General features: G+C 69.8%; 55 protein-coding genes and 2 pseudogenes (2 of these 57 cut by a window edge). 39 read left to right on the top strand and 18 right to left on the bottom strand.

Translation table 11 applies throughout. The annotated features are described in order from the left end of the window. The 4 genes from IE209_RS13695 to andAc all read right to left on the bottom strand — a co-directional run. Positions 1–797: the 5' portion of an ABC transporter substrate-binding protein gene (locus IE209_RS13695; protein WP_189687517.1), read on the bottom strand. 394 nt of this gene lie to the left of the window's left edge; 797 of the gene's 1191 nt are visible here — the first part of the coding sequence; it begins with the start codon at positions 795–797; its stop codon lies beyond the left edge, outside the window. A gap of 23 nt (positions 798–820) precedes the next feature. Continuing rightward, positions 821–1165 (bottom strand): non-heme iron oxygenase ferredoxin subunit, encoded by a 345-nt coding sequence (locus tag IE209_RS13700; protein WP_189687518.1) that lies wholly within the window; start codon positions 1163–1165, stop codon positions 821–823. Positions 1166–1355: 190 nt separating this feature from the next. After that, positions 1356–1877, bottom strand: coding sequence for an anthranilate 1,2-dioxygenase small subunit AndAd (gene andAd / locus IE209_RS13705; protein WP_189687519.1), 522 nt, complete (start codon positions 1875–1877; stop codon positions 1356–1358). Position 1878: 1 nt separating this feature from the next. Further along, complete coding sequence (gene andAc / locus IE209_RS13710) at positions 1879–3165, bottom strand: anthranilate 1,2-dioxygenase large subunit AndAc (protein ID WP_189687520.1); 1287 nt, start codon at positions 3163–3165, stop codon at positions 1879–1881. Between the two features lie 171 nt (positions 3166–3336). Between andAc and andR the strand changes: the two genes are divergently transcribed. Further along, the gene (andR, locus tag IE209_RS13715) at positions 3337–4335 is read left to right on the top strand and encodes an anthranilate 1,2-dioxygenase regulatory protein AndR (RefSeq protein ID WP_229882838.1); all 999 of its coding nucleotides are present in this window, start codon (positions 3337–3339) and stop codon (positions 4333–4335) included. 9 nt (positions 4336–4344) lie between these two features. On the opposite strand, the gene IE209_RS13720 is transcribed toward andR, so the two are convergent. Next, positions 4345–5076: a Crp/Fnr family transcriptional regulator gene (locus IE209_RS13720; RefSeq protein WP_229882839.1), complete on the bottom strand. Its 732-nt coding sequence runs from the start codon at positions 5074–5076 to the stop codon at positions 4345–4347. Between the two features lie 110 nt (positions 5077–5186). Between IE209_RS13720 and IE209_RS13725 the strand changes: the two genes are divergently transcribed. The 7 genes from IE209_RS13725 to IE209_RS13755 all read left to right on the top strand — a co-directional run bounded on the left by IE209_RS13725 (position 5187) and on the right by IE209_RS13755 (position 14605). Next, entirely contained in the window at positions 5187–6242 is a 1056-nt protein-coding gene (locus IE209_RS13725) for a porin (protein ID WP_189687522.1), read from the top strand. 15 nt (positions 6243–6257) lie between these two features. Further along, the gene (locus IE209_RS13730) at positions 6258–8372 is read left to right on the top strand and encodes an acetate--CoA ligase family protein (protein ID WP_189687523.1); all 2115 of its coding nucleotides are present in this window, start codon (positions 6258–6260) and stop codon (positions 8370–8372) included. Beyond that, a complete protein-coding gene (locus IE209_RS13735) occupies positions 8369–9358 on the top strand; it encodes a Bug family tripartite tricarboxylate transporter substrate binding protein (protein ID WP_189687524.1) in 990 nt (329 codons plus the stop codon). Before IE209_RS13730 ends, IE209_RS13735 begins: the two co-directional genes overlap by 4 nt. Positions 9359–9622: 264 nt before the next feature. After that, positions 9623–11002, top strand: coding sequence for a DUF1254 domain-containing protein (locus IE209_RS13740; protein ID WP_189687525.1), 1380 nt, complete (start codon positions 9623–9625; stop codon positions 11000–11002). Positions 11003–11004: 2 nt separating this feature from the next. After that, entirely contained in the window at positions 11005–12345 is a 1341-nt protein-coding gene (locus tag IE209_RS13745) for a DUF1254 domain-containing protein (RefSeq protein WP_189687526.1), read from the top strand. After that, entirely contained in the window at positions 12342–13595 is a 1254-nt protein-coding gene (locus IE209_RS13750) for an alkyl sulfatase dimerization domain-containing protein (protein WP_189687527.1), read from the top strand. Before IE209_RS13745 ends, IE209_RS13750 begins: the two co-directional genes overlap by 4 nt. A 23-nt stretch (positions 13596–13618) precedes the next feature. After that, positions 13619–14605, top strand: a complete 987-nt coding sequence (locus IE209_RS13755; protein WP_189687528.1) for a Bug family tripartite tricarboxylate transporter substrate binding protein — start codon at positions 13619–13621, stop codon at positions 14603–14605. A gap of 3 nt (positions 14606–14608) precedes the next feature. Here IE209_RS13755 and IE209_RS13760 read toward each other — a convergent pair whose 3' ends face one another. Continuing rightward, positions 14609–15565, bottom strand: coding sequence for a PDR/VanB family oxidoreductase (locus tag IE209_RS13760; protein WP_189687529.1), 957 nt, complete (start codon positions 15563–15565; stop codon positions 14609–14611). 1 nt (position 15566) lies between these two features. Then, the gene (locus IE209_RS13765) at positions 15567–16622 is read right to left on the bottom strand and encodes an aromatic ring-hydroxylating dioxygenase subunit alpha (protein ID WP_189687530.1); all 1056 of its coding nucleotides are present in this window, start codon (positions 16620–16622) and stop codon (positions 15567–15569) included. A 94-nt stretch (positions 16623–16716) separates the two neighbouring features. On the opposite strand from IE209_RS13765, the gene IE209_RS13770 reads away from it, so the two are divergent. The 11 genes from IE209_RS13770 to IE209_RS13820 all read left to right on the top strand — a co-directional run bounded on the left by IE209_RS13770 (position 16717) and on the right by IE209_RS13820 (position 25470). Continuing rightward, on the top strand, positions 16717–17559 hold the full coding sequence (locus IE209_RS13770) for a GntR family transcriptional regulator (protein WP_189687531.1): 843 nt from the start codon (positions 16717–16719) through the stop codon (positions 17557–17559). Between the two features lie 71 nt (positions 17560–17630). Continuing rightward, entirely contained in the window at positions 17631–18812 is a 1182-nt protein-coding gene (locus IE209_RS13775) for an ABC transporter substrate-binding protein (RefSeq protein ID WP_189687532.1), read from the top strand. A 51-nt stretch (positions 18813–18863) separates the two neighbouring features. Further along, positions 18864–19736 (top strand): branched-chain amino acid ABC transporter permease, encoded by an 873-nt coding sequence (locus IE209_RS13780; RefSeq protein ID WP_189687533.1) that lies wholly within the window; start codon positions 18864–18866, stop codon positions 19734–19736. Continuing rightward, positions 19736–20701: a branched-chain amino acid ABC transporter permease gene (locus tag IE209_RS13785; RefSeq protein ID WP_189687534.1), complete on the top strand. Its 966-nt coding sequence runs from the start codon at positions 19736–19738 to the stop codon at positions 20699–20701. The genes IE209_RS13780 and IE209_RS13785 overlap by 1 nt, the downstream gene beginning before the upstream one ends. Then, positions 20701–21465: an ABC transporter ATP-binding protein gene (locus IE209_RS13790; RefSeq protein WP_189687535.1), complete on the top strand. Its 765-nt coding sequence runs from the start codon at positions 20701–20703 to the stop codon at positions 21463–21465. Before IE209_RS13785 ends, IE209_RS13790 begins: the two co-directional genes overlap by 1 nt. After that, the gene (locus IE209_RS13795) at positions 21458–22177 is read left to right on the top strand and encodes an ABC transporter ATP-binding protein (protein WP_189687536.1); all 720 of its coding nucleotides are present in this window, start codon (positions 21458–21460) and stop codon (positions 22175–22177) included. The genes IE209_RS13790 and IE209_RS13795 overlap by 8 nt, the downstream gene beginning before the upstream one ends. A gap of 70 nt (positions 22178–22247) precedes the next feature. Next, a complete protein-coding gene (locus IE209_RS13800; protein ID WP_189687537.1) occupies positions 22248–22520 on the top strand; it encodes a YlcI/YnfO family protein in 273 nt (90 codons plus the stop codon). Further along, positions 22517–22843, top strand: coding sequence for a type II toxin-antitoxin system RelE/ParE family toxin (locus IE209_RS13805; RefSeq protein ID WP_189687538.1), 327 nt, complete (start codon positions 22517–22519; stop codon positions 22841–22843). Before IE209_RS13800 ends, IE209_RS13805 begins: the two co-directional genes overlap by 4 nt. Before the next feature lie 55 nt (positions 22844–22898). Beyond that, positions 22899–23882 (top strand): Bug family tripartite tricarboxylate transporter substrate binding protein, encoded by a 984-nt coding sequence (locus IE209_RS13810; protein WP_189687539.1) that lies wholly within the window; start codon positions 22899–22901, stop codon positions 23880–23882. Next, positions 23879–24367 (top strand): GNAT family N-acetyltransferase, encoded by a 489-nt coding sequence (locus IE209_RS13815; RefSeq protein WP_189687540.1) that lies wholly within the window; start codon positions 23879–23881, stop codon positions 24365–24367. Before IE209_RS13810 ends, IE209_RS13815 begins: the two co-directional genes overlap by 4 nt. Continuing rightward, positions 24364–25470 carry a DUF418 domain-containing protein gene (locus IE209_RS13820; protein ID WP_189687541.1) on the top strand — a complete coding sequence of 369 codons (1107 nt, stop codon included), beginning with the start codon at positions 24364–24366 and terminating at the stop codon, positions 25468–25470. Before IE209_RS13815 ends, IE209_RS13820 begins: the two co-directional genes overlap by 4 nt. 8 nt (positions 25471–25478) lie before the next feature. Here the strand turns inward: IE209_RS13820 and IE209_RS13825 are convergent, their stop codons facing one another. Both IE209_RS13825 and IE209_RS13830 read right to left on the bottom strand, forming a co-directional pair. Beyond that, on the bottom strand, positions 25479–26423 hold the full coding sequence (locus tag IE209_RS13825) for a 2-hydroxyacid dehydrogenase (protein WP_189687542.1): 945 nt from the start codon (positions 26421–26423) through the stop codon (positions 25479–25481). A gap of 44 nt (positions 26424–26467) precedes the next feature. Next, on the bottom strand, positions 26468–27388 hold the full coding sequence (locus IE209_RS13830) for a LysR family transcriptional regulator (protein ID WP_189687543.1): 921 nt from the start codon (positions 27386–27388) through the stop codon (positions 26468–26470). A 152-nt stretch (positions 27389–27540) separates the two neighbouring features. Here IE209_RS13830 and IE209_RS13835 point away from each other — a divergent pair, with 152 nt between their 5' ends. The 7 genes and pseudogenes from IE209_RS13835 (at position 27541) to IE209_RS13860 (ending at position 33629) form a co-directional block, all read left to right on the top strand. Next, positions 27541–28569: an amidohydrolase family protein gene (locus IE209_RS13835; RefSeq protein WP_189687692.1), complete on the top strand. Its 1029-nt coding sequence runs from the start codon at positions 27541–27543 to the stop codon at positions 28567–28569. Between the two features lie 11 nt (positions 28570–28580). After that, positions 28581–29264, top strand: a complete 684-nt coding sequence (gene ligK, locus IE209_RS13840) for a 4-carboxy-4-hydroxy-2-oxoadipate aldolase/oxaloacetate decarboxylase (protein ID WP_189687544.1) — start codon at positions 28581–28583, stop codon at positions 29262–29264. Between the two features lie 15 nt (positions 29265–29279). Next, positions 29280–30278 carry a Bug family tripartite tricarboxylate transporter substrate binding protein gene (locus IE209_RS13845; protein WP_189687545.1) on the top strand — a complete coding sequence of 333 codons (999 nt, stop codon included), beginning with the start codon at positions 29280–29282 and terminating at the stop codon, positions 30276–30278. A 10-nt stretch (positions 30279–30288) separates the two neighbouring features. Further along, entirely contained in the window at positions 30289–31221 is a 933-nt protein-coding gene (locus tag IE209_RS13850; RefSeq protein ID WP_229882840.1) for an amidohydrolase family protein, read from the top strand. Between the two features lie 90 nt (positions 31222–31311). Then, positions 31312–31632 (top strand): annotated as a pseudogene (gene ligA / locus IE209_RS33820) (protocatechuate 4,5-dioxygenase subunit alpha); the annotation flags it as partial. 147 nt (positions 31633–31779) lie between these two features. Further along, complete coding sequence (locus IE209_RS13855; protein ID WP_229882854.1) at positions 31780–32676, top strand: class III extradiol dioxygenase subunit beta; 897 nt, start codon at positions 31780–31782, stop codon at positions 32674–32676. 2 nt (positions 32677–32678) lie between these two features. Next, the gene (locus tag IE209_RS13860; protein ID WP_189687547.1) at positions 32679–33629 is read left to right on the top strand and encodes a Gfo/Idh/MocA family oxidoreductase; all 951 of its coding nucleotides are present in this window, start codon (positions 32679–32681) and stop codon (positions 33627–33629) included. A gap of 15 nt (positions 33630–33644) precedes the next feature. On the opposite strand, the gene IE209_RS13865 is transcribed toward IE209_RS13860, so the two are convergent. Then, on the bottom strand, positions 33645–34091 hold the full coding sequence (locus IE209_RS13865) for a helix-turn-helix domain-containing protein (protein WP_189687548.1): 447 nt from the start codon (positions 34089–34091) through the stop codon (positions 33645–33647). A 165-nt stretch (positions 34092–34256) separates the two neighbouring features. Here IE209_RS13865 and IE209_RS13870 point away from each other — a divergent pair, with 165 nt between their 5' ends. The 4 genes from IE209_RS13870 to IE209_RS13885 all read left to right on the top strand — a co-directional run bounded on the left by IE209_RS13870 (position 34257) and on the right by IE209_RS13885 (position 38089). Beyond that, positions 34257–35261, top strand: a complete 1005-nt coding sequence (locus IE209_RS13870; RefSeq protein WP_189687549.1) for an aldo/keto reductase — start codon at positions 34257–34259, stop codon at positions 35259–35261. Between the two features lie 327 nt (positions 35262–35588). Further along, complete coding sequence (locus IE209_RS13875; RefSeq protein WP_189687550.1) at positions 35589–36053, top strand: Spy/CpxP family protein refolding chaperone; 465 nt, start codon at positions 35589–35591, stop codon at positions 36051–36053. 10 nt (positions 36054–36063) lie between these two features. Beyond that, entirely contained in the window at positions 36064–36759 is a 696-nt protein-coding gene (locus tag IE209_RS13880) for a response regulator transcription factor (RefSeq protein WP_189687551.1), read from the top strand. Beyond that, positions 36752–38089, top strand: coding sequence for a HAMP domain-containing sensor histidine kinase (locus IE209_RS13885; protein WP_229882841.1), 1338 nt, complete (start codon positions 36752–36754; stop codon positions 38087–38089). The genes IE209_RS13880 and IE209_RS13885 overlap by 8 nt, the downstream gene beginning before the upstream one ends. A 38-nt stretch (positions 38090–38127) precedes the next feature. Here IE209_RS13885 and rpoD read toward each other — a convergent pair whose 3' ends face one another. From rpoD to IE209_RS13910, 5 genes are all read right to left on the bottom strand, one after another. Next, entirely contained in the window at positions 38128–40461 is a 2334-nt protein-coding gene (gene rpoD, locus IE209_RS13890; RefSeq protein WP_189687553.1) for an RNA polymerase sigma factor RpoD, read from the bottom strand. A gap of 254 nt (positions 40462–40715) precedes the next feature. Beyond that, entirely contained in the window at positions 40716–42560 is a 1845-nt protein-coding gene (gene dnaG / locus IE209_RS13895) for a DNA primase (protein ID WP_189687554.1), read from the bottom strand. 44 nt (positions 42561–42604) lie between these two features. Beyond that, entirely contained in the window at positions 42605–43363 is a 759-nt protein-coding gene (locus tag IE209_RS13900) for a 3-hydroxyacyl-CoA dehydrogenase (protein ID WP_189687555.1), read from the bottom strand. A gap of 155 nt (positions 43364–43518) precedes the next feature. Continuing rightward, positions 43519–44559, bottom strand: coding sequence for an extracellular solute-binding protein (locus tag IE209_RS13905; protein ID WP_189687556.1), 1041 nt, complete (start codon positions 44557–44559; stop codon positions 43519–43521). Positions 44560–44747: 188 nt separating this feature from the next. Then, the gene (locus IE209_RS13910) at positions 44748–45299 is read right to left on the bottom strand and encodes a phasin family protein (protein WP_189687557.1); all 552 of its coding nucleotides are present in this window, start codon (positions 45297–45299) and stop codon (positions 44748–44750) included. A 194-nt stretch (positions 45300–45493) separates the two neighbouring features. Between IE209_RS13910 and IE209_RS13915 the strand changes: the two genes are divergently transcribed. Continuing rightward, on the top strand, positions 45494–45949 hold the full coding sequence (locus IE209_RS13915) for an acyl-CoA thioesterase (protein WP_189687558.1): 456 nt from the start codon (positions 45494–45496) through the stop codon (positions 45947–45949). A 103-nt stretch (positions 45950–46052) separates the two neighbouring features. Here the strand turns inward: IE209_RS13915 and IE209_RS13920 are convergent. Together IE209_RS13920 and IE209_RS13925 are read right to left on the bottom strand one after the other, a co-directional pair. Continuing rightward, positions 46053–46406 (bottom strand): annotated as a pseudogene (locus IE209_RS13920) (hypothetical protein); the annotation flags it as partial. A gap of 83 nt (positions 46407–46489) precedes the next feature. Next, on the bottom strand, positions 46490–46714 hold the full coding sequence (locus IE209_RS13925; protein WP_145546871.1) for a CsbD family protein: 225 nt from the start codon (positions 46712–46714) through the stop codon (positions 46490–46492). Positions 46715–46933: 219 nt separating this feature from the next. Here IE209_RS13925 and pncB point away from each other — a divergent pair, with 219 nt between their 5' ends. From pncB to IE209_RS13950, 5 genes are read left to right on the top strand one after another with little or no spacing between them, the layout of a single operon-like run. Beyond that, positions 46934–48130 (top strand): nicotinate phosphoribosyltransferase, encoded by a 1197-nt coding sequence (gene pncB / locus IE209_RS13930; protein WP_189687560.1) that lies wholly within the window; start codon positions 46934–46936, stop codon positions 48128–48130. Next, a complete protein-coding gene (locus IE209_RS13935) occupies positions 48127–49539 on the top strand; it encodes a sodium:proton antiporter (RefSeq protein ID WP_189687561.1) in 1413 nt (470 codons plus the stop codon). The genes pncB and IE209_RS13935 overlap by 4 nt, the downstream gene beginning before the upstream one ends. A gap of 14 nt (positions 49540–49553) precedes the next feature. Continuing rightward, positions 49554–50537: a 2-hydroxyacid dehydrogenase gene (locus IE209_RS13940; RefSeq protein ID WP_189687562.1), complete on the top strand. Its 984-nt coding sequence runs from the start codon at positions 49554–49556 to the stop codon at positions 50535–50537. Then, complete coding sequence (locus IE209_RS13945) at positions 50530–51867, top strand: DNA recombination protein RmuC (RefSeq protein ID WP_189687563.1); 1338 nt, start codon at positions 50530–50532, stop codon at positions 51865–51867. Before IE209_RS13940 ends, IE209_RS13945 begins: the two co-directional genes overlap by 8 nt. Then, positions 51864–53048 carry an MFS transporter gene (locus IE209_RS13950; RefSeq protein WP_189687564.1) on the top strand — a complete coding sequence of 395 codons (1185 nt, stop codon included), beginning with the start codon at positions 51864–51866 and terminating at the stop codon, positions 53046–53048. The genes IE209_RS13945 and IE209_RS13950 overlap by 4 nt, the downstream gene beginning before the upstream one ends. Here the strand turns inward: IE209_RS13950 and IE209_RS13955 are convergent. After that, on the bottom strand, positions 53036–53905 hold the full coding sequence (locus tag IE209_RS13955) for an LOG family protein (RefSeq protein WP_189687565.1): 870 nt from the start codon (positions 53903–53905) through the stop codon (positions 53036–53038). The two genes, IE209_RS13950 and IE209_RS13955, sit on opposite strands and share 13 nt — an antisense overlap. Before the next feature lie 190 nt (positions 53906–54095). Here IE209_RS13955 and IE209_RS13960 point away from each other — a divergent pair, with 190 nt between their 5' ends. From IE209_RS13960 to IE209_RS13970, 3 genes are all read left to right on the top strand, one after another. Then, positions 54096–54293 carry a CsbD family protein gene (locus IE209_RS13960; RefSeq protein WP_189687566.1) on the top strand — a complete coding sequence of 66 codons (198 nt, stop codon included), beginning with the start codon at positions 54096–54098 and terminating at the stop codon, positions 54291–54293. 15 nt (positions 54294–54308) lie between these two features. Then, entirely contained in the window at positions 54309–54725 is a 417-nt protein-coding gene (locus IE209_RS13965) for a BON domain-containing protein (RefSeq protein ID WP_189687567.1), read from the top strand. An 84-nt stretch (positions 54726–54809) separates the two neighbouring features. Beyond that, positions 54810–55029, top strand: partial view of a metallophosphoesterase family protein gene (locus IE209_RS13970; protein ID WP_189687568.1) — the start only. 518 nt of this gene lie beyond the right edge of the window; the window shows 220 of its 738 coding nt (coding positions 1–220); its start codon is at positions 54810–54812; its stop codon lies off the right edge, out of view.

A 55029-nucleotide genomic window follows, 5' to 3' on the forward strand; every position in this document is an offset into this window, starting at 1 on the left:
TCGCCCACGGCAGCGATGGTGTCCTCGTCGGCCGAGGCCGGGCCGGTGACGAGCTGGATGTCGCGCGACAGGCCGGCCGCCACGAACTGCTTGATGAAGTTGATGCCCATGGCGCCGGGCAGGAAGAAGTACACGGCCTGGGGCTTGGCCGCGCGGATCTGCGCCAGTTCGGCCGCGTAGTCGAGCTGGCCGACCTTGGTGTAGACCTCGGCCACCACCTCGCCCTTGTACAAGCGCTTGTAGCCGGTCAGGTGGTCGCGTCCGGCCGGGTAGTTGGGCGCGACGATGAAGGAGGTCTTCAGGCCCTTGTCGGTGGCCCACTGGCCGGCCGCTTCGTCCCAGGTGTCGTTCTGGTAGCTCTGGCCGAAGAAGTAGGGGTTGCACTGCGCGCCGGCGTACTGGCTGGGGCCCGGGTTGCTCGTGATGAAGGGCACCTTGGCCGCGAACAGCGCCGGGCCCACGGCCAGCGCCACGTTGGACGGCGTGGGGCCGGTGAAGAAGTCGATCTTGTCACGCTGGAGGAATCGGTCCACGACCTGCTTGGCCTGGTCGGGGCTGCCGGCCGTGTCGGCCTGCAGGAACTCGGCCGGGTAGCCGCCGAGCTTGCCATCCAGCAGCTTGATGGCCAGGTTGATGGCGTCGCGCGTCTCGGCGCCGCCGGCCGCGAAGGGGCCGGAGATGTCCAGCGCCAGGCCGACCTTGATGGGGTCGGCGGCCAGGGCAGCGTTGCCGGCCAGCGTCAGCGCCACAAGGGCGCCGGCGTGGCGCGGATGGAAAAAGCTCTTCGATGCGGGCATGGACACTCCGTGGGATGGACAGATCAGGGGAGCAGCGGCGTGGCGACCTCGACGCGGCCGTCGCGCACGCGGACCGGATAGCTGCGCACGTCCTCGGTCACCGGGCCGCCGCAGGCTGCACCGGTGCAGATGTCGAACAGGCCCTGGTGCAGCGGGCATTCGATGCGGCCGTCTTCGACGTAGCCGTCGGACAGCCGGGCGTTGCCATGCGTGCACAGGTCGTGCAGCGCATGCAGCGACTCCCCTTGCCGGAACATAGCAATCGGCATGCCACCGGCCACGACGGGCCAGACCGCGCCGTCGGGGAAGTCGTCGGGCGCGCCCACGTCGGTCCAGGTCGCGGGTTGGAGGACGGTGGTGGTGCTCATGTCAAATGTCCATGGCGCTGACGCGCCACCAGCGGTCCACGCAGCCGGCTCGCAAGCCAATGGTCCAAAGGCCGCGGAGCAGGCCATGCGGGCAGACGCCGCGGAACGGGCTCTGCCCGGCCGCTGGCGGCGCCCCCTTGAGGGGGGATGGAACTTCTACACGCAGTGAGAAGTTCAAACGGGGGTGTTTTCATATCGGGGTGGCGAGGAGGGTGATGACGCGCGAGGTGTCGTAGACGACCCGGCGCTGGGCGTAGCGCCAGCCGGCCGGCGTGCGCACGATGCGGTCCAGGTAGCGGCCGGCCTGGTAGACGAAGCTCTCGCCGTTGGTGCGGGTCTGGACGACGACGTAGCTCGATTCGGCCTGCACGCTGCCGTCGCCGTGCGGGGCGAGTACCAGACCGCTGGTCATGTGGCGGCAGCTGTGGTCCTCGTAGATGCTGGCGTGGCGCAGCGAGACCACGCGGTCGCGCAGCATGCGCTGGTTGGTGCAGTGGATGAGGCCGATGGGCAGGCCCAGGTCGGCGTTCTCCCGGGGCACGATCTCGTAGAGGCAGTCCTCGGTGAACAGCGTGGTCCATTCCTCCAGGCGGTCGTTGTCCAGCGCGGCGCAGTAGCGCTCGTTCAGCTGGTGGATCTCGAACCAGAGCAGCAGGCTGTCGAGCGATGGGGTGGTGGCGGTGGTGGTGCGTTCTGCCAGCGTCGTCGTCATCTCAATACCCCATGAGCTGTTGGTAGCCGGTCCAGAACTTGCGGATCAGGTTCTCGGTGACCATGGTGTCCTCGCGCGTGGGGTCGGAGCGGCCCAGCTCGATGACCGAGGTGGCGTCGGCATCGCGGGCCGTGCCGCGCTGCACCAGCTCGGTGGCCTCGGTGTCTTCCATGGAGATGTAGCCGGCCGGGCCGACCAGGTTGGCCTGCTTGATGCGCAGCGCGCGCAGCTCTGGCGTGTCGTCGGCGTAGCCGAAGAAGTGGAAGACCAGCTCGAATTCGCCGGGCCCCTTGGGCAGCACCTGGCGCGCCACCAGCGTGTTGTGGATCTGCTGCAGCACGAGCTGCGGGAAGATGGTCTGGATGTGGTTGGTGCAGTCTTCCTCGAATTCCGAGACGAAGCCCAGCACCGAGTCGTCCTCGAGGTGGAAGCCCTCGTCCATGGAGCGGATGGCCTGCTGCTTGTAGGCCGTGGCGGTGTCGCTCTCGTCGGCCTTGGTGGCCGTGATGATGCTGTGCAGGCCGTGCCGCGCGTCGGCGATGGAGCGCGCCTTCATGCCCACGCGGAAGATGTTGAAGGTGGTGTGGAACAGGTGCAGCAGGCTGGCGTGGTACGGGTCCTTGACGTTCTCGTAGTAGAGCTTCCAGTTCGAGCGCGCATACTGGCGCGTGCAACCGAGGTAGACCACCGGCTTGTGCATGACGCGGTCGACCCAGGGCGCCATCTGCGGGCCGATGTACTCGGCCAGGGGCGGTGCGGCGTCGCTGAAGCTGGCGAACACCAGGCCCTGGTAGCTTTCGGCGCGCAGCTGGCGCAGGCCGTGGTTCCTGGGGTCGAAGTCGGCCGGCATGCCGGGCGCGCCGTCCTTGCCGCGGCGGAACGGCACACCCTGCAGGTTGCCGCGCGCGTCGAAGCTCCACTGGTGGTAGACGCAGGTGTGCGTCCTCGCGTTGCCTCGCGCATGGCGGCAGACCATGGCGCCGCGGTGCGCACAGCGGTTGACCCAGGCGGCCACGCCGCCGTCGTCCAGGCGCGTGACGACGACCGGGGTGTCGCCCACGAACGTGCTCTTGTAGTCGCCGGCATGGGGGATCTCCGCGTCCAGCGCGACGAAGCTCCAGGTCGGGCCGCGGTAGATGCGTTCCTGCTCGCGCTCGAACACCTGCTGCGAACTGAACACGGCGTAGGGCACGCGCGAGCCATCGGGCTGCGGAAAGTGCACCAGGGCGGCCGCCTCGGCCGTGGCTTTGATCGATTTCAGTGCACTGATGTCGACGGGATGGTTCATGCGGGGGTCCTGTGGCGGTGCGCCGCACGGTGGCAGCGCGTGGAAGCCATTCTTCGAAGACCGGGGGGCGTCTGGCGATCCGCTTCGCGCAGGGGCGGGCGGCGCCTGTCCGCTTTGCGCAGCGATCTGCGGCCACCGCGTGCTGGCGCGCTTCTTGCGCCAGACCACGCCGTGTTGACCAGCCAGACATCCCGTCCAGCCGCCTGCGCCGTGTTCGAGCCCGCGCTGCTGCGCGCGCGCCGCCTGTTCGAGTCCGAGGACCTGGAGGACACGCGCACGCGCATCTCGCGCGTGATGCAGCCCCACGGCCTGCAACCCATCGCGCGGCCGCGCGGCGGCCGGGCCCACATGGACTACCTCAACGTGGGCGGCATCGGCATCGGCACCATCGCCTTCGGCGAGGCCATGCGCGTGGACGTGGCGCACGTGGAGGACTACCACCTGCTGATGTTCTGCCTGCGCGGCCAGGCCGACACGCTGGTGGGCGGCCAGGCCCTGCAGACGCGCGGCCTGCAGGGCATGGCCTGCGCGCCGGGCGAGCGCTTCGTGGCCGCGCTGTCGGCCGATGCCGAGCAGCTGGTGCTGCGGCTGGACCGCCGCATGCTGGAGGCGCACGCGGGCCGCGCGATCCGCTTCGACGCCGCGTTCGATCTGCGCCGGCCGGCCTTGCAGGCCTGGCTGCAGCAACTGCAGCTGCTGCTCAATGCCGAGCCCATGCTGGCGGCCGTGCAGGCGCACCCGCTGGTGGCGCTGGAGATGGAGCGCCTGCTGGTGCAGCTGCTGCTGGCCGGCCAGCCCTGGGAGGAAGTGCCGACCGCGCCCGTCGTGCGGCCGGGGCAGGGCGGCCGCGCCTGCGTGCGCCGAGCCGAGGCCTACATGCGCGAGCACGCCGACGCGCCGCTGCGCATGGGCGACATCGCCGAGGCCGCCGGCGTGTCCGTGCGCACGCTGCAGGACGCCTTCCAGCGCGAGCGCGCCTGCACGCCCATGGCGTACCTCCGCGCGCTGCGGCTCGACGTGGCGCACCGCCGGCTGCGCGAACCGCAGGCCGGCACCACGGTGGCCACGGTGGCGCTGGACTGCGGCTTCACGCACCTGGGCCGCTTCGCCCAGGCCTATGCGCAGCGCTTCGGCGAGGCGCCCTCGGCCACGCTGCGCCAGCGGGCTTGAGACCGCGGCTCAGGGCGCGGTGGCGATGCGGCGCAGGGCCTGCGCGTCGAGGATGGCGATGCGCTTGTAGCTGAGCTCGATCACGCCTTGCGCGACCAGGCGCCCCAGTTCCTTGTTGATGGTCTGGCGTGACAGCGTGAGCATGGAGGCCAGGTCGTTCTGCGACAGCCGCACGCGCAGGTCCAGCCCACCCTCGTCCTGCTGGGCACCGTAGAGTTCCGCCAGACTCAGCAGCGTGGCCGCCACGCGGCCGGGCACGGGCGCCAGCATCTGGTTCTGCAACAGCGCGATGCTCTGGCGCTGGCGCCGCAGGCCCAGCCGGGCCACGCCGCGCCACAGCACGGGCTCGGCGTCGAGCACGGCGACCACGGCGTCGCAGGGCAGGTGCACGATGACCGAGTCCTCGTGGGCGTGGTAGTCGTAGGGCAGCGGCACGTCCTCGAGCAGGCGCACCAGCGGTGCCACCTGGCCGGGACCCAGCAAGGCATTGACGTACTTGCGGCCGTGCCGGCTGCTGCTGCTGATCTCCAGGCAGCCCGAAACCACGGCCATCAGCTCGCGCCGGAGCGGATCCTGCGACAGCAGCTGCGTGCGCCGCGTGTAGCGCTCCAGCCGCGCCGAGCGCATGAGCTCGTCCAGCCGCTGGTCCGGCCAGCTGCTGAACAGTTCGATCAGACGCAGCCCGCGCGCGATCAGCGCGCGGCTGTCGGTGGCTTCGTCGGGGATGGGCAAGGGGGGCATCACAGGGTTCTCCCGGGCGCGATGTTCGCAAATCTGTCAATGCGTTGACAGATTCGTTCGGCGGGCATTTCTATCGTTGGGCGCACTACAGACCAACGGAGACAAGACGGATGAACAAGACAGCCGGCGCGGTGATCGCGCTCGCGGCGTGGGGCGGTGCCTGGGCGCAGGGCAACGTGGCGATCTACGGCACGGTCGATCTGGCGCTGACGCGGGCCACTTCGGGCGGTGCCGCGACCACGGGCCTCAAGGAGGGCGGCCACACCGCATCGCGCATTGGTTTTCGCGGCACCGAGGACCTGGGCGGCGGCCTCGATGCGCACTTCCTGCTGGAGGCCGGTTACGACCCCGAGACCGGCGCCGGCACGCTGCCCGGCCCGGGCCTGGCGTTCTCGCGCCAGGCCTTCGTGGGCATCTCCGGCCCCTGGGGCCAGATCGACGCGGGCCGCATGTACACGCCGATGTTCTACACGTTGTTCCGGGCCGATCCCTACGGCGTGAACGCCGTGTTCTCGCCGCTGAACCTGGTGTCGGTCACCGATGCGCAGCCCGGCATCAGCCCCTTCGCGGCGCGCGCCAGCGGCATGCTGCGCTACCGCACACCAGCCAGCAGCCCCTTCCTCGCGGACATCGCCTATGCACCCAGCAAGGCATCGGAGCCGAGCCGGCGCAGCGGCGAGTTCAAGGGCGCCACCTTCGGCTGGTCGGCCAAGCCCTGGTATGTGGCCTATGGCTTTCAGCGTGCGCGCTCCGGCAGCGGGGCGGCACCGGTGGCCGTGCCGGCGGTGACGACCTACCACGCGCTCAGCGCGAGCTACCAGTTGGCCGATCTGACGCTCTACGCCCATGCCATGCGCACCACGGTCCGCCATGCGGCGGCGCCCGATGCACGCCTGCTGAGCCTGGGAGCCTCCTACCCCGTGACGCCGTTCTCCAGCCTCGTCCTCGAAGCCGCCCAGCGCAAGCTCAGCGGCAGCGAGCGCGCGCAGCTGGCCTGGACGCTGGGCTACGACCACCACCTGAGCAAGCGCACGGCGCTGTACGCGCGCTGGCTGGGGCTGGCCAACCGCGGCGGCGCCTCGGCCACGCTGGCCGGCGTGCCCGTCGTGGCCGACAGCGGCAACGGCGTGCGCGTGCTGGCCGCCGGCATCCGCCACAACTTCTGAACCGGAGCCCATCGCATGGACCTCTTCGCATCCCAGGACGCCGGGCTGTCCGCCCTGTTCGCACCGCGTTCGATCGCGGTGGTCGGCGCCTCGACCAGCGCGCAGAAGATCGGCGGCATCCCCATCGACTACCAGCGCCGCTTCGGCTTCGACGGCGCCGTGTACCCCGTCAACCCGCATGCCGAGCGCATCCAGGAGCTGCCGGCCTGGCCCAGCGTGCAGGCCATCGGCCGGCCGGTGGACCTGGCCATCCTGGCCGTGCCCGCGCCGCTCGTGGACAGTGCCTTCGACGACGCCGTGCAGGCCGGTGCCAAGGGCGTGGTGCTGTTCTCCTCGGGCTTCGCCGAGGTCGGCGCCGAGGGCGCGGCGGCGCAGGCCCGCCTGGGTGCCAGGGCGCGCGCGGCCGGCGTGCGGCTGATCGGGCCGAACTGCCTGGGCTTCATGAACGTGGCGCGCCATGTGTACGCCACCTTCTCACCGGCGCCCAACGTGGGCCGCGTGCAGCCCGGCCGCATCGGGCTGGTCAGCCAGTCGGGTGCGTTCGGCGCCTACGCCTATGCGATGGCGCGCGCGCGCGGCGTCGGCCTGTCGCTGTGGGCCACCACCGGCAACGAGGCCGACGTGCAGCTGGCCGACTGCCTGGCCTGGCTCGCGCAGGACCCGGGCACCGACGTGATCATGGGCTACATCGAGGGCTGCCGCGACGGCCCGCGGCTGCGCGCCGCGCTGGCGCTGGCGCAGGCGGCGGGCAAGCCGGTGGTCATGGTCAAGGTCGGCAGCACCGCGCTCGGCGCACAGGCCGCGGCCTCGCACACGGCCGCGCTGGCCGGCGACGACGCCGTCTACGACGCGGTGTTCCGCCGCTATGGCGTGTTGCGCGCCCGCACGCTGACCGAGTTCTTCGACCTGGCCCACAGCGCGGCCGTGGCCGGGCGTCCGCGCGACCGTTCGATCGGCCTGTTCACGCTGTCGGGCGGCGTCGGCGCGCTGATGGCCGACGACGCCTCGGCCCAGGGCCTGGACGTGCGGCCGCTCGGCCAGGCCGCGCAGGACCGCCTGCGCGACTGGGTGCCGTTCGCGGCGCCGCGCAACCCGGTGGACATCACGGGCCAGGTCACGAACGACCTCTCGCTCATGGAGCGTGCCGCGCGCCTGATGCTGGACGACCAGCGCTTCGCCTCGTGGATGGGCTTCCTCGCGGCGGCCGGCGCATCGGACGCGTTCTGGCCCGTGCTGCGCTCGCTGGTGGCTGCCCTGCGCGAGGCCTATCCCGACACGCTGCTGGCCGTCAGCACGCTGCTGGCGCCCGAGCGCCGCGCCGAGCTGGAGGCCATGCGCTGCCTGGTGTTCGCGGACCCGTCGGACGGCATCCGCACGGTCGCGGCGCTGGCGGGCCTGCCCGCGCCTGGCGCGGTGGCGCCGGTCGCGGCGTCCACGGGCCCTGCGCTGGCGCTGGCGCCCGGCGCGCTGTCCGAGCCGGCCGCGCTCGCGCTGCTGGCCGAGGCCGGCGTGCCCGTGGTGGCCCACCGCGTGGTGCACAGCGCCGACGCGGCCACGGCGGCGGCCGAGGCCCTGGGCGGCAGGGTGGCGTTGAAGATCGTCAGCGCCGGCATCGCGCACAAGTCCGACGTGGGCGGCGTGGCGCTGGGCTTGCAGGGCGCGGCGCAGGTGCGTGCCGCGTTCGAAGCCACGCGCGCCAGCGCCCGGGCCGCACTGCCCGCGGCGCGGCTGGACGGCGCGCTCGTGGCCCGCATGGTGGAGGGCGGCGGTGTGGAGTGCATCGCCGGCGTGCACCGCGACCCGGTGTTCGGTCCCATCCTCATGTTCGGCCTGGGCGGCATCCATGTGGAGACGCTGCGCGACGTGGTGCTGCGCCCGCTGCCGCTGGCGCCCGGCGATGCGCAGGCCATGCTCGGCGAGCTGCGCGGCGCCGCCATCCTGGACGGCGCGCGCGGCCGCCCGCCGGTGGACCGGGACGCCCTGGCCGCCGCGCTGCAGGCCCTCGCGGACTTCGCGCTGCGCGCCGGCGACACGCTGGCCAGCGCCGAGATCAATCCGCTGATCGCGCGGCCGGTGGGCGAGGGCGGCTGCGTGGCCGTGGACGCGCTCATCGTCGGGAGCGCCGCATGACGCGCCGCCGCCATCTTCTGCACGGCGCCCTCGCGCTGCTGCCCCTGGGCAGGCTCGGCACGGCAGGTGCCGCCGACCCCGACTACCCGTCCAAGCCGATCCGCATCGTCGTGCAGTACCAGCCCGGCGGCTCGACCGACACGCTCGCGCGCTTGCTGGCCGAAGGCCTGGCCAAAAAGCTGGGCCAGCCCGTGGTGGTGGAGAACCGCAGCGGCGCGGGCGGCATCATCGGCACCGACCATGTGGCCAAGAGCGCGCCCGACGGCCACACGCTGCTGCTGACCACGCCGGCCCCGGTGGCCGCCAACCTTGCGCTGTACGGCAAGCTGCCCTACGACCCGCGCACCGACCTGCGCATGGTCTCGGACGTCGCGACCATGCGCACCGTGCTCGCGGTCCATCCCTCGGTGCCCGCGCAGGACGTCAAGAGCCTGCTGGCCGTGCTGCGGCAGGCCCCGGGCCGCTACGCCATGGGATCCTGGGGGCCCGGCACGCAGCCGCACCAGATCCAGGTCTACATGGACAGGACCTACGGCCTCAAGACCCTGCACGTGCCCTACAAGGGCGAGGGACCGATGGCGATCGACCTGATCGCCGGCACCATCCAGATGACCGTGGGCTCGGTCACCACGCTGCAGCCCTACATCGCCGCCGGCAAGCTGCGCGCGCTGGCCGTGGCCGGCCCGCGGCGCGCACGGGCGCTGCCCGCGGTGCCGACCTTTGCCGAGCAGGGCTACCCCGACGAGGTCTACGCCCAGACCGGGCCGACCTCGCTGATGGTGCCGGCCCGCACGCCCGACGCGGTGGTGGCGAGGCTCGGCCGCGCGGTGGCCGATGTCGTGCACCAGCCCGAAGTCAGCCGCCGCATCGAGGAACTCGGCGCCGAGCCGGTCGGCAACACGCCCGAGGAGGCGGACGCCGCCTACCGCCAGTCGCTGCCCCTCGCGCTGCGGCTGATCCAGGCCACCGGCGTGAAGCTGGACTGAACCCAGATTCAGCAGTTGACCGCTCGCAGCCCTTTGGAACGCCGCATGAACACGGGACTTGACCCCTTCGATTGCCCTCACCTTGTGGGTGAGGCCGCTATGCACCCGCCGGCACCGCGCTCGCCGCGCCATGCGGCGTTGCTCCTCCTTGCGCACAGGAGTGCGCCGCGTCGTCGCGCCTTGCCTGGCACGCCGATCACGGCACCGTCAAGCGCATCCAACTGCCGAATCTAGGTTGAACACCCCACACCAGGAGACACCCCCATGAGCACCACACCCACGGCCACCGCGCTGGCCGCGGCACGCCAGGCCCAGGCCCGCGCCATCGGCCTGTCGGCCTTCGTCTACGGCTACCCGCTGGTCGAGTCCTTCCGCACCTGCCGGCTGCAGACCTCGGCGGCGACGGCCGGGCCCGACCAGGGCTCGGACGCGCGCCGGCCGATCGACCAGCTGCACCACAGCCCGCGCCCCTCGACCGACCAGGACCGCGACATCGTCACGCCGGCCAACGACCTGCTCTACAGCACGGGCTGGATCCACCTGGGCGACGGGCCGCGCCTGCTGACGGTACCCTCCTCGGCCGCGCACCCGGGCCGCTACTTCGTGCTGGCGCTGTACGACGCGTACACCGAGAACTTCGAGAATCTCGGCCCGCGCAATTGCGCGCCCGCGGGCGAGACGGTGGTGCTGGTGGGCCCCGGCAGCCAGGTGCCCGAGGCGCTGGCCGGCCACCGCGTGGTGCGCTGCCCGACCACGCTGGTCTGGCTGATCGGCCGCATCCTGGCCGGCGACGAGGCCGACTGGCCGGCCGCGCGTGTGCTGCAGGCCGGCATCGCGCTCGCGCCCGCGCCGGGCACGCCGACCGGGCGGCGGCCGCGCGCCGTCGAGGACTGGGAGGGCGCGCCGGTCGACGCCATGGCCGCCTGCTTCGAGCAGGGCCAGCCGGCCGCGCAGGTGGCACCGCTGTTCTTCGCCAACCTGTGCCGCGCGCTCGCCGACGCGCCGGGCCGCACCGAGGACCAGGGGCTGCTGGCCTGGTTCGGCCAGGCCGGTCTGGTGGCCGGCCCCCACCTGGCCTGGGACGGCATCGACCCGCCGCTGCGCGCCGGCCTGGTCGAGGGCTTCGCCGAGGGCGTGGCGCTGGTCGCGGCCGCCGCGCGCAGCCGGCGCGCGCGGCCCTGGGTGCTGGCCTCGCGCGCGGGCCGCTATGGCAGCGACTACCTCACACGCGCGCTGACCGCCTACATCGGCCTGGGCGCGCTGGCCACCGACGAGGCGCTGTACGGCGCCGGCCACTTCGACGCCGGGCACGCGCCGCTGGACGGGCGCCGCCGCTACCGTCTGCGCTTCGCGGCCGACGAGATGCCGCCGGCCGATGCGTTCTGGTCGGTCACGCTGTACGACGCCGACCGCTTCCTGTACCGCAACGCGGCACGCCGCCATTCCATCGGCGACCGCACGCCGGGCCTGCAGCGCGAGGCCGACGGCAGCCTGCAGATCGACTTCTGCCACGCGCCGCCGGCGCGCACCAGCAACTGGCTGCCCACGCCGGCCGGCCCGTTCTACCTGATCCTGCGGCTGTACCACCCGCGCGAGGGTGTGCGCAGCTGGCGCATTCCGGCCTTGCAGGTGCAGGAGGACTGACGATGGCCGACACCGACCTGGACCGCACGCTGGCCGACGAGGCCGTGCTCGCCACCTATCCGCTGTACGAGATGTGCCGCATGCGGGCCGCCACTTCGCCGCGGCGCACCGAGGCGGCCGGTGCTGCGCCCGAGGGCCGGCGCTGGTGCAACGTGTTCACGCATGCGCGCGAGCTGCTGCGCGCCGGCAAGAGCCGCGTGGTCACGCCCAACAACGACACGCTGTACACCAACGCCTGGCTCGACCTCGGTGCGGGGCCGCTCGTGCTCGAGGTGCCCGACACGGCCGGGCGCTACTACGTGCTGGGGCTGCTGGACTTCTACACCGAGCCCTTTGCCCACATCGGCCAGCGCTGCACCGGCACGCAGGCGCGGGCCTTCCTGATCACGCCGCCGGGCTGGACGGGCGCACTGCCGGCCGGCTTCGACGCGCCCGGCGCGCACATCGCGGCGCCCACGCGCTGGCTGTGGATCATCGGCCGCATCCTGGTCGACGGTCCGCAGGACCTGCCCGCCGTGCATGCGCTGCAGGACGGCTTCACTGTGCGTCCGTTGGCCGACTGGCAGGCCGGCATGGGCGGTGCCACGCCGCGGCCATTGGCCTTCGACCCGGCCTGCGACCCCAAGGCGCAGCTGGATGCCGAGGGCTTCGCCGCGCAGGTCGGCCGGGCGCTGCGCGAGAACCCGCCGCCCGCGCACGAGGCCGCCCGCTTCGCACGTTACGCGGCGCTGGGCATCGCTGCGGACGCCGGCCCGCTGACCGCAGCGCAGCGTGCCGCGCTGCAGGCCGCGCTGGACCGGGTGCTGCCGGCCCTGCGCGCCCGGCAGGCCGGCGAGGTGAGCCCGGCCGGCTGGACGCTGATGCCCGTGGTCGAGGGCAGCTTCGGCGGCGACCACCTGCTGCGCGCGCTGGTGGCGCTCAAGTACATCGGCATGCTGGAGAGCCGCGAGGCGACCTACCCGATCGCCTGGCGCGACGGCGCGGGCCAGGCGCTGGACGGCAGCCGCTGCTACCGGTTGCATTTCGCGCCCGGCGCGCTGCCGCCGGTCGATGCGTTCTGGTCGATCACGCTCTACGACAGCCGCGACTACATGCTGGTCGACAACCCGATCGACCGCTACGCCATCGGCGACCGCACGCCCGGCCTGCAGCGTGACGCCGATGGCGGCCTCACGCTGCACATCGCGCACGCGCCGCCTGCCGACCCGGCCGCGCGCGCCAACTGGCTGCCGGCGCCACCCGGCGGCTTCTACCTGTGCCTGCGCGCCTACCTGCCGCGCGCCGAGCTGCTGGACGGGCGCTATGCGCTGCCGCCCGTCACCCCCATGGAGGAAAAAGCATGAACACCGAGACCGCCGAGAAGCCCTTTTTGATCGTCGGCAGCGGCACCGAGACCGTGGCGCCGGGCCTGCACATCCTGCGCGGCCAGGGCCAGTCCTTCGTGGCCGAGACCGACGTCGGCCTGGTCGTCGTCGACACCGGGCCGGGCGGCGCGGTCACGCAGGGCATGGTCGAGGCCGTGCGGCAGCTGTCCGACGCACCGCTGCACGCGCTGTGCTTCAGCCACGGCCACATCGGCTACAACGCCGGCCTGCCGCAGTGGCTGGCCCATGCGGCCGAACGCGGCGAGCCGCCGCCACGCGTGATCGCGCACCGCAACGTGCGCCGCCGCCTGGCGCGCTACCGCGAGACGCATGCGCTGCAGCAGCGCATGGCCGAGATCCAGTTCAAGCGTCGGCCGGGCTTCTTCGAGCACCGCATGCCCCTGCACGCGCCGACCGAGACCTTCGACGAGGTGCTGGCCATCGGCCAGGGCCTGCAGCGCGTGGAGCTGCGCTGGGCGCCCTCGGAGACCGACGACGCGATCGCGCTGTGGAGCCCGGCGCAGCGCGTGCTGTACGGCGGCGCGGCACTGATCGACTCCATCCCCAACATCGGCACGCCGTTCCGCACGCTGCGCGACACGGTGCGCTGGGCCGACACGCTGGAGGCGCTGGCCGGCCTGGGCGCGCGGCTGGCGGTGCGCGAGTTCGGTCCCACCATCGACGGCGAGGACCAGGTACGGCAGGTGCTCGCGCACACGGCCCGGGCGCTGCGCTGGTTGCGCGCCGAGGTCGTGCGCGGCATGAACGAGGGCCTGGGCGAGCGCGAGCTGCTGGCGCGCATCCGCTTTCCCGACGAGTTGTTCGGCGTGCCCTGGATGAAGCCCTCCTACGGCGACCCCAGCTACATCGTGCGCGACATCTACCGCTCGGAGAACGGCTGGTGGGACCGCAACCCGACCTCGCTGCACCCCGAGCCGCCCGAGGCCGTGGGCCAGGCCGTGGCCGATGCGATCGCCGACAAGGGCGCCGTGCTGCGCCACGCCCGCGCGCTGGCCACGCAGGGCCGCACCCAGCTGGCGCTGCACGTGGTCGACCTGCTGGCCACGGCCGGCGGCGATGCGCCCGAGATCGCCGAGGCCCGCACGCTCAAGGCCGGCTGGCTGCGCGCGCGGGCGGGAGAGGTGCAGAGCTACGTCTCGCGCAACCTGTACCAGGTCAGCGCCGACATGCTGGAGCAGGGCACACAAGCGAGGTTCAGCATCCGATGAAGACGCACACGAGGAGACAAACCATGCACCGTTGGCTCACCCGCTGGGCGCCGCTGGCGATCGCCGCATGCGGCGCGCTGCTGCCACCGGCTCCGGCCGCCGCGGCCGAGGGCTATCCCGACAAGCCCGTCACGCTGGTGGTGCCGACCGCCCCGGCCGGCGGCACCGACACCATCGCGCGCGTGATGGCCGACGCGCTGGGCCGGCGGCTGGGCCAGAGCTTCGTGGTCGACAACCGGCCCGGCGCCAACGGCATCCTGGGCGTGGAGGCCGGCGCGCGGGCCGCGCCCGACGGCTACCGGTTGCTGTTCACCTACGCGGCCTCGGTGGCCGTCAACCCCAGCCTGTACCGCAAGCTGCCGTTCGACCCGCAGAAGGACCTGGTGCCCATCGCCCAGGTCGGGCGCGGCGGCAACCTGTTGCTGGTGCGCAAGGACCTGCCGGTCAGGACGCTGCAGGAGTTCGTGGACTACGCGAAGGCGCGGCCCGACAAGCTCAGCTACTGCTCCTGGGGCGCGGGCTCGGGCGGGCACCTGGCGATGGAAAGCCTCAAGAAGCAGGCCGGCATCGTGATGGTCCACGTGCCCTACAAGGGCAGCAGTCCCTGCGTGAACGACCTGATGGGCGGGCAGGTGGACGCGGCCTTCGCTGACACCTCGTCCACGGTGGAGATCGTGCGCGCGGGCCGCCTGAAGGCGCTGGCCAACAGCGGCCCCTCGCGCCTGCCCATGCTGCCGGATGTGCCGACCATGACGGAGGCCGGCTTTCCGTTCCGCAACTACGCCTGGTATGGCCTCTTCGCGCCGGCGAAGACGCCGCCCGCGGTCGTGGCCAAGCTCAACGCGGCCGTGAACGCGGCGCTGCAGGAGCCCGCCGTGGTCCAGCGCCTGCGCGAGCTGAACTTCACCGACCTACCGCAGACCACGCCCGAGCAGTTCGCCGCCACCATCGCGCAGGACCTGCGCGACTGGGCTGCGCTGGTCAAGTCCATCGGCCTGCAGCTGGAATGAGGGCTACAGATCCAGCACCAGCACTGCGCTCTTGGCGCGCGAGCAGCAAGGCGTGAACTGGTCGTTCGCGGCCTTCTCGGCGTCGGTGAAGTACAGGTCGCGGTGCTCGCACTCACCCTCGAGCACGCGCGTGACGCAGGTCCCGCAGACGCCTTGCTCGCAGGAGGTCATGATCTCGATGCCGTGCGCAAGCAGGGCCTGCACCACGCTCTGGTCCTTGGCCACGGTGACGCTCTGGCCGCTGCTGGCGATGCGCACGGTGAAGCTGCCGTCGCCGCTGGTGTCCTGCGGCGCGGCACCGAAGTACTCGAGGTGGACGTTGGCCTGGTCCCAGCCCTGGGCCTTGGCCGTGCCGACCACATGGTCGATGAAGCCGGCCGGGCCGCAGACGTAGACATGGGTGCCGGCCGCGGGCGTGGCCAGCAAGCGCGCGGCATCGAGCTTCTGCGCGGCATCGCCGTCGTCGAAGTGGAAGTGCACGCGCTGCGCCCAGGGCGCGGCGGCGATCTCGGCGCGGAAGGCCGTGCGCTCGGCCGAACGCGCGCAGTAGTGCAGTTCGAAATCGGCGGAGAGCGTCGCCAGGCGCTGTGCCATGCACAGCAGCGGCGTCACGCCGATGCCGCCGGCCAGCAGCAGCGTGCGCTCGGCGCGCACCAGCGGGAAGTGGTTGCGCGGCGTGCTGATGGTCAGCACGTCGCCTTCCTGCACCTGCGCGTGCATGCCTTGCGAGCCGCCGCGCGAGGCCGCGTCGCGCAGCACGGCGATGCGGTAGCGGTGCGACTCCTGGTCGTCGTTGCACAGCGAGTACTGTCGCGTCAGGCCGCCGGGGATCTGCACGTCGATGTGCGAGCCCGCGCTGAAGGCCGGCAGCGGGCCGCCGTCCACGCGCGCGAGTTCGAAGCTGGCGATGTCCTGCGCCTCCTGCGTCTTGCGCAGGACCTTGACGGTGAGCTGGTCCATCTCAGGCCGCCTGCTTCTCGGGCGTGGCGGCCGTCTGCTCGGCCGCGATCATCTTGTCGAGCAGCTTGCGCGACTGCACGCCGCCCGCGTCGATGTTGAGCATCAGCAGCCGGCGCCCGGGGTGCAGCAGCATGTTGGCCTGCTGCGCTTCGAGCACGGCCATGTCCTCGGCGAAGACCTTGGCCTGGCCTTCGCGGATCTGCGCCGTGAGCGCCTTGTCCTTGACGTTGAAGTTGCGCGCCATGCCCCAGAAGTACCAGTGCGAGGTCTCGGTCTCGGGCGTGATGAAGTCCACCACGATGCTGTAGACCTTCTGGTCCGCTGGCGCGTGGTAGCCGCCCTGGCCGGCCAGTGCCACGCCGACCTCGATCATGATGTGGCTGGGGGGCGTGAAGCGGCAGACCTGCCAGCGGTCCACGGGCTGGTCGTCGGGCAGGTGGTTGCCGCGCAGGTTGGCGCGCCAGAAGGGGGGGGCCATCACCTTGTCCATGAAGCGGCTCGTGACGACCTGGCCGTTCTCCACCTTGGTGGTGACCGGCGTCTCGTCGATCTCCTTCTGGCCGATGCTGGTGGCGTGCACGTAGGTCTCGTGCGTGAGGTCCATCAGGTTGTCGATCATGAGCCGGTAGTCGGCCTGGATGTGGTACAGCCCGCCGCCATAGGCCCAGTCGGGGTTCTCGGCCCATTCCAGGTGGTGGATGGCGGCCGGGTCGGCCAGCGCCGCGTCGCCGGGCCAGACCCAGATGAAGCCGTAGCGCTCGACCACCGGGAAGGCGCGGATCTTGGGAAAGCCCGCCGTGCGCTGGCCCGGCATGGAGACGGTCTTGCCATCGCAGCCCATCACCAGGCCGTGGTAGCCGCAGACCAGCTGGCCTTCGCAGACGCTGCCCAGCGAGAGCCGGGCGCCGCGGTGCGGGCAGAAATCCTCCAGCGCGGCGACCTGGCCGTCGGCACCGCGGTAGAACACGATGTGCTCGCCGCAGATCTGGCGGCCCAGGGGTTTTGCGTCGATCTCGTCGGGTGTGCAGGCGACGTACCAGGTGTTGCGCGGGAACATGCGGTCTCCGTGGGTGGCAAATAATTAGGGTTCCAATGTATACCGATTTCTGGGAAATAGGGTAAGAATGGCTGAATTGGAGAGAAATACTCGGATGAATGTATACATCGACACGGATGATCGCGAAGGCGCAGACCAGGGTGGTTCGCAGTCGCTGCGCGCCCAGCGGCAGCTGCGCGAGCTGATCCTGGCGGGCGAGCTGGCACCTGGGGCGCGCATCGCCGAGGTGGCGCTGGTCGAGCGTGTCGGTGTCTCGCGCACGCCGATCCGCGCCGCGTTGCTGCGGCTCGAGCAGGAGGGCTTGCTGCAGGCCTTGTCGGGCGGCGGCTATGCGGTCCGTGTGTTTTCCGAGCGCGAGGTGGCCGATGCCATCGAGCTGCGCGGCACGCTGGAAGGCTTGTCGGCCCGGCTGGCGGCCGAGCGCGGCGCGCCGCCCGAGGCGCTGGCGCAGGCCGGCGCGGCCCTGGACACCATCGACGCGGTGCTGCGCCACAGTGCACTCGACGATGCGCAGTGGCAGGACTACGTGGCGGCCAACGAGCTGTTCCACCACGTGTTGCACGGTATGTCCGGCAGCGCGGTGCTGGCGCGCGAGCTCGAGCGCGTGGTGCGGCTGCCGTTCGCCTCGCCTTCGGCCTTCGTCGTGCAGCAGGCCCATGCGCCGCAGGCGCGCGACATGCTGATCGTGGCGCAGGACCAGCACCGCCAGGTGCTGGACGCCATCGCGCGGCGCGAGGGCGCGCGCGCCGAGGCCATCCTGCGCGAGCACGCGCGCATCGCCCAGCGCAACCTGCGCGAGGCCATGGCCGCACCGCTGCCGGGCCGCGCGCCGGGCGTGCGGCTGGTCGTGCCCGAGGCCGCGCTGCCCGATCCCGTCGCCGAGCCACCCGCGCCACGCCGCCGCGGCCGGCCGCGTAAAGACGCCGCCACGGGGTGAAGCTCACGCACAATGCGCGACCGAAAGCGACGACAAACCCGTTCGATTACTAGACCAATGAAGGAGATGACATGCAAGCACCCACGACCCGCCGGACGGCGCTGACCCTGGCCGCGGCCGCACTGGCCGGCCTGGCCGCCCCGGCCATGGCCCAGGACAACGTGTTCAAGATCGGCCTGATCCTGCCCATGACCGGGCAGCAGGCCACGACGGGCCGGCAGATCGAGGCGGCCGCGCGGCTGTACATGGCGCAGAACGGCGACACCGTGGCCGGCAAGAAGGTGCAGCTCATCGTCAAGGACGACACCAGCCTGCCCGACCAGACGCGCCGGCTCGCGCAGGAGTTGATCGTCAACGACAAGGTCAACGTGCTGGCCGGCATGGGCATCACGCCCTCGGCCATGGCCGTGGCGCCGCTGGCCACGCAGAGCAAGACGCCGCTCGTGGTGATGGCGGCAGCCACCTCCAGCATCACCGAGGCCTCGCCCTACGTGGTGCGTACCAGCTTCACGCTGCCGCAGGCCTCGGTCGCGCTGGCCGACTGGGCGCCGAAGAACAACATCAAGACCGTGGTGTCGCTGGTCTCGGACTACGGCCCGGGCATCGACGCCGAGAAGTTCTTCAACGCGCGCATGGTCAACAACGGCGGCAAGGTCGTCGAGGCGCTGCGCGTGCCCATGCGCAACCCCGACTTCGCGCCCTTCCTGCAGAAGGTGCGCGACCTGAAACCGGACGCGCTGTTCGTGTTCGTGCCCTCGGGCGCGGGCGCGGCCGTCATGAAGCAGTTCACCGAGCGCGGCATGGACAAGGCCGGCATCAAGCTGATCGGCACCGGCGACGTGACCGACGACGACCAATTGAACGACATGGGGGACAGCGTGCTGGGCGTGGTGACTTCCCACCACTACTCGGCCGCGCACCCGTCCGAGCTCAACAAGAAGTTCGTCGACGCCTTCCAGAAGGCCAACAAGAACCTGCGGCCCAACTTCATGGCCGTGGGTGGTTACGACGGCATGCGCGTGATCTACGAGGCGCTCAAGACGACCAAGGGCGCCGGTGGCGGCGATGCACTGCTGGCCGCCATGAAGGGCCAGATCTTCGAGAGCCCGCGCGGCAAGATCTACATCGACGCGCAGACGCGCGACGTGGTGCAGGACATCTACCTGCGCAAGGTCGAGAAGAAGGACGGGCAACTGTTCAACGTGGAGTTCGACGTCATCAAGGACGTCAAGGACCCCGGCAAGAGCAAGTAAGCCGCCCCTGGGCGCACGGGCGGCGGCCTGCCGCCCCTTTCCTCGCACTCCATGCTGACCATCCTTTTCGACGGCATCGCCTACGGCATGCTGCTGTTCATCCTGGCCGTGGGCCTGGCCGTGACCATGGGGCTGATGAACTTCATCAACCTCGCGCACGGCGCCTTCGCCATGGTGGGGGGCTACACCACGGTGCTGCTGATGCAGCGCGCCGGCTGGCCCTTCCTGGCCTGTCTGCCGCTGGCCTTCCTCGTGCCCGCGCTGCTGGGCGCGGTGCTGGAACGCACGCTGTACCGGCCGCTGTACCAGCGCCCGCACCTGGACCAGGTGCTGTTCTCCATCGGCCTGACTTTCATGGCCGTGGCGGCGGTGGATTACTTCATCGGCTCCACGCAGCAGATCATGCAGCTGCCCGAATGGCTCAAGGGCCGCAGCGAGTTCGGCAGCGGTGCCTTCGCGCTGGGCATGGGCCACTACCGGCTGTTCATCATCGTGGTCTGCGCGCTGCTCACGCTGGCGCTGCAGTACGTGCTCTCGTCCACCCGCTTCGGCAGCCGGCTGCGCGCCAGCGTGGACGACCAGCGCGTGGCGGCGGGCCTGGGCATCAACGTCAACGTGGTGTTCCTCGCCACCTTCGCGGTGGGCTCGGGCCTGGCCGGCCTGGGCGGCGCGCTCGGCGCCGAGGTGCTGGGGCTGGACCCGCAGTTCCCGCTCAAGTTCATGGTGTACTTTTTGATCGTCGTGGCCGTGGGCGGCACGGCCTCGATCACGGGGCCGCTGCTGGCCGCGCTGCTGCTGGGCGTGGCCGACGTGGCGGGCAAGTACTACATCCCCAAGATGGGGGCCTTCATCGTCTACAGCCTCATGATCGCGATCCTGATCTGGCGGCCGCAGGGACTCTTTGTCAGGAAGGGTGCCAAGTGATGGACACGCGTGCTTCTCTGCTCAACATCAGCCGCATGCGCCCCTGGGAGCCCGTGCTCTGGCTCATCGCCTTCGCCGCACCGCTGCTGCTGCCCAGCAAGGCGCTGATCGTCAACGAGATCGCCATCGTCGCGCTGTTCGCCGTCTCGCTGGACCTGGTGCTGGGCTACACCGGCATCGTCTCGCTGGGCCATGCGGCCTTCTTCGGCATGGGGGCGTATTCGGCCGCGCTGTTCGCCAAGCACGTGATGCCCGACCCGCTCGCCGGCCTGGCCTTCGGCGTGGCCACGGCCACGCTGCTCGGCGCCGTGGGCTCGCTGACCGTGGTGCGCGGCACCGACCTCACGCGGCTCATGGTCACCCTGGGGGTGGGCCTTATCATGCTGGAGCTGGCCAACAAGCTGGACTGGCTGACGGGCGGGGCCGACGGCCTGCAGGGCGTGGTCATCGGCCCGGTGCTGGGGCAGTTCGAGTTCGACCTGTATGGCAAGACGGCGGCCTGGTACTCGCTCACGGTGCTGCTCGTGTGCTTCGTGCTGGCGCGCCGGCTCGTGCATTCGCCGCTGGGGGCGAGCTTCAAGGCCATCCGCGACAACCGCTTGCGCGCGGGCGCCATCGGCATCCCGGTCACGGCGCGCATCGCCACGGCCTACACCATCGCGGCCGCGCTGGCCGGTGCCTCGGGCGCGCTGCTGGCGCAGACCACGGGCTTCGCCTCGCTCGACGTGTTCGACTTCCACCGCTCGGCCGACGTGATGCTGGTCCTGATCGTGGGTGGCACGGGCTGGCTCTACGGCGGCATCGCCGGCGCCATCGTGTTCAAGATCATGTACGACGTGCTGGCGTCCATCACGCCGCAGTACTGGACCTTCTGGCTGGGGCTGTTCCTCGTGGTGCTGGTGCAGGTCGGGCGCGACCGGCTGCTCAGGCCCTGGACCTGGTTCGGCAAGCGGGGGAGGGCGTGATGCCGGAGATCGTTCTTTCCGCCGACAAGCTGGTCAAGCGCTTCGGCGGCATCACGGCCACCAACGACGTGACGCTGCACCTGGAAAAGGGCGCGCGCCACGCCTTGATCGGCCCCAATGGCGCAGGCAAGACCACGCTGATCAACCTGCTCACGGGCGTGCTGGAGCCATCCGAAGGGCGCATCACCCTGCTGGGCGAGGACATCACGCGGCTCGCGCCGCACGCACGCGTGCAGCGCGGCATGGTGCGCACCTTCCAGATCAACCAGCTGTTCCACACCATGACGCCGCTGCAGACGCTGGCCATGGTGGTCTCGCAGCAGCGCGGCATCGGCGCGCGGTGGTGGCAAAAACTCGGCGCGCAGGCGGGCGTGGCCGAGCGCTGCGCCGAGCTGCTGGCCCAGTTCCACCTAAGCGACGTGCAGGACCAGCGCACCGAGCACCTGGCCTACGGCAAGCGCCGGCTGCTGGAGATCGCCATCGCGCTGGCCTGCGAACCACGCGTGCTGCTGCTCGACGAGCCCGTGGCCGGCGTGCCGCCCGGTGAGCGCGAGGAGCTGCTGCAGACCGTGGCCGCGTTGCCGGCCGACGTGTCGGTGCTGCTGATCGAGCACGACATGGACCTCGTGTTCGAGTTCGCCAGGCGCATCACGGTGCTGGTCAACGGCACGCTGTTGACCGAGGGCACGCCGGACGAGATCGCGGGTGACCCGCGGGTCAAGGCCGTGTACCTGGGCCATGGCGAGGAGGCCGCCCATGGCTGAGCTGTTGCAGATCGAGAACCTCAGCGCCGGCTACGGCGAGGCCGTGGTGCTGAGCGGCGTGAACCTGGCGTTGCCCGAAGGCCAGACGCTGGCGCTGCTGGGCCGCAACGGCACGGGCAAGACCACGCTCATGAACACGCTGGCGGGTGCCACGCGCCAGCACGCGGGCAGCATCCGGCTCGGCGATGCCGTGCTGCACAAGCTGCCGGCCCACGAACGCGCCGCGGCCGGCATCGGCTGGGTGCCGCAGGAGCGCAACATCTTCAAGTCGCTCACGGTGCACGAGAACCTGACGGCCGTGGCGCGCCCCGGCAGGGCCGGTGCGCCGCAGTGGACGCCCGCGCGCGTGTACGAGATGTTCCCGCGGCTGGCCGAGCGCAAGGGCAACCTGGGCACGCAGCTGTCGGGCGGCGAACAGCAGATGCTGGCCGTGGGCCGCGCGCTGGTGCTGAACCCGCGCCTGCTGCTGCTGGACGAGCCGCTCGAAGGCCTGGCGCCCATCATCGTGGAGGAGCTGCTCAAGGCGATCCGCCGCATCACGCGCGAGGAGGGCCTGTCGGCCATCATCGTGGAGCAGCATCCGCAGGCCATCCTGGCGATCTCGGACCTGGCGGCCGTGCTGGACCGCGGCAGCGTAGTGCACCGCGGCGGCGCGGCAGAACTGCGTGGGCAGCCCGCGCTGCTGGACCAGTTGTTGGGTGTGGTGCGTTGAACCGGGGCGGGCTTGACAAAGCCCCCGCGCTGGTTTCCACTCAATGCGTCGCAACTGCAACGCAATCGCCATGAAGACCGCCACTTTCCCGTCCCTGCGCGTCGACGCCCAGTTGCGCTCGGAGGCAGAGAGCGTGTTGCGAGAGGGCGAGACCTTGACCAGCCTGATCGAGACCGCGGTGCGCGAGACCATCGCTCGCCGTCATGCGCAGGCGGAGTTTCTCGCCCGCGGCCTGCAGGCGCGTGAGCAGGCGCGCAGTTCCGGTGCCTACCACCCGGCCGAAGCGGTGCACCAGGAGTTGCGGCAGCGGCTGGATGCACGGCGCAAGCAGGTGCTGGGATGATCTCCCCGGGCGGCTTCGCCGTCCGCTACACCGACGCCGCCCGTGACGATCTGCTGCGGCTGTTCGACTTTCTGCTAGAGCGCGCGCAGACCGCCGATGACTTCGATCTGGCGCAGCGCGCCATCGATGCCGTGGTCGAGGCAGTCGAACGGCAGCTCGGCCGCACACCCTTCATCTTCCGCAAGGCCGGCTCCAGCCCCTTTCTGCGCGAGCTCATCATTCCCTTCGGCCATGCCGGCTACGTGGTGCTGTACGAGGTGCGGGACGCCTCCACCGTGGACATCCTGGCGGTGCGGCATCAGCGCGAGGATGACTACCACTGACCCGGCGCCGCGTTGGCGCCGCCCATTCCACCGATTCTTCGAGGAGACCTGACCCATGTGGTCCAAACGACGACTCTTGGCTGCCGGCGCGTTCTTGCCGGCCATCGCATGGCTGCCGCGGCAGGCCGCTGCCCAATCCTTCCCCAACAAGCCCATCAAGCTCGTCGTGCCCAACGCCGCCGGCGGCGCGGCCGACCTCACGGCACGCACCGTGGGCCAGAAGCTGGCCGATGCGCTGGGCCAGCCCGTGGTGATCGACAACCGGCCCAGCGCGGGCGGCATCGTCGCCGGCGAGGCGGTCGCGCGTTCGCCGGCCGACGGCCACACGCTGCTGCTGGTCTCCAGCGGCACGGCGGTCAGCGCGGCGCTGTTCAAGTCGCTGCCCTTCGACACGCAGAAGGACTTCGCGCCCGTGTCCATGCTGGCGACCTTCGACCTCGGCATCGTGGTCGCGCAGGACAGCCGCTTCAAGACGCTGGGCGAACTCGTGGCCTACGCCAAGGCCAACCCCGGCAAGCTCAACATCGGCACGCCGCAGATCGGCACCACGCAGAACCTGGCGGCCGAGCTGTTCAAGAGCACGGCCGGCATCGATGCGCAGATCGTGCCCTTCAACGGCACGCCGCCGGTGATCACGGCCGTGCGCGGCGGCCAGCTCGACGCCATGCTGGACATCCTGGGGCCGCTCATGGCGCAGATCCACGGCAAGGCGCTGCGGCCGCTGGCCGTGCTGGGCGCCAGGCGCACGGCGCTGCTGCCCGACCTGCCTGCCGCGCGCGAGACGGGCGGCAGCCTGGCAAACTTCGACCTCGCGTCCTGGAACGGCCTGGCGGTGCCGGCGGCCACGCCCAAGGACGTCGTGGCACGGCTCAGCAAGGAGACCAACGCGGCACTCGCGCTGCCCGACGTGAAACAGAAGCTGCTGGACCTGAGCCTCCTCGCGCAGGGCAGCACACCCGAGCAGTTGGCCAGCCAGCTGGACCGCGAGATCAAGCGCTGGAGCGAGGTCATCGCCCGCGCGAACATTCCAAAACAATGAGCATCACCATCCGCAACGCCAGCCGGGACGACACCGCGCTGATCCTGCACTTCATCCGCGAACTGGCGATCTACGAGAAGGCCGAAGACCAGGTCGAGGCCACGCCCGAGACACTGGCCGCCAGCCTGTTCGGGCCCGGCAGCCCTTCGCGTGCCTTGATCTGCGAGCAGGACGGCCAGGCCGTCGGCTTCGCCGTCTATTTCTTCAACTACTCGACCTGGCAGGCCCGGAAGGGCCTGTACCTCGAAGACCTGTTCGTGCTGCCCGCCGCGCGCGGGCAGGGGGCGGGCAAGCGCCTGCTGCAGCACCTGGCCGGCATCGCGGTGGCCGAAGGCTGCGGCCGCTTCGAGTGGAGCGTGCTGGACTGGAACCAGCCGGCGATCGACTTCTACCAGTCGATCGGCGCCAAGCCGCAGAGCGAATGGGTGCGCTACCGGCTGCATGGACAGGCGCTGCACGATTTCGCGGCCAGCGCCTCCCGGTGACCGCCGCGCGCGCCCGCGACCGGCTTGCCGACACGCTGCGCGCGCTCGCCATGCTGTCCGTGCTGGTGGTCAACGCCATCGGCTATGCGGCAGCGCCCTGGGGGCCCATGCTGGGCGTGCGCGCGCCTGCCGACAGCATGGCCGCAGCGCTGACCCAGGGCCTGGTCGGCGCCTTGCTGCAGGGCAAAGGGGTTGCGATGCTGAGCTTCGTGTTCGGCATGTCGCTGTGGCTCGCGGCCCGGCGCCTCGGGCGGCAGCCGGCACGGCAGCGCGGCCTGGCGCGCAACCGCCGCTTGTTCGGGTTGGGCGTGGTGCACGGCGTCTTCGTCTACTTCGGCGACATCCTGACGCTCTACGCGCTCGTGAGCCGGCCGCTGCTGCGTCGCCTGCACATGCCCTGGCGCAGCCTGCGCCGGCACCTCGGCCGCGCACTGGTCTGGGCGCTGCTGACCAAGTTCGCGTGGCTGCTGGTGCTGGTGGGCCTCGGTGCCGATCCGGACACCAGCAGCGTGCCGTCCTTCGCGACCGTGCGGGGCGCCTGGCCATTCCTGCAACTCAACGCGGGCAGCTATGCCTTCGCTCTGGCCACGAGCCTGGTGATGGCGGGGACGGTGACCTATCTGTGCATGGTCTGCGGTGTGGCCGCCGCGCGCCTGCGGCTGTTGACGCACCGCCGCTGGCGCCCGGCACTGCGGCGCTGGCTGTGGCGCGGCGGCCCGCTGCTGCTGGCGCTGGGCGCGGTCTACGGCTGGGGTTGCGCCGCACTGGCGCCGACGGATCCCGTGCGGCCCTGGATCGATGCGCTGGGCGACCTCACGGCCATCCCGTGGGCGGCCTGCTACGTGGCTGCCCTGGCGCTGGCCTCGGGCGGCGGCAGGGCCCCCTGGTGCGGCTGGTTCAGCCCGCTCGGGCAGCGCACGCTGAGCCTGTACATCGGCCACAGCCTGCTGTGCGTGGCGCTGTTCTCCGGCCTCGGGTGGGCGTTGGCGGCCAGCACGCTGCAGACCGTGCTGTTCGCCGTGGGCCTGTGGGCGCTGGCCCTGGTGGCGGCCCGCCGCAGCCAGGGCCGCTGGCCGCTGGAAGCCTGGATGGCGCGCCGCTGATCACGCTCTCAGAGCGGCGTGGACATCGGCTTGCCCGCGAAGAAGGCCTCCAGGTTGTCCAGCACCAGCGTGACCGACGCCTGGATCGCCTCGGGCGAGCGGCCTGCGATGTGCGGGGTGATGACCACGTTGGCGATGTCCAGCAGCTCGGCGGGTGGCTGGGGCTCGCTCTCGTAGACGTCGATGCCGGCCGAGGCGATGCGGCCTTCGCGCAGGGCCGCGGCCAGCGCGGCCGTGTCGACCACGCTGCCGCGCGCGATATTGACCAGGGTGCCTTTGGGGCCGAGTGCCCTCAGCACCTCGGCGTTGACCAGGTGGCGGGTCTCGGCGCCGCCCGGCGTCGCCACGACCAGGTAGTCGGCCCACGCGGCCAGCGCATGCACGCTGTCGAAGTAGCGGTGCGGCAGCGCCGGCTTGGCGCTGCGGCTGTGGTAGCCCACGGCCATGTCGAAGCCGGCCGCGCGCCTGGCGATCTGCTGGCCGATGTCGCCCATGCCCAAGAGGCCCAAGCGCTTGCCGCTCACGGTCGGCGTGTAGGCCGTGAGCTGGTCGCGCCACAGGCCGCGACGCACGCCCACGTCCATCTGCACGATGCCGCGCACGGCCGCCAGCAGCAGGCCGAAGGCATGGTCGGCCACGCAGGTGGCATTGGTGCCCGCGGCATTGGCCACGGCGATGCCGCGGGCCTTGGCGGCCGCGACGTCGACGAGTTCGTAGCCCACGCCCAGCGTGTGCACGACCTCCAGCGCCGGCAATGCGGCGATCTCCAGGGCCGTGAGGCCGATGGTGCCGATGGTCAGCACGGCGCGGATGCGCGCGCCATGCGCGGCGATGGCCTGGGCGCGGCGTGCATCGTCGCCGGCCTCGACCACGTCGAAGCGGTCGCGGAACTGTTGCATGTACTCGGCTTGCAGCGGGCAGAGCACAAGCAGGGTGGGGCGGGAGGTCGTCATGGGGAGAAAGCAGGCAGCGAAAGCGCCGCAGTCTAGCGCCGGCCTCAGTTCGCGTAGGGGGCGATGGCCCGCAACACCACCTCCTGCAGCAGCGCGCGCGCCACCTTCTGCGTCTCGGTCGAGGGCCGGCGCGAGGAGCGCACCAGCGTGAGCTGGCTGGTCGGCCGCGGCGCCTGCAGCCGGCGCACCACGAGCGCGCCGCCATGGTCGATGTTGGCCAGCGTGTAGGCCGGCAGCACGGCATGGCCGAAGCCCTCGCGCACCAGGCTCAGGATGGCGTTGAGGCCGTCCACCTCCATCGCGATGCGCAAGGCACAGCCCAGGCGCATGGTCTCGGCCTCCAGCAGCAGGCGGAAGGCGTTGGGGCGGCTGGGCAGGATCAGGGGCAGGGAGGCGGCATCGCGCAGGGCCACCGCGGCGCGCACCTTGCCCTTGCCCTCGGGCACCTCGGCGCGCGGCGAGATCAGCACCAGTTCTTCCTCGTGCAGCAGGGTCTGCTCCATGTCGGGCGAGCGCTCGGGGTTGTAGAGCAGGGCCATGTCCAGGTTGCCCATGCGCAGGCTGTCGATCATGACGAGCGAGAAGCCCTCGGTCAGCGTGAGCTGGGCCTGCGGCAGCTTGGCGCGGAAGGCCTGGGTCAGCGGCACCGTGATGAGCCGCGACAGGCTGGGCGGCAGGCCGATGGACACGCGCCCGGCCAGCGCGCCGCGCGCCACGCCGAGCTCTTCGCGTGCCACGGCCACCTGGTGCAGGATGCCGCGGCCGTGCTCGAGCAGCAGCTTGCCGGCCTCGGTGGGCGTGGCGCCGCGGCCGTTGCGGGCCAGCAGGTTCTGGCGCAATTCCACTTCCAGCAGCCGGATCTGGCGCGACAGCGCCGGCTGCGCCACGTCCAGCGCGATGGCCGCGCGCGTGAAGCTGCCGAGTTCGGCCACGCGGACGAAGTACTCCAATTGCTTCAAATCCATGTGGCGAGTGTATGGAATATCGCTTGCAGAGTTATTCCATTTCGTTCTAGCTGATAGCAGGTCCCCACGCTAGGCGGTCATGCGCCGCACGCGCAGAATCCCACCCCACCGCAGAGCCCAACACGAGGAGCACCATGAGCCGCGAGAACCCCTTGATCATCGACGTGCACGGCCACTACACGACCGCGCCCAAGGCGCTGGAGAACTGGCGCAACCAGCAGATTGCCGGCATCAAGGACCCGGCCGTCATGCCCAAGGTGTCCGACCTCAAGATCAGCGACGACGAACTGCGCGAGAGCATCGAGCTGAACCAGCTGGCCAAGATGCGCGAGCGCGGCAGCGACCTCACCATCTTCAGCCCGCGCGCGAGCTTCATGGCGCACCACATCGGCGACTTCAACGTCTCCTCGACCTGGGCGGCGATCTGCAACGAGCTGTGCTACCGGGTCTCCCAGCTGTTTCCCGACAACTTCATCCCGGCCGCGATGCTGCCGCAGAGCCCCGGTGTCGACCCTGCCACCTGCATTCCCGAGCTCGAGAAATGCGTCAAGGAATACGGCAACGTCGGCATCAACCTGAACCCCGATCCCTCGGGCGGCCACTGGACCAGCCCGCCGCTGTCGGACCGCCACTGGTACCCCATCTACGAGAAGATGGTGGAGTACGACATCCCGGCCATGGTGCACGTGAGCACCTCGTGCAACGCCTGCTTCCACACCACGGGCGCCCACTACCTGAACGCCGACACGACGGCCTTCATGCAGTGCCTGACCTCGGACCTGTTCAAGGACTTCCCGACGCTGAAGTTCCTGATCCCGCACGGCGGCGGTGCCGTGCCCTACCACTGGGGCCGTTTCCGCGGCCTGGCCCAGGAGCTCAAGAAGCCGCTGCTGACCGAGCACCTGCTGGGCAACATCTACTTCGACACCTGCGTCTACCACCAGCCCGGCATCGACCTGCTGACCAAGGTGATCCCGACCAAGAACGTGCTGTTCGCCAGCGAGATGATCGGCGCCGTGCGCGGCATCGACCCCGAGACCGGCCACTACTACGACGACACCAAGCGCTACATCCTCGCCACGCCCAACCTGTCGGACGCGGACCGCTACCAGGTGTTCGAGGGCAATGCGCGCCGCGTGTTCACGCGCCTGGACGCCGCATTGACCGCCAAAGGCAAGTAAGGAGATCTGACATGTACGAACTCGGAGTCGTCTACCGCAACATCCAGCGCACCGACGCCGCGACCGCCGATGCGCTCGCCGCGCTGGGCTCGGCCACCGTGCACGAGGCCATGGGCCGCGTGGGCCTGCTCAAGCCCTACATGCGCCCGATCTTCCCGGGCGCGCAGGTGTCCGGCACCGCCGTCACGGTGCTGCTGCACCCGGGCGACAACTGGATGATGCACGTCGTCGCGGAGCAAATTAAGCCAGGCGACATCGTGGTCGCCGCGATCACTGCCGAGTGCACCGACGGCTACTTCGGCGACCTCCTGGCCACGAGCTTTCAGGCACGCGGCGCGCGTGCCCTGGTCATCGACGCCGGCGTGCGCGATGTGAAGACGCTCAAGGAAATGAACTTCCCGGTCTGGAGCAAGGCCATCAGCAGCAAGGGCACCATCAAGGCCACCATCGGCTCGGTCAACATCCCCGTGGTCTGCGCCGGCATGCTGGTGACGCCGGGCGACGTGATCGTGGCCGACGACGACGGCGTGGTCTGCGTGCCGCGCGAGAAGGCCGCCGCCGCGCTGGAAGCGGCGCGCAAGCGCGAGGCCAACGAAGGCGAAAAGCGCGACAAGCTGGCCTCCGGCGTGCTGGGCCTGGACATGTACAAGATGCGCGAGCCGCTGGCCGCCGCCGGACTGAAATACATCGACTGAACCGAGAGACAAGCCATGACCAACACCCTTCGCCGCGCGTTGCTGCGCGCCGGTCTCGCCACCTGCGCCCTGGCCGCCACCTTCGGCGTGAGCCTCAGTGCTGTGGCCCAGCAGTTCCCGACCAAGCCCGTGCGCATCATCACGCCGTTCCCGGTCGGCGGCGGCCCGGATGGCGTGGCCCGCCTGGCGGCCGACAAGCTCGCACGCCTGTGGGGCCAGCCCGTGGTGGTGGAGAACCGCCCCGGCGGCAACGGCTTCATCGCCATCGACGCCTGGAAGCGCGGCGCCAAGGACGGCACCGACCTGCTGGTGCTGGACAACGTGCACCTGGCCGCTTATCCCGCGCTGTTCAAGAAGCTGCCCTACGACCCGCAGAAGGACTTCGAGATCGCGCTGCCGCTGTTCAAGACGCACTTCTTCTTCACGGTGCCGACCAACAGCAAGTACAAGACCGTGGGCGACATCATCGCCGACGCCAAGGCGCGCCCGGGCAAGCTCAACTACGGGTCCTGGTCCGTGGGCAACCCCGTGCACCTGGGCTCCGAGCTGTTTGAGAGCGTGACCGGCACGCAGATGGAACACGTGATCTTCAAGGAGACCACGCAGCTCTACACCTCGGTGGCCACGGGCGACATCGACTTCGCGCTGGGCAGCGCCGGCACGGCTGGCCCGCTGTACCGCGCCGGCAAGCTGCGCCTGGTGGCCTTCGCCGCCAACAAGCGTTCGGCCGATTTCCCGGACATCCCGACGGTGGCCGAATCGGGCGGCCCCAAGGACTTTGAGGTCACGGGCTGGAACGTGATCGCCGTGCCGCCGGGCCTGCCGGCGGGCACGGTGGACAAGATCCGCAAGGACTTCACCGAGATCCTGAAGGACAAGGATTTCATCGACCGCTTCAAGACCTTCGGCTACGAGCCGTTCCCGACCACGCCCGAGCAGTTCCAGGCCACCGTCAAGGCCGAGACGCAGCGCTTCGGCGACGTGATCCGCAAGGCCAACATCACCCTGGACTGAGGACGCCACCATGAGCAAACCCACCACGGGCCCCTTCGAGAAGACCGCCGGCTGGCTGGACTGGTACGCCGGCCCGAGCAAGCCGCGCTTTGCGCTGCCGGCCGGTGCCGTCGATGCGCACTGCCATGTGTTCGGCCCGGGCGCCGAGTTCCCCTACGCGCCCGAACGCAAGTACACGCCCTGCGACGCGAGCAAGGCGCAGCTGTTCGCGCTGCGCGACCACCTGGGCTTTGCGCGCAACGTCATCGTGCAGGCCACCTGCCACGGTGCCGACAACCGCGCCATGGTCGATGCCTGCCAGGCCTCGGGCGGCAAGGCGCGCGGCGTGGCCACGGTCAAGCGCAGCATCAGCGACGCCGAGCTGCAGGCGCTGCACGACGCCGGCGTGCGCGGCGTGCGCTTCAACTTCGTCAAGCGGTTGGTGGACTTCACGCCCAAGGACGAGCTCATGGAGATCGCCGGCCGCATCGCCAAGCTGAACTGGCATGTGGTGATCTACTTCGAGGCCGTGGACCTGCCCGAGCTGTGGGACTTCTTCACGGCGCTGCCGACCACGGTGGTGGTGGACCACATGGGCCGGCCCGATGTGAGCAAGCCCGTGGACGGGCCCGAGTTCGCGCTGTTCGAGAAGTTCATGCGCGAGCACAGCAACGTGTGGAGCAAGGTCAGTTGCCCCGAGCGTCTGTCGGTCGCCGGCCCCAAGGCCCTGAACGGCGAGCAGAACGCCTACCAGGACGTGGTGCCGTTCGCACGCCGCATCGTCGAGCAGTTCCCCGACCGCGTGCTGTGGGGCACCGACTGGCCGCACCCCAACCTGAAGGACCACATGCCCGACGACGGCCTGCTGGTGGACTTCATCCCGCAGATCGCGCCCACGGCCGAGCTGCAGAAGAAGCTGCTGGTGGACAACCCGATGCGCCTGTACTGGCCGGAAGAGGTCTGACTATGTACCCCCACGCTCATCACTTCGTGTTTTCGCTGCCCCCCGAGGGGGCGCAAGCCTCCCTTGGGGCGGCCCGGCGGGAGGCTTGACATGGCCCTCAACAAGCCTTATCTGGACGTGCCCGGCACGACCATCTTCGACGCCGACCAGTCGCGCAAGGGCTACTGGCTCAACCAGTTCTGCATGAGCCTCATGAAGGCCGAGAACCGCGCGCGCTTCAAGGCCGACGAGGAGGCCTACCTCGCCGAGTGGCCGATGACGGAGGAGCAGAAGGCCGCGGTGCGTGCACGCGATCTGAACTGGGCCATGCGCACGGGCGGCAACATCTACTTCCTGGCCAAGCTCGGCGCCACCGACGGGCTGTCGTTCCAGCAAATGGCGGGCTCGATGACCGGCATGAGCGAGCAGGCCTACCGCGACATGATGATCGGCGGCGGACGCAGCGCCGAGGGCAACCGTGTGGTGGGCGAGGGCGGCAATGCCCAGGGCGCGCCCGCGCAGTCGCAGGCCTGGAAGGAGTGGGAACTCTCGCACCAGGAAGCGCTGGCCGCGCAGATCATGGGTGAGCATGCGGCACGCCAGACCGGTGGCACGCCGGCCGGCCATGCGCGCATCACGGCCTCGGTCTACACCTCGCACGTGCCGGCCATCGGCGCGGCCATCGACCTGGGCAAGACCGGCGAGGACTACTGGAAACCGCTGTTCGCGGGCTACGAGCCCTCCAAGCAGTGGATGCGCGAGAACAAGCCCGACGTGGTGTTCCTGGTCTACAACGACCATGCCACGAGCTTCGACCTCGGCGTGATCCCGACCTTCGCAATCGGCACGGCGGCCGAGTTCCAGCCCGCGGACGAAGGCTACGGCCCGCGCCCCGTGCCCAAGGTGATCGGCCATCCGGAACTGGCCTCGCACATCGCGCAGTCGGTGATCCAGCAGGACTTCGACCTGACCATCGTCAACGAGCTGCAGGTCGACCATGGCCTTACGGTGCCCATGAACCTGCTGTTCGGCTCGCCCGAGGCCTGGCCGGTCAAGGTGATCCCGTTCCATGTGAACGTGGTGCAGTACCCCGTGCCCTCGGGCGCGCGCTGCTTCGCGCTGGGCCAAGCCATCCGCCGCGCGATCGAGTCCTACGACGAGCCGCTCAAGGTGCAGATCTGGGGCACGGGCGGCATGAGCCACCAGCTGCAGGGCCCGCGCGCCGGCCTGATCAACAAGGAGTGGGACAACAAGTTCCTGGACCGCCTGATCGCCGAGCCGGCCGAGCTCGCCAAGGTGCCGCACATCGAATACGTGCGCGAAGCCGGCAGCGAAGGCATCGAACTCGTGATGTGGCTGATCGCGCGCGGCGCGATGGCCGATGTCGCGGGTGGCCCGGCGCCCAAGCTCAAGCACCGCTTCTTCCATGTCCCGGCGTCCAACACCGCCGTGGGCCACCTCATCCTGGAGAACTGAACATGACGATCAAAGTAGCCCTCGCCGGCGCCGGCGCTTTCGGCATCAAGCACCTGGACGGCATCAAGAACATCGACGGCGTCGAAGTCGTCTCGCTGGTCAGCCGCGACCTCGAAAAGACCAAGGAGGTTGCCGCCAAGTACGGGATCGGCCACGTCACGACGAAGCTGGAAGACAGCCTGGCGCTCAAGGAAGTCGACGCCGTGATCCTGTGCACGCCCACGCAGATGCACGCTTCGCAGACCCTGGCCTGCCTGAAGGCCGGCAAGCACGTGCAGGTGGAGATCCCGCTGTGCGACGTGCTCAAGGACGGTGAAGAGGTCGTCGACGTGGCCAAGACCAGCGGACTGGTGGCGATGTGCGGCCACACGCGGCGCTTCAACCCCAGCCACCAGTATGTGCACAAGAAGATCGCGGCCGGCGAGTTCAACATCCAGCAGATGGACGTGCAGACCTACTTCTTCCGCCGCACCAACATGAACGCGCTGGGCCAGCCGCGCAGCTGGACCGACCACCTGCTGTGGCACCACGCCGCCCACACCGTGGACCTGTTCGCCTACCAGGCCGGCAGCCCCATCGTGAAGGCCAACGCGATCCAGGGCCCGATCCACAAGGACCTGGGCATCGCCATGGACATGAGCATCCAGCTCAAGGCCGCCAACGGCGCGATCTGCACCTTGTCGCTGTCGTTCAACAACGATGGCCCGCTGGGCACCTTCTTCCGCTACATCGGCGACACGGCGACCTACATCGCCCGTTACGACGATCTGGTCAACGGCAAGGAAGAGAAGATCGATGTCTCCCAGGTCGACGTGTCAATGAACGGCATCGAACTGCAGGACCGCGAGTTCTTCGCCGCGATCCGCGAGGGCCGCGAACCCAACAGCAGCGTGGCCCAGGTGCTGCCCTGCTACCAGGTGCTGCACCAGCTCGAGCAGCAGCTGAACGGCTGAACACCGCGGGGCGGCTCAGCCGGCCGCCGCCGTGCCGCTGCCGGTGCGCTTGAGGATGCGCCGCACCGTCTCGCGGCTCACCGAGCCCAGGCCGAACTCCTGGCGCGCAGCGCGCTCAAGTTCGAGCAGCGTCCAGCGCTGGCGGCCTTGCGGTGGCTCCGAGTTGGCCAATGCCATCACGCGCGCCTCGGCCTCCGCGCCATAGCGGCGCGGGCGGCCCGAACGGGCCAGGTCGAACACGGCCCGTTCCACGCCGCCCTGCAGGTACGCCGCCCTGGTGCGCCACAGCGCCGTGCGGCCGACGCCCAGCACTTCGAGGATTTGCGCCTCGGGGATGCCGCGGTCCAGGCACCACAGCACATGGGCCCGGTTGACCTCGCGGGCGTGGTGCACGCCCTTGCTGCGGATTTCTTCGACCTTGACCCGATCTTCTGCCGTCAGTTGCAGCTCGACCTGCCTCATGAGTACATCCTGTGTGCGTCTTGTTGGATTGTTTTAATGTATTCAAAGTGTGCGAAATTCCATCCTTGCATGGATGAAACAAATTGTTCCCGTGCCGCGGGCTTGCGTGCGGACGCTTGGCGTGGCATGGGGGCGGCGCGATGGCGGTGGCGGTAAGCTCGGCCCATGCACACACGCACCATCGGACCCTTCACCGTCTCGGCCATTGGCCTGGGCTGCATGAACCTGAGCCACGCCTACGGCGTGCCGCCAGCGCCCGAGCAGGCCGAGCGCCTGCTGCTGGCCGCGCTCGACGCCGGCGTCACGCTGTTCGACACGGCCGCGCTGTATGGCTTCGGCGCCAACGAGGAACTGGTCGGGCGGGTGCTCCAGCGCCACCGCAGCCGTTTCACGCTGGCCAGCAAGGGCGGCATGGCCGGCGTGCGTGGCGAGGACGGTGTCGTGCGCCGCGTGATCGACGGCCGGCCCGAAGCCCTGCGCCGCAACTGCGAGGACAGTCTGCGCCGCCTGGGCACGGACGTGATCGATCTGTACTACCTGCACCGCTGGCACAAGGAGGTGCCGATCGAGGACAGCGTGGGCGCGCTGGCCGATCTCGTGCGCGCGGGCAAGGTTCGCACCATTGGTCTGTCGGAAGTCTCGGCCGCCACCATCCGCAAGGCGCATGCGGTGCACCCGATCACGGCCGTGCAGACCGAGTACTCGCTGTGGACGCGCAACCCGGAGATCGCGGTGCTGGACACCTGCCGGGAGATCGGCGCTGCCTTCGTCGCCTTCAGCCCGCTGGCGCGTGCCTTCCTGACCGACACGCTGCACGACGTGGCGACGCTGGACGCCAAGGACATCCGTCGGCCCATGCCGCGCTTCGCGCCGCAGAACTACGCCGCCAACCTGCAGCTGCTGCCGCCCTATGTGGCATTCGCGCGCGAAATCGGCTGCACGCCGGCCCAGCTGGCCCTGGCCTGGCTGTTGCACAAGGCACCGCACATCGTGCCGATCCCGGGCACCACGAACCTGGCGCATCTGCAGGAAGACCTGGACGCCGCCCAGGTGCAGCTGACGCCCGCGCAGATGGCGCGCGCCGAGGCCCTGATCGGCCAGCACAACGTGGTCGGCCCGCGCTACGCGCCGCAGGCCACGGGCGAGGTGGACACCGAGAACTTTGCCTGAGAACGTGTGAACGAACCGCTCACACCCACGCGAGGCCCTCGATGAGCACCCGTTTCCATCATGATCGTTGCGCTCGGGGCCTCGCCCTTCGGGCCGGGGCGCGCCAGGCCGCATGCGGGCGTTGCGGTCCTTGCCCGGGCACGAGCCCGGGCTGCGGCCCGCGCCTACGCCTGCGGCCCGCCGCACCCCGTCGTGGGCGCGATCGGTTCATTCACACGTTCTGAGCCTGAGATAAACCGAAACAAAGCGAAACCGCCCCGAGACCCCGGCTGGGCGGTGCGCCGGCACCATCGCTGCCATGTTCACTTCTCTTCAAGAGGCATGGCGATGAAATCCTGGATCAAGCGCAGTCTGGCGGGCCTGTTCGGTGCCGCTGTGGTGGTCGGCAGCCTGTCGGCCTGCGGCCACCGGCCGCACGATGGCGGCTGGAAAGCCAGCGCCGAGCAGATGGCCGAGCGCCGCGCCAAGATGGTGGCGCGCGTGGCCAGCAAGCTGGACCTGGACGCGGCGCAGAAAGCCAAGCTCGAGGTGCTGGCCGGCAAGCTGTCCGAGCAGCGCAGCGCGCTGATGGCCGGCGCCCATCCGCGCGAGCAGGCCCAGGCCCTGGTGGCGGGCGAGAAGTTCGACCGCGCGGGCGCGCAGGCCCTGGTGGACCAGAAGACCGAAGCCATCAAGGCCAAGGCGCCGGAGGTCGTGACCGCACTGGGAGACTTCTACGACAGCCTCACGCCGGCCCAGCAGCAGAAGGTTCGCGACTTCATGCAGCGCCGCGGCGGCTGGCACCGCGGATGACAATGCAGGCATGCCCCGCATCCTGCTGATCGACGACGACGCCGACCTGGGCGCTCCGCTGGCCGCGTACTTCGCGCGCTTCGAACTGGAGCTGGTCCAGGCCGTGCATCCGGACGAGGGCCTGGCGCGCCTGCGCGCAGGCGGCTTCGACGCCGCCATCCTGGACGTGATGCTGCCCGGCATGGACGGCTTCGCGCTGTGCCGCGCGATCCGCAAGGACAGCGACCTGCCCGTGCTCATGCTGACCGCGCGCGGCGAGGTCATGGACCGCGTGGTCGGGCTGGAGCTGGGCGCGGACGACTACATTCCCAAGCCCTTCGAACCGCGCGAACTCGTGGCGCGCGTGCAGACCGTGCTGCGCCGGCGCGTGGCGGCGCCCGCCGCGGCCGTGGAGGACGGGCGGCTGCGCTTCGACGGCCTGGAGATCGACCCGGTCACGCGCAGCGTCTGGCGCGGCGGCGAGGCCCTGGACCTGACCGGCACCGAGTTCGAGCTGCTGCAGCTGCTGGCGCGTGAGCCCGGCCGGGTCTGGAGCCGGGACGACATCCTGAACCAGTTGCGCGGCCACGAGGCCGAGCTCTACACGCGCGCGGTCGACATCGTGGTCAGCCGGCTGCGCAGGAAGCTCGAACCGCTGGATGCGATCAAGACGCTGCGCAACGCCGGCTATGCGCTCGCCCTTGCACCGCGCAACGGCCGTGGCTGAGGCGCGCGCGAAGCAGCACGACGTGCAGGGCTGGCACCGGCGCGCGCACCGCGCCATGCGGCATTCGCTGCGGCTGCGGCTCGTCACGCTGTTCCTGCTGCTGGCGCTGGCCATGTCGGCCAGCTTCCTGTTCGGCATGCAGCGGGCGATCTCCATGGGCTGGCGCGACGCCGTGCGGCCGCTCGTGGCGGACTACGTGGACCGGCTGGTCGCCGAGATCGGCAGCCCGCCCAGCGTGGCGCGCGCACAGGCGCTGACCGCGCGGCTGCCGGTCAGCGTGAGCATCTCCGGCCCCTCCATCAACTGGAAGAGCGAGCCGCAGCCCGGCCGCGAGCGTTACCGCGACCGCGACGGCCATGACCACCAATTCCTGCGCCGCACCACGGCCGACGGCCACGTGGTGGAACTGGGCCTGTCGGTCTCGGTGTGGCAGGACAAGCCGCGCCGCATCGGCTGGATGACGCTGTCCGTGCTGCTCGTGCTGACCGCACTGGCCTGGATCTACGTGCACCGCCTGCTGAGGCCCTTGCGTGACATCGGCGCCGGCGCCCAGCGCTTCGGTGCCGGCGATTTCGGCCAGCCCATCCCGGTGCGCCGGCGCGACGAGCTCGGCCAGCTGGCCGAGGGTGTCAACACCATGGCCCAGGACATCCACGGCATGCTGGAGGCCAAGCGCGGCCTGTTGCTGGCCATCAGCCACGAACTGCGCAGCCCGCTCACGCGGGCCCGGCTGCACACCGAGCTGCTGCCCGAGTCGGCCGAACTGGCGCCCACGCGCGCGGCCTTGCTGCGCGACCTGGCCGTGATGCGCGACCTGGTGACCGACCTGCTGGAGAGCGAACGCCTGGCCACGCGCCACGCTGCCCTGCAGCTGGAGCCGACCGACCTGGGCGAGCTGGCGCGCGAGGTGCTCGATGGCATGGGCGGGGAGGGCGGCCAGACGCCGCGCCTGCAGGTGGCCGACGGCCTGCCGCAGCTGCCGCTGGACCGCGCACGCATGCGCCTGTTGCTGCGCAATCTGCTGGGCAATGCGCAGCGCCACAGCGCCGGTGCCTCCCAGCCACCAGAACTGCACCTGCAGCCCGAGAACGGCGGCATCCGCCTGCGCGTGCGCGACCATGGGCCGGGCGTGGACCAGGCCGTGCTGCCGCACCTAGCCGAACCGTTCTACCGGCCCGATGCGGCGCGCGAGCGCAGCAGCGGCGGTGTGGGCCTGGGGCTGTACCTGTGCCGCCTCGTGGCCCAGGCCCACGGTGCCAGCTGGCAGGTGGCCAATGCCCATCCGGGGCTGGTGGTGCAGGTGGACTTGCCGGGGCCGGCCCGGACGTGAAAAAGCCCGCTGGTGCGGGCTCTTTCGAGGCAGGGCGCTTACAGCGTGTCGATGAAGCTGCGCAGCTTGTCGCTGCGGCTCGGGTGCTTCAACTTGCGCAGCGCCTTGGCTTCGATCTGGCGGATGCGTTCGCGCGTCACGTCGAACTGCTTGCCGACTTCCTCCAGCGTGTGGTCGGTCGACATCTCGATGCCGAAGCGCATGCGCAGCACCTTGGCTTCGCGCGGCGTGAGCGAGTCCAGGATGTCCTTGACCACGTCGCGCAGACCGGCCTGCATGGCGGCCTCGATCGGCGCGGTGTTGGCGCTGTCCTCGATGAAGTCGCCCAGGTGGCTGTCGTCGTCGTCGCCGATCGGCGTTTCCATGGAGATCGGCTCCTTGGCGATCTTCATGATCTTGCGGATCTTGTCTTCCGGGATCTCCATGCGCTCGGCCAGGATGGACGCATCGGGCTCGAAGCCGAACTCCTGCAGGTGCTGGCGGCTGATGCGGTTCATCTTGTTGATGGTCTCGATCATGTGCACCGGGATCCGGATGGTGCGGGCCTGGTCGGCGATCGAGCGCGTGATGGCCTGGCGGATCCACCACGTGGCGTAGGTCGAGAACTTGTAGCCGCGGCGGTACTCGAACTTGTCCACGGCCTTCATGAGGCCGATGTTGCCTTCCTGGATCAGGTCCAGGAACTGCAGGCCACGGTTCGTGTACTTCTTGGCGATGGAGATCACGAGGCGCAGGTTGGCCTCGATCATTTCCTTCTTGGCATCGCGCGACGAGGCCTCGCCCTCGTTCATGCGCTTGTTGATGTCCTTGAGCTCGTCCAGCGGCACGACCACCTGGGCCTGGATGTCCATCAGCTTTTGCTGCAGGTCCTGCACCGGCGGAATGTTGCGGCCCATGATCGCGGCCCATGGCTTGTTCGAGGCGGCCTGCTTCTCGATCCACTTGAGGTCCAGCAGGTGCGACGGGATCTTGTTGCCCATCTTGTCGCGGCCGCTGAACTCGGCGATGAACTGTTCCTGCGGGTAGCCGCACTTGTCCACGATGATGCGGCGCAGTTCGCGCTCCTTCTTGCGCACGTCGTCGACCTGGCCGCGCAGCAGGTCGCACAGCTTCTCGATGGTCTTGGCCGTGAAGCGGATGGTCATCAGCTCCTCGCTGACGGCCTGCTGCGCCTTCAGGTAGTTGGGCGTGCCGTAGCCTTCCTTGTCGTAGATCTTGTGGACCTTCTCGAACAGCTCGCGCAGGCGGTCGAAGCGCGACAGCGCCTCGTTCTTGAGTTCTTCGAGCTTCTTGGTCAGCGCCTTGGAGCCGCCCTTGCCGTCGTCGTCGTCGGCCGCGTCGAACTCGTCGAAGTCTTCCTCGGCCACGTAGTCGTCGGCCTCGTTGGGATCGGTGAAGCCGTCCACGATGGTGGAGATCACGACCTTGCCTTCGCGGATCTCCTCGCCCAGGCGGAACACCTCGGCCAGCGTGGCGGGGCTGGCGCTGATGGCTTCCATCATGCGCATGAGGCCGCCCTCGATGCGCTTGGCGATCTCGATCTCGCCCTCGCGCGTGAGCAGTTCCACCGTGCCCATTTCGCGCATGTACATGCGCACCGGATCGGTGGTGCGGCCGAACTCGCTGTCCACGGTGGACAGGGCGGCTTCGGCGGCTTCCTCGGCTTCCTCTTCGGTCGAGCCGGTGGGCGCGTTGTCGGTGATGATCATCGACTCGGCATCCGGCGTCTGCTCGTAGACGGCCACGCCCAGGTCGTTCAGCGTGGCGATCACGACTTCCAGCGTCTCGGCGTCGACCAGCTTGTCGGGCAGGTGGTCGGAGATTTCGCCGTGCGTGAGGTAGCCGCGCGTCTTGCCCAGCTTGATCAGCGCCTTCAGGCGCTGGCGGCGCTTGGCCATGTCCTCTTCGGACAGCACCGTCTCGTCCAGGCCGAATTCCTTCATCAAGGCCCGTTCCTTGGCCTTGCTGATCTTCATGCGCAGCGGCTTGGCCTTCTCGACCGGCGCGTCGGCGGCCGCAGGCGCCGCGGGCTCTTCCGCGAACTCCTCCTCGATGTCGGACAGGTCGTCGCCGACGTCGTCCTCGTCCAGCGCCTTGGGCGCGGCCTTCTTGGCGGCGGCCTTCTTGGTCGCGCCTTCGCCGGCGGCCTTGGGCGGGCGGCCCGGCTTCTTCTTGGTCACGGTCTCATCGCCGGCAGAGGCGGCGGTCTTCTTGGCGGGCTTTTCCGAGGCGGGGGTCTTCGATGCGGGCACGGTCAGGGCTTTCGTAGGGGACTTGGCAGCGGCCTGCGCCTTGGGCACGGGCTTGGCTGCGGCCTTTGCAACAGGCTTGGCAGGCTTCTTGACAGGCTTCTCGGACTTCTGGCTTGGCATGGGGACACCTCGACACGACGAAAAACGCGAACAACAAGCGCCGCTTGGAACCCGGCGCGGGGGCGATGGGGCCAGACCTTCCGCACTAGGAAGGCAGGGCCCATGGGCAAGATGTGGGGGCGATCATTTGGAATGCAGCCCTTGCGATGAGATGGCCGGTCGTGCGCGCGTTGGCATCGGTTGGCCGGGCTCGGAGGTACTGCTGTCGCTCTTGCCGCGAGACAAACCCAAGAGTATAGCCGACGCGGCGAATTTCAAGCCGCAATCGATTTCTTGAGCGCCAGTTGCTGCAGGATGAGCTCGCGTTCGCGGCCGATGCGCTCCGGATCGGAGGCCGGCAGCGTCTGCAGGTACTTGAGTTCCTCGGCGATCACGTCGCGGTGCAGCTTGGTCAGGGTGGCCCGCACCTGCTCGAGCGGCACGTCCTCGATCTCGAAGACCTGGCCCAGCGGCTGCATGTTGTCCTGGGCGACGAGCTGGCGCGCCTCGGCTTCGAAGACCTGGCCGTGCAGGCCGACGTCCAGCGCGGCCCAGGGTTGGGCGCCATGCTCGTGCACCTGCTGGTCGACCCAGCGGAACAGCTCGCCGAACGGCCCCTCGAGCGCGCAGAGCAGGTCGTGGTCGGCGTGCGTGAGGCTGTCCCAGAGCTGGGTGTTGCGCAGCAGCAGCATGGCGACATGGCTGGCATGGGCCTGCAGCGCAGGGCGGCTGGCGCCACGATGGCGGCTGGGGCGCGGCCGCGCTGCCGCATCCTTGCCGGCTGGACGGCGGCGCGGCTTGGGCGCATCGGGCGCGGCGCGCGGCTCCCAGAGCTCCGACAGCTCGCGCGCGTCCAGCTGCACCAGGTCCGCCAGATCGCCGAGCAGCTGGCGCTTGAGCGCACCGTCGGGCAGCTGCGCCCACAGCGGCTTGGCGTTGCTGGCCAGGTGCGCGCGGCCCTCGGCGCTGCCCAGGTCGCAGCCCTCGCGCGCGACGTCCACGAGAAAGCGCGACAGCGGCACGGCCTCGCCCACGCTCAGCGAGAAGGCGTCGGCGCCATGTTCGCGGATGTAGCTGTCCGGGTCGTGCTCGGCCGGCAGGAACAGGAACTTCACGCTGCGCACGTCGGTGGCGTAGGGCAGGGCGCCTTCGAGCGCCTTGCGCGCCGCGCGCCGGCCGGCGGCATCGCCGTCGAAGCTGAACACCACGGCGTCGGTGAAGCGGAACAGCTTTTGCACATGGTCGGGCGTGCAGGCCGTGCCCAGCGTGGCCACGGCATTCGGAAAGCCGTGCTGGGCCAGCGCCACCACGTCCATGTAGCCCTCGGTCACGAGCACGTAGCCCATGTCGCGCAGGGCCTCGCGCGCCTCGTACAGGCCGTAGAGCTCGCGGCCCTTGCTGAACACCGGGGTCTCCGGCGAGTTCAGGTACTTGGGCTTTTCGTCGCCGAGCACGCGGCCGCCGAAGGCGATGCACTCGCCCTTGACGTTGCGGATCGGGAACATGAGCCGGTCGCGGAAGCGGTCGTAGCGCTTGCCGTCCTCGCTGTCCTCGTGGTGGATCACGAGGCCGCTGTCGACCAGCAGCGCGTCGTCGTAGTGCGGGAACACGCTGGCCAGGTTGCGCCAGCCCTCGGGCGCATAGCCCAGGCCGAAGCGCTTGGCGATCTGGCCCGACAGCCCACGCCGCTTGCAGTAGTCGATCGCCCGTTGCGACTGGCGCAGCTGCTTGCGCCAGGCTTCGCCGGCCTTCTCGAGCACGTCGGTCAGCGTGGCCTGGCGTTCGCGCTGTTCGGCGGCGCGCTGGCGTTCCTGCGGCGTGCTGTCGTCGTCGGGCACGGCCATGCCGACCTGCTGGGCCAGGTCCTGCACGGCCTCGCGGAAGCCCGCGCCCGTGTGCTCCATCAGGAAGCCGATGGCGTTGCCGTTCTTGCCGCAGCCGAAGCAGTGGAAGAACTGCTTGCTGGGGCTGACCGTGAACGAGGGCGACTTCTCGCCGTGGAAGGGGCACAGGCCCAGGAAATTGGCGCCGCCCTTCTTGAGTTGCACGTAGCGGCCCACCACCTCGACCACGTCGACGCGGGCGAGGAGTTCCTGGACGAAAGACTGCGGAATGGCCACGGCGCGAGCTTACACAGGCGGCGGCCTGTCCTGGGGGCGTGGGGTCAGCGGGGTGCCAGCCGGATCGCGCCGTCCAGGCGGATCACCTCGCCGTTGAGCATGTCGTTCTCGAAGATGTGGATGGCCAGGCGCGCGTAGTCGGCGGGCGTGCCCAGGCGCGAGGGGAAGGGCACGCTGGCGGCCAGTGCGTCCTGCACCTCCTGCGGCATGCCGAACAGCATGGGCGTGCCGAAGATGCCGGGGGCGATGGTCATGTTGCGGATGCCGGTCTTGGCCAGGTCGCGCGCGATCGGCAGCGTCATGCCGACCACGCCGCCCTTGGATGCGCTGTAGGCGGCCTGGCCGATCTGGCCGTCGTAGGCCGCCACCGAGGCGGTGGAGATCAGCACGCCGCGTTCGCCCGTGGCCTCGGGCGCGTTCTTGCCCATGGCCTCGGCCGCGAGCCGGATCATGTTGAAGCTGCCCAGCAGGTTGACCATCAGCGTCTTCTGGAAGGTGGCCAGGGCGTGGGCGCCGTTCTTGCCCACGGTCTTCTCGGCCGGCGCGATGCCGGCGCAGTTCACGAGCCCCATGAGCTTGCCCAGCTCCACGGCCTTGGCCACGGCGGCCTGGCCGTCGACCTCCTGGCTCACATCGCAGCGCACGAAAGCGCCGCCGATCTCGCGCGCCAGGGCCTCGCCCTTGTCCTGCTGCAGGTCGGCCACGACCACGCGGCCGCCCTTGGCCGCCAGCGCCCTGGCCGTGCCTTCGCCCAGGCCCGATGCGCCCCCCGTGACGATGAAGACCTTGCCTGCGATGTCCATGTGTTTGCTCCTTGGTGGTTGACGTTGACGTAAACGTCAATTATGGCGGCGGCGCGCGCGGGAAACAAAAGGGCCGCCCATCGAGGGCGGCCCTTTTGCCAGTCACGCAGGGGGCCGATCCCGCTGGACGGGGCCCTCGCCCTGCTTCTCGCGCCTTACTTGAAGCCGACGCGGTCCAGCATCTGCTGCACCTTGAGCTGGTGCGCGCCGACCTGGCCGATCGGGATCGTCTCGGCCTTGAAACCGTTCGGCACCATGGCGGCCAGCGCCGGGTTGTCGACCTTCACGCCCTTGGCGGTCGGCCATTCGTTGTTGCCGTTGGCGAAGTAGTTCTGGGCCTCGGGGCTGGCCAGGTATTCCAGCAGCTTGATGGCGTTGTCGCGGTTCTTGGCGTACTTGGCCACCGCGCCGCCCGCGATATTCAGGTGCGTGCCCCAGGTGCCCTGGTTCGGGAACACCACGCCGACCCGCTCGGCCACCGTGCGGTCGGCGGGGTTGCTCGAGCGCATCAGGCGGGCCAGGTAGTAGCTGTTGGTCACGGCCACACCGCATTCGCCGGAGGCCACGCCCTTGATCTGGTCGGTGTCGCCGCCCTTGGGGTCGCGCGCCAGGTTGGCGACGATGCCCTTGAGCCATTCCTCGGCGCGCGCCTCGCCCATGTGTTCGGTGACTGCGCCGAACAGGCTCAGGTTGTAGGGGTGCGAGCCGGAACGGATGCAGATCTTGCCCTTGAGCGCGGGCGAGGCCAGCTTTTCGTAGGTGTCCACATCGCTGGCCTTGAGCGTGGCCTTGTCGTAGACGATCACGCGGGCCCGCGTGGAAAAGCCCCACCAGGAGATGCCGCCATCGGGCCCTGGCTGCGAGCGCAGGTTGGACGGGATGGCGTCTTCGAGCAGCTTGGAGCGGATGGGCTGGAACAGGCCGTCGACTTCGCCGCGGTACAGCCGGGCGGCGTCCACCAGCAGGATCACGTCGGCCGGCGAGGCCGTGCCCTCGGCCTTCAGGCGCGCGATGATGTCGGCGTCGCCCGCGTCCACGCGGTTGATCTTGATGCCCGTGGCCTTGGTGAAGTTGCTGTACAGCGCCTCGTCGGTGGCGTAGTGGCGCGCCGAGTACAGGTTCACGACCTGGTCCTGCGCCAGCGCGGTGCCGGCTGCCAGCAGCAGCGCAGCCAGGGAAATGGCTCTCTTCAACATGAAGCTTCCTGGAACGATGGAGGGGGCGATGGTAAAGCCAACGCGAATCGTTCTCGAAAAACCCGGGCACAAAAAAAGGCCCCGCGTGGCGGGGCCCTTGAAGGGGTTCCTGAACTCCGATGAATTCGAAGAAACCCGAGGAGACAACTCGCAGGAGCCGGCCCGCGCCGGTCTCCCAGAAAAGAGGCTCAACGCTTCTTGGCGGCGGTGGTGGCCGTCTTGGAGGCGTTCACGGCCGAGGTGGCGACCGCGTTGAAGTTGGCTTCGGCCACGTCGCTGGCTTGCTTGACAGCCTTCTGCACGGATTCCAGGGCGTTGGTGCCAGCGGCCACAGCGCTCTTGAACACGGCCACGGCGGTTTCGGAGCCGGCGGGGGCGTTCTTGGCGGCGGTGTCCACGGCCGACAGGAACTTCTTCTGGGCTTCGCTGGCCTGGCTTTCGAAGGCCTTGCTGAACTCGGCGCCCGTGCCTTGGGCGATTTCGTAGACGTGGCGGCTGTAGGCAGCGGTCTTCTCGGCCAGGGGCTGCAGCAGGCTGGCTTGCAGGGCCAGCAGCTCCTGGGCGTCCTTGACGGACAGGGCGGCCTGGGCGGTGTCGGCGGCTTCGGCCAGGGCGGCCTTGGAAGCGGTGACGTTCAGCTCGACCAGCTTTTCCACGCCTTCGAAGGCCTTGGAAGTCAGGCCGAACAGCAGGTCGAAGTTGGCTTTGTGGGTGGCAACGATTTGGTCAGCGGTCAGCATGTGAATCTCCAGTTTGAAAATGCTCGGGATCTCTGCTGCTCTCCCGCCTCATCCAGTGATGTTGCAGTGCAGCATGGAACGAATTATAGGGACGCACCGGCCCGGTGCAAGTCTTTTTTGTTGCGTTGCAGCAATCTAGAGAGCGGTTTCTAAACCGGCCCGTTCTTGACCAGCCCCACTGGCAGAATGCCCCGATGTCCGACACCGCTCCCGCCACCCCGGCCCGCGCCCAGCCGCGTGGGCGCGAAGACTTCCGGCTGTTCCGCCCGATCACCACCCGCTGGGCCGACAACGACGCCTACGGCCATGTCAACAACGTCGTCTACTACAGCTGGTTCGACACCGCCGTCAATGCCTACCTGATCGAGCAGGGCGGGCTGGACATCGAGCGCAGCGCCACCATCGGTCTCGTGGTCGAGACGCAGTGCCAATACTTCGCGCCGCTGGCCTTTCCGCAAACCATCGAGGCCGGCCTGCGCGTGGCGCGCCTGGGCGGCAGCAGCGTGCGCTACGAGGTCGGGCTGTTCGCGCAGGGCGCGCCGCAGAGCGCCGCCCATGGCCATTTCGTCCATGTCTACGTGGACCGCGAGAGCCGCCGCCCCGTGCCGCTGCCCGCAGCGCTGCGCGCCGTGCTCACGCCGCTGCTCTGAAAACGGGTTCGGGCCGGGCGGGAGCGTTCCCGACCGGCCCGAACGGGCCTGCCGCGTGCCATCGCACGCCAACCAGGCCACAAGCGGTGCGTGCTCAGCTGCGCTTGGCGTCGGCCATCGCGGCGACGTGGGCCGCCTTGGCGTCCTTCATGCAGACGTCCTTGTTGTTGCCGGCCAGCGCATCGCACTTCTGCTTGGCCGTGTCGTAGGCGGCATCGGCCTTGGCTTCGGCGACCTTGGCGGAGGCCTTGGCGCTGGGCTTGTACTGCGCATCGAGCTCTGCCTTGGCAACCTTCTCCTTGCCCTTGGCCTCGCTCTGGCACACGTCCTTGGCATTGCCGGCCAGGCCGTCGCAGCGCTGCTTGTCGGCCTTGTACTCGGCCTCGATGCGGTCTTCCGCAGCCTTGTACTCATCGCGCGTCATGGCGTTGGCGTGCGATGCGAGGGTGAAGGTCATGGCGACACCCAGGGCGGTCAGGGCGTGCTTGACGGTGGTGGCTTGCATGGCGGTACTCCTCGGTGTGTGAATTCGAATGGGCTTCAGACGGACTTCTCGAAGAAGAAGTCGGGGTTGCGGCTCTCCCAGTCGCGCACCTGGCGTTCGGCCTCGTCGCGTGCGATGCCGTGGCGCTCCTGGATGCGGCCCAGCAGTTGCTCGCGGCGGCCTTCGATCACGTCGAGGTCGTCGTTCGTGAGCTTGCCCCACTGTTCCTGGACCTTGCCCTTGAACTGCTTCCAGTTGCCTTCCAGCTTGTCGTTGTTCATGTGCGGATCTCCTTGTGAAAACCGTTCCTTGCCGGCTGCTCGGAACGTGCTGTCACTCTAGGCAGCGGCCGGGTTCGCGATGGTAGGACGCTCCGGGCTGCCCACGTAGGCCGAATGCCTTGAGGCGTACCGCCAAAAACCGCACGCCGCGCCTGCGACAATGGTTTGTCATCACCCTGAAGCATCGAGCCGGAGACAAGCCCGCGCGGCCCGCCCACCATGATCCTCAGCAGCCTTCTCGACACCGACCTGTACAAGTTCACGATGATGCAGGTGGTGCTGCACCAGTTCCCGGGCGCCCAGGTGGAGTACCGCTTCAAGTGCCGCAACAGCGTGCCGCTGGCGCCCTACGTGAACGAGATCCGCGAGGAGATCCGCCACCTGTGCACGCTGCGTTTCCAGGACGCCGAACTCAACTACCTGCGCTCGCTGCGCTTCATCAAGAGCGACTTCGTCGACTTCCTGGGGCTGTTCAAGCTCAACGAGAAGTACATCGAGGTGCAGCCGCTGGCCTCGGGCGACATCGAGATCTCGATCCGCGGCCCCTGGCTGCACACCATCCTGTTCGAGATCCCGGTGCTGGCCATCGTCAACGAGGTCTATTTCCGCAACACCGCGACGAGCGCGCGGCTGGAGCAGGGCCGCGCACGGCTGGACCGCAAGATCGCCCAGCTGCAGGGCGAGGGCCTGGCGGATCTCAAGATCGCCGACTACGGCACGCGCCGGCGCTTTTCCAAGACCTGGCACGAAGAGGTGCTGCGGCGCCTGGCCGAGCGCCTGGGCACCGGCCCGCACGGCCAGTTGGCCGGCACCAGCAACGTGCTGTACGCCATGAAGCTCGGCATGACACCGCTGGGCACCGTGGCGCACGAGTACCTGCAGGCCTGCCAGGCGCTGGGCCCGCGGCTGCGCGACAGCCAGGTCTTCGCCTTCGACTCCTGGGCCAAGGAATACCGGGGCGACCTGGGCATCGCGCTCTCGGACGTGTATGGCATGAACGCCTTCCTGCGCGACTTCGACATGTACTTCTGCAAGCTGTTCGACGGTGCCCGCCACGACAGCGGCGACCCCTTCACCTGGGGCGAGCGCCTGATCGAGCATTACCGCCACAACCGCGTGGACCCGCACACCAAGACGCTGATCTTCAGCGACGGCCTCACGGTCCCGCGCACCATCGAGCTCTACCAGCGCTTTCGCGGCCGCTGCCAGCTGGCCTTCGGCATCGGCACCAACCTCACGAACGACCTGGGCGACCCGCCCGACCACGTGCCGCTGCAGATCGTCATCAAGATGGTGCGCTGCAACGGCCAGCCCGTGGCCAAGCTGTCGGACACGCCGTCCAAGAACATGTGCGACGACGAGAAGTACCTGGCCTACCTGCGCCAGGTGTTCGAGATCGAGCAGCCCGCGGCATGACGGGCCGCGCATTGCGCACGCTGGCATGCGTGCTGGGCCTGGTCGCGCCGCTGGCCGGCCACGCCGCCGAACTGGACGGCCGTGCACTGTCGGCCTGGTGGGGCCTGCCCTTCGCCGGCGTGCTGCTGTCGATCGCGCTGTTTCCGCTGTTCGCCATGCGCATCTGGCACCACCACTACGGCAAGATCACGGCGGCCTGGGCGCTGGCCTTCTTCGTGCCCTTCGTGTGGGTGTTCGGACCGAGCCTGGCCGGTGCCAGCCTGGTCCATGCGCTGCTGGCCGAGTACATCCCCTTCATCGTGCTGCTGACGGCGCTGTTCGCGGTGGCCGGCGGCATCTACATCCGTGGCAACTTGCACGGCAGCCCGGCGCTCAACACCGCCATCCTGGCCATCGGCGCCGTGCTGGCGAGCTTCATGGGTACCACGGGCGCCTCCATGCTGCTGATCCGCCCGCTGGTGCGCGCCAACGACAACCGGCGCCACAAGGCCCATGTGGTGGTGTTCTTCATCTTCATCGTCTCCAACATCGGCGGCTCGCTGACGCCGCTGGGCGATCCGCCGCTGTTCCTGGGCTTCCTGAAAGGCGTGGAGTTCTTCTGGACGCTGCGCAACATCCTGCCCGAGACGGCGTTCATGCTGGCCTGCCCGCTGGTGCTCTTCTACGCGCTGGACAGCTGGTATTTCCGGCGCGAAGGCGTGCTGCCCGTCGATCCCACGCCCGATACGCCGCGGCTGGGCTTCGACGGCGGCATCAACTTCGTGCTGCTGCTCGCGGTCGTGGGCCTCGTGCTCATGAGCGGCCTGTGGCAGTCCGGCGTGGTGTTCGACGTGGCCGGCACGCCGGTGCCGCTGCCATCGCTGGTGCGCGACATCGGCCTCGTCGGCGTGACGCTGCTCTCGCTGAAGCTCACAGCCGCCAAGGTCCATGCCGACAACCAGTTCTCCTGGGGGCCCATGGTCGAGGTGGCCAAGCTGTTCGCCGGCATCTTCCTCACGATCATCCCGGTCATCGCCATGCTGCGCGCCGGCACCGAGGGCCCGTTCGGCGCGGTGGTGCGCGCGGTCACGGGCCCGGATGGCCAGCCGCTGCCCGCCATGTACTTCTGGGCCACGGGGCTGCTCAGTTCCTTCCTCGACAACGCGCCGACCTACCTGGTGTTCTTCAACACCGCCGGTGGCGATCCGCAGCAGCTCATGACCGCGCTGGCACCCACCTTGGCGGCCATTTCGGCCGGCGCCGTGTTCATGGGCGCCAACTCCTACATCGGCAACGCGCCCAACCTCATGGTCAAGGCCATCGCCGAGGAGCGGGGCGTGGCCATGCCCAGCTTCTTCGGCTACATGGCCTGGTCCTGCGCCGTGCTGGTGCCGCTCTTCGCCGTGCTCACCTTCCTGTTCTTCGTCTGAAAGGTCTTCAGTCCATGTCCAAGCCCGCCGTCCTCGTCGCCCGTGCCGTGTTCCCCGAAGTGCTGGAGCGCCTGGCCGCACATTTCGAGGTCAGCGCCAACCAGGACGATGCGAGCTGGAGCGCCGACGAGCTGGCGGCCCGCCTGGCCGGCAAGCAGGGCGTGTTCACGACGGCCAGCGAACGCATCGACGCGGCCCTGCTGGCGCGCTGCCCCGATCTGAAGATCGCCGCCAACATGGCGGTCGGCTACAACAACTTCGACCTGGACGCGATGAGCGCGCGCGGCGTGCTGGCCACCAACGCGCCCGACGTGCTGACCGAGACCACGGCCGACTTCGGCTTCGCGCTGCTGATGGCCGCGGCCCGGCGCGTCGCCGAGAGCGAGCATTACCTGCGCGCCGGCCAGTGGACCAAGTGGAGCTACGACCTGTTCGCCGGCAGCGACGTGCACGGCGCCACGCTGGGCATCCTGGGCATGGGCCGCATCGGCCAGGGCATCGCCAAACGCGGCGCCCACGGCTTCGGCATGAATGTGATCTACCACAACCGCTCGCGCCTGTCGCCCGAACTTGAGGCCGAGTGCAAGGCCCGCTATGTGGGCAAGCAGGAGCTGCTGCGCGAAGCCGACCACCTCGTGCTGGTGCTGCCGTATTCGCCGGCCTCGCACCACGCCATCGGCGCGGCCGAGCTCGCGCAGATGAAGCCCACGGCCACGCTCGTCAACATCGCGCGTGGCGGCATCGTCGACGACGCGGCACTGGCCCAGGCGCTCAGGGACAAGCGCATCGCCGCCGCGGGGCTGGATGTGTTCGAGGGCGAGCCCTCGGTGCACCCCGAACTCCTGAACGTGCCCAACGTGGTGCTGACGCCGCACATCGCCAGCGCCAGCCGGCCCACGCGCCTGGCCATGGCCAATCTCGCGGCCGACAACCTGATCGGCTACCTCGTGCACGGCAAACCCCTGACGCCCTTGAACGCCGCCGCCTTGAATGCCTGAACTTGCGCTCGCCACCTGGCTGCTGCTGGGCCTGGCAGCGCTGAACGTGGTACTGCTCGTGGTGCTGCTGAGCCGTCCGACCTCCCGCGCGGCCGAGTTCGACGACCTCGTGCGCGCCCACACCGAGCGCACCGAGCGCAACCTGCGCCAGGAGCTGGCCGACGGTGCACGCGGCAGCCGCCAGGAAAGTGCCCAGGCCCTGGCCAGCTTCCAGCGCACGCTGCTGGCCCAGGGGGCGGAGGCCACGCGCACGCAGAACGCCCAGATCGACGCGCTGGCCCAGCAGCTCGCGCTGCTGCAGAAGTCGCTGGCCGACACGCTGGCCCAGCAACTGCTGGGCCTGTCGGAATCCAATGCGCGGCGCCTGGCCGAGGTGCGTAGCACCATGGAGACGCAGCTGGCCCAGCTGCAGGCCGGCAACGCCGCCAAGCTCGACGAGATGCGCCGCACCGTGGACGAGAAGCTGCAGACCACGCTGGAGACGCGGCTGGGCGAGAGCTTCCGCCAGGTCGCCGAGCGGCTCGAGCAGGTCTACAAGGGCCTGGGCGAGATGCAGACCCTGGCCCAGGGCGTGGGCGACCTGAAGCACCTGCTGGCCAACGTGAAGACGCGCGGCATGTTCGGCGAGGCGCAGCTGGCGGCGCTGTTGGAACAGGTGTTCGCGCCCGACCAGTACGCGACTCAGGTGGCGACCCGGCCGGGCCAGCGCAACGCCGTGGACTTCGCCGTGCGCCTGCCCGGCCGCGGCGAGGACGGCGCGCCGGTCTGGCTGCCGATCGATGCCAAGTTCCCCAACGAGGACTACGAGCGCCTGCTCGAGGCCCAGCAGCGCGCCGACGCGCCGGCCGTGGAGCAGGCCGCGCGCGCGCTCGAGGGCCGCATCCGGCTGGAGGCGCGCGCCATCGCCGACAAGTACGTGGAGCCGCCGCACACCACCGACTTCGCGATCCTGTTCCTGCCCACCGAAGGCCTGTACGCCGAGGTGCTGCGCCGGCCCGGCCTGGTCGAGGCGCTGCAGCGCGAGCACCGCATCACGATCGCCGGCCCCACCACCTTGCTCGCGATGCTCAACGCGCTGCAGATGGGCTTTCGCACGCTGGCGCTGGAAAAGCGCAGCAGCGAAGTCTGGCAGGTGCTGGGCGCCGTCAAGAGCGAGTTCCAGAAGTTCGGCGGCGTGCTGGCCGACGTGCGGCGCCAGACCCAGACCGTGCTCAACACGCTGGACAAGGCCCAGACCCGCAGCAACGTGCTGACGCGGCGCCTGCGCGATGTGGAGGCCTTGCCCGGCACGCAAGCGCTGCTGCCCGAGGACGACGAGGCCGGCCCATGACGGGGCGCGAGCTGCTGCGCCTGATCGGAGCCCAGGTCTGTCTGCACGCCACCATGGCCGGCATGCGCCTGGCCACCCCCTTGCTGGCGCTGCAACAGGGCCACAGCCCGGCCGCCGTGGGTGTGCTGATCGCGCTGTTCGCGCTGACCCAGGTGTTCCTGGCACTGCCGGCCGGCCGCTGCGCCGACCGCCATGGCTTGAAGCGGCCGATGGCCCTGTCCGCGACGGCCGCCTCGGCGGGCGTGCTGCTGGCTTTGCTGTGGCCCAGCTTCGCCGCCATGTGCGTGGCCGCGCTGATGACGGGCGGCGCCACGGGCGCCACGGTGATCGCGCTGCAGCGCCATGTCGGCCGTTCGGCGCACGACACCGGCGAGCTCAAGCGCATGTTCAGCTGGCTGGCGATCGCGCCGGCCGCGGCCAACTTCCTGGGGCCCTTCGCGGCCGGCCTCTTGATCGACCATGCGGGGCGCACGCCGGCGGACCTGCTGGCCTTTCGCGTGAGCTTCTTCGCGCTGGCGCTGCTGCCGCTGGCCAGCTGGCTGCTGGTGCGCCGCGCCCCCGAGCAGCCGCCCAGCCCGCCGCCAGCAGGCGCCGTGCCCACGCGCGCCTGGGATCTGCTGCGTGCACCCCTGTTCCGTCGCCTGCTCTTCGTCAACTGGCTGCAGTCCTCCAGCTGGGACGTGCATTCCTTCGTGCTGCCGGTGCTGGGCCACGAGCGCGGCCTGAGCGCGGCCGTGATCGGCACGCTGCTGGGCGCCTTCGCCATCGCCGCCGCGCTCGTGCGCGTGGCGCTGCCCGTGATCGCGGCGCGCGTGGCCGAGCGCCATGTGATCTTCACCTCCACCGTGGTCACGGCGGCGGTGTTCGCGGTCTATCCGCTGCTGCATTCGCCCTGGACCATGGGCGCCTGCTCGGTGGTGCTGGGCCTGGCCCTGGGCGCCGTGCAGCCCATGGTCATGAGCCTGCTGCACCAGATCACGCCGTCGCACCGCCAGGGCGAGGCGCTGGGCCTGCGGCTCATGACCATCAACGCCTCCAGCGTCGCCATGCCCATGCTGTTCGGCACGGTCGGCGCGCTGATCGGCATCGGCGGCGTGTTCTGGATCTTGGGCGGCGTGCTCGCGCTGGGCGGGCGCGCCGTGCTCGGGCTACAGATCGGCCCGGGCGATCACAAGGCGTAGAAGGCCTGGATCGCGGCCCAGGCGTCCTCGGGCTGGTCCACGTAGCTGAACAGCTTGAGATCGTCGGGCGAGATCGCGCCTTCCTCGATCAGCACATCGAAGTTCAGCAGCCGCTTCCAGTAATCCGAGCCGAACAGCACGATGGGCACGGCCTTGGCCTTGCCGGTCTGCACCAGCGTGAGCACCTCGAACAGCTCGTCCAGCGTGCCGAAGCCGCCCGGGAAGGCCACCAGTGCCTTGGCGCGCATCATGAAATGCATCTTGCGCAGCGCAAAGTAGTGGAACTTGAACGACAGGCTGGGCGTGATGAAGCGGTTGCCGCTCTGCTCGTGCGGCAGCGCGATGTTCAGGCCCACGTTGGCCGCGCCGGCATCGTGCGCGCCGCGGTTGGCCGCCTCCATGATGCCGGGGCCGCCGCCGGTGCAGATCACCAGGCGTTCGGCGGCCGGGCGGCTGGCGCTGTCGCGCGCGACCAGCTCGGCGAAGCGGCGGGCCTGGTCGTAGTAGCGTGCATTGCGCATGCGGCGTTCGGCCAGCTTCAGCGCCTGGGCGTCGCCGCTGCTGCGGGCGGCCGCCAGTTCCAGCTCGGCCTGCTCGGGCGCCGGGAAGCGCGCGCTGCCGAACACCACGATGGTGTTGGCGATGCCCTGGGCCTGCTGCTCCAGGTCGGGTTTGAGCATCTCCAGCTGGAAGCGGATGCCGCGCGTTTCGCGGCGCAGCAGGAATTCCGGGTCGGCGAAGGCCAGCCGGTAGGCATCGGCCTGCAGCGGCTGGCCCTGGTCCGAGGAGGCCTGCAACTGGGCCCAGGCGGCGGCCACGTCCACATTGCGCTTGTCGAGGGTGTCGGTGTTTTCCATTTGCAGCCATTTTGCAGGCAAAGCATGGCGCTTTCGGGGGTTTCCCGGCTGGCCTGGGGCGGCGTCAGCGTCCTACGCCCGCATCGGTTCGTGCCGACAGGCGCGGGCCCGCCGGCCGACCATGATGGACCCAGGCCACGACGGCAGTGCCGCGGGCCATCCACCAACCTGTCAGGAAAGGACATTCACCATGAACAAGAACCAAGTTTCCGGCCGCGTCGAACAAGCCAAGGGCGCCGTCAAGGAAGTCGCGGGCAAGGCCGTGGGCAATGCCAGCCTGCAAGCCGAAGGCAATGTGCAAAAGAACATGGGCAAGGCCGAGAAGAACTTCGGCGATGCCCGCGAGCACGCCAAGGACAAGGCCAAGGACGCCGTGGACAAGCTTTGATTTGAGGAGCACAGCATGAAGACCAAGCAACTTCCCCTGCGTGCAGCCGGCCTGCTGGCTGCCAGTGCGCTGACCCTGGGCCTCGTGGCCTGTGGCGAGCGCGTGGACACTGCCGGCACCCAGCCGAGCGAACCCACCGTGGGCCAGCGTGTGGACTCGGCCACTGAGCGCACCGCCGACGCTGCCGGCAACATGGCGCAGAAGGTCGAGCGCAGGGTGGACGACGCGGCCATCACGGCCTCGGTCAACGCCAGCCTGGCCAAGGACCCGGACCTCTCGGCCATGAAGATCGACGTCGATACCAAGTCCGGCGTGGTCACGCTCAGCGGCCCGGCGCCGACCGCCGCCGCCAAGGACCGCGCGACCAGCCTGGCCCAGGCCGTAGATGGCGTGGCTGGCGTCAACAACAACCTGGAAGTGCGCGCGGGCTGATCGCCATCCCGTCCCACGCGGAGCCGCTTTCGAGCGGCTCTTTTTTTGTGCCGCACGCCGCATGGGCGCTTAAAGTCGGGCGCGATGCGCATCCTGCTGACCTCCGACCTGCACTACACGCTGCGCCAGTACGACTGGTTGTTCCAGCGGGCGGCGGACTTCGATGCGGTGGTGGTGGCCGGCGACCATCTGGACGTGGTGTCCGCCGTGCCGGCCGAGGTGCAGGTCGCCGCGCTGTCGACCACGCTGGCCCGGCTGTCCGCCCTGGTGCCGGTGCTGGCCTGCTCGGGCAACCACGACCTCA

It is taken from the genome of Pseudorhodoferax aquiterrae (assembly GCF_014652235.1).
Taxonomy (GTDB): domain Bacteria; phylum Pseudomonadota; class Gammaproteobacteria; order Burkholderiales; family Burkholderiaceae_C; genus Pseudorhodoferax; species Pseudorhodoferax aquiterrae.

Coding starts and splice junctions, on each gene's coding strand:
- IE209_RS13700 (WP_189687518.1), bottom strand. CDS start 1,165: ATGAGCACCACCACCGTCCTCCAACCCGCGACCTGGACCGACGTGGGC.
- andAd (WP_189687519.1), bottom strand. CDS start 1,877: ATGACGACGACGCTGGCAGAACGCACCACCACCGCCACCACCCCATCG.
- andAc (WP_189687520.1), bottom strand. CDS start 3,165: ATGAACCATCCCGTCGACATCAGTGCACTGAAATCGATCAAAGCCACG.
- IE209_RS13720 (WP_229882839.1), bottom strand. CDS start 5,076: ATGCCCCCCTTGCCCATCCCCGACGAAGCCACCGACAGCCGCGCGCTG.
- IE209_RS13725 (WP_189687522.1), top strand. CDS start 5,187: ATGAACAAGACAGCCGGCGCGGTGATCGCGCTCGCGGCGTGGGGCGGT.
- IE209_RS13730 (WP_189687523.1), top strand. CDS start 6,258: ATGGACCTCTTCGCATCCCAGGACGCCGGGCTGTCCGCCCTGTTCGCA.
- IE209_RS13735 (WP_189687524.1), top strand. CDS start 8,369: ATGACGCGCCGCCGCCATCTTCTGCACGGCGCCCTCGCGCTGCTGCCC.
- IE209_RS13740 (WP_189687525.1), top strand. CDS start 9,623: ATGAGCACCACACCCACGGCCACCGCGCTGGCCGCGGCACGCCAGGCC.
- IE209_RS13745 (WP_189687526.1), top strand. CDS start 11,005: ATGGCCGACACCGACCTGGACCGCACGCTGGCCGACGAGGCCGTGCTC.
- IE209_RS13750 (WP_189687527.1), top strand. CDS start 12,342: ATGAACACCGAGACCGCCGAGAAGCCCTTTTTGATCGTCGGCAGCGGC.
- IE209_RS13755 (WP_189687528.1), top strand. CDS start 13,619: ATGCACCGTTGGCTCACCCGCTGGGCGCCGCTGGCGATCGCCGCATGC.
- IE209_RS13760 (WP_189687529.1), bottom strand. CDS start 15,565: ATGGACCAGCTCACCGTCAAGGTCCTGCGCAAGACGCAGGAGGCGCAG.
- IE209_RS13765 (WP_189687530.1), bottom strand. CDS start 16,622: ATGTTCCCGCGCAACACCTGGTACGTCGCCTGCACACCCGACGAGATC.
- IE209_RS13770 (WP_189687531.1), top strand. CDS start 16,717: ATGAATGTATACATCGACACGGATGATCGCGAAGGCGCAGACCAGGGT.
- IE209_RS13775 (WP_189687532.1), top strand. CDS start 17,631: ATGCAAGCACCCACGACCCGCCGGACGGCGCTGACCCTGGCCGCGGCC.
- IE209_RS13780 (WP_189687533.1), top strand. CDS start 18,864: ATGCTGACCATCCTTTTCGACGGCATCGCCTACGGCATGCTGCTGTTC.
- IE209_RS13785 (WP_189687534.1), top strand. CDS start 19,736: ATGGACACGCGTGCTTCTCTGCTCAACATCAGCCGCATGCGCCCCTGG.
- IE209_RS13790 (WP_189687535.1), top strand. CDS start 20,701: ATGCCGGAGATCGTTCTTTCCGCCGACAAGCTGGTCAAGCGCTTCGGC.
- IE209_RS13795 (WP_189687536.1), top strand. CDS start 21,458: ATGGCTGAGCTGTTGCAGATCGAGAACCTCAGCGCCGGCTACGGCGAG.
- IE209_RS13800 (WP_189687537.1), top strand. CDS start 22,248: ATGAAGACCGCCACTTTCCCGTCCCTGCGCGTCGACGCCCAGTTGCGC.
- IE209_RS13805 (WP_189687538.1), top strand. CDS start 22,517: ATGATCTCCCCGGGCGGCTTCGCCGTCCGCTACACCGACGCCGCCCGT.
- IE209_RS13810 (WP_189687539.1), top strand. CDS start 22,899: ATGTGGTCCAAACGACGACTCTTGGCTGCCGGCGCGTTCTTGCCGGCC.
- IE209_RS13815 (WP_189687540.1), top strand. CDS start 23,879: ATGAGCATCACCATCCGCAACGCCAGCCGGGACGACACCGCGCTGATC.
- IE209_RS13825 (WP_189687542.1), bottom strand. CDS start 26,423: ATGACGACCTCCCGCCCCACCCTGCTTGTGCTCTGCCCGCTGCAAGCC.
- IE209_RS13830 (WP_189687543.1), bottom strand. CDS start 27,388: ATGGATTTGAAGCAATTGGAGTACTTCGTCCGCGTGGCCGAACTCGGC.
- ligK (WP_189687544.1), top strand. CDS start 28,581: ATGTACGAACTCGGAGTCGTCTACCGCAACATCCAGCGCACCGACGCC.
- IE209_RS13845 (WP_189687545.1), top strand. CDS start 29,280: ATGACCAACACCCTTCGCCGCGCGTTGCTGCGCGCCGGTCTCGCCACC.
- IE209_RS13850 (WP_229882840.1), top strand. CDS start 30,289: ATGAGCAAACCCACCACGGGCCCCTTCGAGAAGACCGCCGGCTGGCTG.
- IE209_RS13855 (WP_229882854.1), top strand. CDS start 31,780: ATGGGTGAGCATGCGGCACGCCAGACCGGTGGCACGCCGGCCGGCCAT.
- IE209_RS13860 (WP_189687547.1), top strand. CDS start 32,679: ATGACGATCAAAGTAGCCCTCGCCGGCGCCGGCGCTTTCGGCATCAAG.
- IE209_RS13865 (WP_189687548.1), bottom strand. CDS start 34,091: ATGAGGCAGGTCGAGCTGCAACTGACGGCAGAAGATCGGGTCAAGGTC.
- IE209_RS13870 (WP_189687549.1), top strand. CDS start 34,257: ATGCACACACGCACCATCGGACCCTTCACCGTCTCGGCCATTGGCCTG.
- IE209_RS13875 (WP_189687550.1), top strand. CDS start 35,589: ATGAAATCCTGGATCAAGCGCAGTCTGGCGGGCCTGTTCGGTGCCGCT.
- IE209_RS13880 (WP_189687551.1), top strand. CDS start 36,064: ATGCCCCGCATCCTGCTGATCGACGACGACGCCGACCTGGGCGCTCCG.
- rpoD (WP_189687553.1), bottom strand. CDS start 40,461: ATGCCAAGCCAGAAGTCCGAGAAGCCTGTCAAGAAGCCTGCCAAGCCT.
- IE209_RS13900 (WP_189687555.1), bottom strand. CDS start 43,363: ATGGACATCGCAGGCAAGGTCTTCATCGTCACGGGGGGCGCATCGGGC.
- IE209_RS13905 (WP_189687556.1), bottom strand. CDS start 44,559: ATGTTGAAGAGAGCCATTTCCCTGGCTGCGCTGCTGCTGGCAGCCGGC.
- IE209_RS13910 (WP_189687557.1), bottom strand. CDS start 45,299: ATGCTGACCGCTGACCAAATCGTTGCCACCCACAAAGCCAACTTCGAC.
- IE209_RS13915 (WP_189687558.1), top strand. CDS start 45,494: ATGTCCGACACCGCTCCCGCCACCCCGGCCCGCGCCCAGCCGCGTGGG.
- IE209_RS13925 (WP_145546871.1), bottom strand. CDS start 46,714: ATGAACAACGACAAGCTGGAAGGCAACTGGAAGCAGTTCAAGGGCAAG.
- pncB (WP_189687560.1), top strand. CDS start 46,934: ATGATCCTCAGCAGCCTTCTCGACACCGACCTGTACAAGTTCACGATG.
- IE209_RS13935 (WP_189687561.1), top strand. CDS start 48,127: ATGACGGGCCGCGCATTGCGCACGCTGGCATGCGTGCTGGGCCTGGTC.
- IE209_RS13940 (WP_189687562.1), top strand. CDS start 49,554: ATGTCCAAGCCCGCCGTCCTCGTCGCCCGTGCCGTGTTCCCCGAAGTG.
- IE209_RS13945 (WP_189687563.1), top strand. CDS start 50,530: ATGCCTGAACTTGCGCTCGCCACCTGGCTGCTGCTGGGCCTGGCAGCG.
- IE209_RS13950 (WP_189687564.1), top strand. CDS start 51,864: ATGACGGGGCGCGAGCTGCTGCGCCTGATCGGAGCCCAGGTCTGTCTG.
- IE209_RS13955 (WP_189687565.1), bottom strand. CDS start 53,905: ATGGAAAACACCGACACCCTCGACAAGCGCAATGTGGACGTGGCCGCC.
- IE209_RS13960 (WP_189687566.1), top strand. CDS start 54,096: ATGAACAAGAACCAAGTTTCCGGCCGCGTCGAACAAGCCAAGGGCGCC.
- IE209_RS13965 (WP_189687567.1), top strand. CDS start 54,309: ATGAAGACCAAGCAACTTCCCCTGCGTGCAGCCGGCCTGCTGGCTGCC.